We start from the raw sequence: 57,117 nt of genomic DNA, 5'->3' as shown, positions 1-57,117 counted from the left end.
CACCGGCGAGGATGTTGTTCTCGGTGCGATTAACCAGCTCATCGAGGAAGGCGTTGTAAATCGAACGCTGTACGAACACCCGGGTGCCGTTGGTACACACTTCGCCCTGAGTGTAGAAGTTGCCGAGCATGGCGGCAGACACGGCCTGTTCGAGATTGGTGTCTTCGAAAACCACCAGCGGGGATTTGCCGCCCAGTTCCATGGTGACGGATTTCAGTGACGAGGCGGAATCGGCCATCACGGTGCGACCGGTTTTTGCTTCGCCAGTAAAGGATACTTTTGCGATGGCCGGCTCTGCCGTCAGCATTTGTCCCACTCGGTGGTCGCCCTGAATCACGTTAAACACGCCAGCCGGTACGCCGGCTTCGATGTAGATCTCGGCCAGCTTGATTGCGCCCAGTGGGGTTTCTTCTGACGGCTTGAAGATCATGCTGTTGCCGCAGGCCAGCGCCGGCGCGGATTTCCAGCAGGCGATCTGCAGCGGGTAGTTCCAGGCACCGATGCCGGCACAGACGCCCAGTGGCTCGCGGCGGGTGTAGAAAAAGTCCGGCCCCAAGTGCTGACTTTCACCGGTAATGCTGGAGGCTTGTCCGGCGAAGTACTCCACGGAGTCGGCACCGGTTACTACGTCTACTACGCTGGCTTCCTGCCAGGGCTTGCCGGTATCCAGCACTTCGATTTTGGCCAGCGCATCGTTGCGCTCGCGCAGAATGTTGGCAGCGCGGTTGAGAATACGGCCGCGCTCCAGGCCACTCATCGCGGACCAGGCCTCAAAGCCTTCTCGGGCGCTTTCAACAGCGGCTTTCATGATCGACTCGTCGGCCTGCTCAACCTGATAGATCACTTTGCCTGTGGCCGGGTTCACGACATCAAACCGTTCACCGCTTTGATTGGCCATGGGTTGGCCGTTAATAAACGATTGATAAATGGGCAGCGTCATCAGGAGGCTCCGTTATTTGCTTGAATGGCTTGGTCTATATAGGTTTTGCAGAGAGTGACGGCTTGTGAAGGCTCAATTCGACCTTCACTCATAGCCGCTCTAAGCCAGAAACCGTCGATCAGTGCGGCGATGGTCTGAGCGGTGCTGCGCACTTGCGGCTCTGGCATCAGTTCGCGCAAATAGAACATCAGGTTGGAGAGCAGGCGGCGTTCGTTCACACGCTGTAAGCGCATGAGATCCGGGCTGTGCATGGCTTGGGTCCAGAACGCCAGCCAGGTTTTTGATGACTGAGCGTGGGTCTGAACGCCGGAGAAATTGGCATCGACAATGGCCATCAGCCGTTCCCGCGGGGTGTTGGGCCTGTCTTTCATCAGTTTGGATACATCCTGCTGAAGCGAAGACAGCAAGTGCCGCATGGTGGCTTCGAGTAGCCCCTGCTTGCCGCCGAAGTAATGGCTGACAATGCCCACAGACAAACCGGAAACCGCAGCGATTTTCCCGATGGTTGCGCCTTGGAACCCATGCTCTTCAATGACCTGAAGCGTTGCATCGATGAGTTGCTGGCGCCGAATTGTTTCTACTCCGATTCTTGCCATGAGGTCCCGGCTCCACTCGCCCTGAATACATGTTCAATTTTTTGAATGAGCGTTCAATTTCGGTAAGCGTAATGGTTTGAAGACTAAATATCAAATCGACTAAGCAATGGGGTTTTGGCCTTGTTTGGCGCTGTCTGCGGGCTGGGGCGGCGTTTTAGGGTTTGTTAATTGTTTAGACGGCGAATGAATGTGGCTCCGAAGACCGCTGGCAGCGCCGTTGGCGGGTTTCGACCCAAAGTCTTGTGAGGGTGTGTGGGTTTCTACCCATTTTCGCTTTTTGAATATTGAGCGTTTTTTGTAGCTCGTTGTTTTATATTGTTTTTGAGTTCCTGGCCCGAGGTTTGCTGACAGTTGGTTCAGGAGGTCGAGGTCGGCCTTACCTGCACCGAACAAACAAAACGCATCGGGAGCCTTTTTTATGAAACTTCAGACCATCGTGGCGGCAGCGTTCGCCTCATCTGTATTTGCTGCAACACCGGCGGTTGCACAAGACCGCGCCGGTTGGCCAGACAGCTTTACGGTTGGTACGGCCAGTCAGGGCGGTACCTACTTTGCCTACGGATCAGGTTGGGCAAACTTTGTTGCGGAAAACCTGGGTGTGTCTGGTGGTGCTGAGATCACAGGCGGCCCGGTGCAAAACATGGCGCTGGTTCACACCGGTGACCTGAAATTCGGCTTGACTACCATGGGCCCGGCCCGTGAATCCCGCGATGGCGAAAGCCCGCTGGCACCGGGTATGAAGATGGGCAACGTGTGCGCCATGTTCCCGATGTACGAGACACCGTTCTCTATCACAGCTTTGAGCAGCAGCGGTATTGAATCTATTTCGGACATTCCTGACGGCGCCACCATCGGTTTCGGCCCGGCCGGCTCTACGTCTGACACTTACTTCCCGCGCATGATGGAAGCCCTCGGAGTGAACTTTAAGCGCCGTAACGGTAGCTGGTCCGATCTGGGTGGCCAGTTGCAGGACGGCCTGATCGATGTGGTTGCGTTTGCCGCGGGTATTCCGATTCCGGCAGTTAGCCAGCTGGAAGTTCAGACCGATGTAAACATCATTGGCATGAACGATGAAGAAGCCAGGAAGATTGTTGATCAGTTCCCGGTGTCCGAGTTTGTGATTCCGGCCAGCACTTATCAGTCTCTGGACGAGCCTTCGCGCGTGGTGTCTATGTGGAACTTCGCCATGGTGAACTGCGACATGCCGGAAAGCTTCGTGTATGAAATCACCAAGCTGACCATGGAGAACAACGAGAAGATGGTGTCTATCCACAAGGCGGCACGTTTCTCTGTTCCCGAGAACTACAGCAAAAACACGGTGCTGCCTTGGCACCCGGGTGCTGCCCGTTGGTTTAACGAAAACGGTTACACCATCGAAGCCGACGCGATCAAGTAATCCGGCTTGAGCCCCGGGGCGTGTTATCGCCTCCGGGGCTTGGTTGTTTCTGAAAATACGCCTTCTCACAGGCAGGACCAATCATGACCAAAGAACATTTTCCCGCTGATGGTGAGAAGCCATTGGCCGAGAACCTGACGATTAACGAAGATCACTTGCTCGCGCACGATGTTGACGAAGAGCCTGTAGAGGCTAACCGCCGCTTGTTTACCGGGCTGTTGCTCAAGTTCGTGATCATGCTGGCCATTGCCTATTCCGTGTTCCATTTGTACACGTTGAACGTGGCGCCCATGGAAACCTGGTCGTTCCGGATTGTGCACGTTGCCGGCGCCTTGGTGTTGGGTTTTATCTTGTTTGCCGGTGCCCGTTTTGTTTCCTCCGAAGAGGGCGCTGCCCGGCATAAATGGACATCCTGGATCAGCGCGGTGGCTTTGATTCCCGCCTTTTACGCGCTGTACCAAACCTATTCTTTCGATTTGCAGCTGAAGGCTGGTGCGTTCCGGGTGCCTGCCGAGCTGGAAACCTGGCACTTTGGCTGGCCTTTGTTGGCCGCCACCGGCATCGGGATTGTGATGAGCTGGTTCCATCAGCGTGATCGTGCACGTTTCAGTGTGCCCGACCTGGTGCTGGTGGTGTGCTCGATTGCCGTTGCGGCTTACCTGCTGGTGGTGTTCAACACCTCGATGCGCATGACCACGGGTACGGCTTTTGCGCCGGTTGGCATTTCTTTTGCGGCCGTTGCCGGAACCGCGTTGATCATGGAGCTGACTCGTCGAGTGGCGGGTATGGCGCTGGTCGTGATCGGGCTGGTGTTTCTTGCCTACGTGTTTGTCGGCCCTTATCTGCCCGGGTTCCTGGGTTACCCGGGATTGTCGGTTCAGCGATTCTTCAGTCAGGTGTACACCGATGCCGGTATCTTGGGGCCGACCACTGCGGTGTCTTCCACCTACATTATCCTGTTCATCATTTTTGCCGCGTTCCTGCAGGCTTCGAAAGTGGGTGACTACTTTGTGAACTTTGCTTTTGCCGCGGCGGGCCGTTCCCGTGGTGGCCCTGCCAAGGTGGCGATTTTTGCCTCTGGCCTGATGGGTATGATCAACGGCACCAGTGCCGGTAACGTGGTATCCACCGGTTCCCTGACCATTCCGTTGATGAAGCGAGTGGGCTACAGCAAAGAATCTGCAGGTGCGGTTGAAGCGGCCGCCTCTACCGGTGGGCAGATCATGCCGCCGATTATGGGTGCCGGCGCCTTCATCATGGCGGAAATTACCGGTATTCCATACACCGACATCGCCATTGCCGCGATTATTCCTGCGATTCTGTATTTCGCCTCTGTGTTCTTCATGGTGGATTTTGAAGCCAAGAAGCTGGGCATGCGCGGTATGCGGAGTGACGAGCTGCCGAACCTGAAGGTTCTGGCGCGCCAGGTATACTTGTTCGCCCCGATCATCATTTTGATTGTGGCGTTGTTCCAAGGATATTCGGTGATTCGTGCCGGTACTTTGGCAACGGTTTCGGCCGCGGTTGTGAGCTGGATTTCACCCAATAAAATGGGCATCCGTTCAATTTTACGGGCTTTTGAAATCGCAGCTTATATGTCGATCCAGATCATTGTGGTGTGTGCGGCCGCCGGTATTATTGTGGGTGTTATCTCGCTGACCGGTGTGGGCGCGCGCTTCTCGGTGTTGTTGCTGGATGTGGCGGCTCACAGTAACTTGTTGGCGCTGGTGTTCGCGATGTTCATCTCCATCCTTCTGGGTATGGGTATGCCGACCACGGCTGCCTATGCGGTAGCTGCTTCGGTGGTGGCACCAGGCTTGGTGCAGTTGGGTATTGAGCCGCTGACGGCACACTTCTTCGTGTTCTACTTCGCGGTTGTGTCTGCAATCACACCACCGGTAGCGCTGGCTTCTTATGCGGCAGCGGGCATTTCCGGTGCCAATGCCATGTCAACTTCGGTGGCTTCGTTCCGGATTGGTATTGCTGCGTTCATCGTGCCGTTCATGTTCTTCTACAACGGTGCCTTGTTGATGGAAGCCGAATGGGTTGAGATTGCCCGGGCCTTGATTACCGCAGTGTTTGGTGTGTACCTGTTGTCCGCCGGTGTGCTGGGCTGGTTCGCCAAATCTGCGGCCCCGGTTTTGGTGCGCTTGCTGCTGATTGCGGCCGCTTTGCTGACCATCGAAGGCGGTATGTGGACCGACTTGGCGGGTATCGGGTTGGCAGTGATTGCCTACCTGATTCAGCGCAAGCGTGCGCCAGGACTGGCCGCGGCCTGACGTGATGAAGTCAGAGCAGGACAACGGGCAGGGCAGCCGGTTGTCCTGCCGGGTTCCGGACGTTAGTCTAGAGGCTTTTCCGGAACCCGACCCCATGCTTTATCGGATCAGTGTTGTTGTCGTTCTGACTGCCACCCTGTTGTTGTCTTGGGTGCTCGGCGGTTGGTTTGGATACCGTCAGCTTGAGAGCGACAGTGTTCAGGAAGCCTTCCGCTACCGGCAGTTGGTTGCCAACGAACTGAACCGTTATATCCCCGTTCCCGAGTTGATTGCGGAACATCCTTTATTGGCAGAAGCCCTCAAGCGCCCTGATGATCCTGTCACCTTGCTCAAAGCCAATGAGCAAATGCAGCGCATGGCGACAATCGTGGGCGGCTCCGACATCTACCTGATGGATTTGACCGGTCTTGCGATTGCCGCCAACAACTTTGGCCAGCCCGACAGCTTTGTGGGGAGCAACTATTCTTACCGGCCTTACTTTTACGATGCTCTGAACACCGGCGGGTCGGTGGTGTACTTTGCGTTGGGGACTATGTCGCTGGAGCGCGGCCTCTACTTTTCCCACCCGGTGCGGAGTCAACGGGGTGAGGTGTTAGGTGTGGTTGCCGTCAAGGTGTTGGTGCATGAGCTGGAATCCCACTGGCAACGCCCGGACATTAAACACCAAGCCGAAATGGTGGTGTTGGATGGCGACGGTATCAGCTTTCTGGCCAGTAACCGGAAGTGGTTGTACCGGGATTTTTCACCGACAGGCGATGCCGCCGGCAACCCAAAAATACGTCAACGCTATCCCCAGCGGGATCTGAAGCCGGTCGATTTCCGTTTGCAGGATGGCCCGTGGGTGTTGTCCGAGCAGGCAACTCGTATGCGAATAAAAGACGGCAACTCGGAGCAGAGCTATCTTGCGTTGGATGCCGGGTTGCCGCGGTTGGATTGGCGGCTGGTGGTGATTGCAGACACGCGTTCGGTATTTTGGAACCGGATTGGGTTTCTGGTGGGCGGCGGCGCGATCTTTCTGGCCGGCTTCCTGACCTGGCTGTATTTGCGCGAACGGCAACGACGGGAGCGTGAACTGGCGGCCCGGGGCGAGCAACTGGAGCGCAGAGTGGCCCAGCGCACAGTGGATCTGAAACGTTCCAACGATCAATTGCTGGCGGAAATCCAGGAGCGGGAGCGCGCCCAAACGGAGCTGCGAGAAACCCAGCAGGAACTGATCCAGGCGGCCAAGCTGGCGGTGCTTGGGCAAATGTCTGCAGGCCTTAACCATGAGATCAACCAACCGCTAACAGCGATTCAGGCGTACGCTCGCAACAGTCGCAAATTTCTTGAGCGCGGTGCGGGTGACATGGTGGACGCCAACCTGCAGGAAATCGTGACCCTGTGCGACAAAATGGCGGAGCTGATTCGCCAGTTCAAGGTGTTTGCCCGCAAGTCTGAAGGGCCGCCCTCACTGGTGGATTTGCGGCTACCGGTAGACGCCGCCTTGAAGATTATTACTGCGCAGAGCAGCAGTGACGGTATCAATATCCGCTGGCTGCGGCCCGAAGCGCCCACGATGTGCCATGGTGATCTGATACGGGTTGAGCAGGTGATGGTGAACCTGATGGCCAATGCCGTTCAGGCCGTTGAAGAGCAGGACGAGCCAGAAATTCAGGTGGAGATCGCAGAAGAGGGCGACTACTGGCTGTGCGTGGTACGGGACAACGGCCACGGCTTGCCCCGCAACACGGAACAGGTGTTCGAGCCGTTCTTCACCACCCGCTCAGTCAAGCAAGGTTTGGGTTTAGGGTTATCGATTTCCAAGCAGATTGTAGAGTCTCTCGGTGGCAGCTTGTCTGGCCATAACCGGCCAGACGGCCCGGGTGCCGAGTTTGTTCTGAAACTGAAACAGCGTAGGGCAGAAGAATGACCGCACCGGTAGTGATCTTTGTGGATGATGATCCCGATATTCGGATGGTGATGGAGCAGACGCTGGCGCTGGAAGATCTGCCGGTGGCTTGTTTTTCGGATGGTGAGTCAGCGCTCAAAAGCGTGGGGCCGGAATACCAAGGCATCGTGTTGAGTGACTACAACATGCCGGGCATGAACGGTCTGGAGTTGTTACAGGCGGTGCGAACCATCGATGAGGACATCCCCGTTATCCTACTGACGGGGCAGGGCGATATCAGTACGGCGGTGTCGGCCATGCAGCAGGGTGCCTATGATTTCATCGAGAAACCGTTTGATCACGAGGAACTGATCGAGCTTCTCAAGCACGCGCTGGAAAAACGCCATCTGGCGCTGGAAAACCGCCGCTTGAAGGCGCAGTTGCGGCAACTGGCCAAGCCAGGGCCCAGAATTTTGGGTGACTCCCCAACCATGCAGCGGGTGATGGCAACGGTTGAGCCGATTATTGATATTTCCGCGAACATTTTGCTGCACGGTGAGACTGGCTCGGGGAAAGATGCACTGGCGCGCTACATTCACGAGAGTAGCCCACGCAGTGCTCACAATTTCGTTGCGATCAACTGCGGTGCCGTGCCGGAAAATCTGATCGAGAGTGAACTGTTCGGTCACGAAGTGGGGGCTTTTACCGGGGCGGATAAGCGCCGTATCGGCAAGGTGGAGTATGCGCATCAAGGCACGCTGTTTCTGGATGAAGTGGAAAGCATGCCTATGCCCCTGCAGGTCAAACTGCTGCGCGTATTGGAAGAACAGAAGGTCGAGCGCCTGGGCAGCAACCAGGTGCTGGATGTGGATGTTCGCATCATTGCAGCCACCAAAGCCGATCTGAAAAAACTGTGCGATGCTGGTGAGTTTCGGCCTGACCTATATTACCGCCTGAACGTGGTGAAAGTGGATATTCCGCCGCTGCGGGAGCGAAAAGACGACATACCCGTATTGTTCCACCATTTTGCGTTGATTGCCGCCGCCCGTTACGACCGGGAGAGTGTGCCGCTGGACGCGCGACAGGCTGCGCGCTTGATGCAGCATTCCTGGCCCGGCAACGTTCGGGAACTACGAAATCTGGCAGAGCGTTACGTGCTGCTAGGGCCTGCCGCGTTAGAGGATAGCGACAGCGCCGACACCCGGCATTTAGCGGGTAGGCAAACCCTGTCTGAAATGATGGACGGGTTTGAGCGGGCGGCCATTGTGAGTGCGCTCAATGCGTGTGAGGGCAGTATTAAAGACACCATGGTGGCGCTTGGTATTGCCCGTAAGACACTGTACGACAAGATGAAAAAACACGGTCTGGATAAGGCTGAGTTCAAAGACTGAGCCAGTGCGGGAATGTCACCCGCACTGACTTCATGACAGTGACGGTTTAGGGCGCGATTTTCTTTTTGAGCGCCTTGGTCACTGGCCGTGGCAAGCTTGGCAGCGAGCGCAGCAGCCACGGTAATACCTTCCGTTTAACGCCGTTCAGGGACTCCGGCACAATCGCTTCGATCAGGTGCGGGCCGGGGTTGTTTTGGGCGTATTCCATGGCTTTCAACAGCTCTTCGGTGGTGTGTACCCGAATGCCGTGAACACCCATGCTTTGGGCTAACTGGGCAAAGTGCGTCACCGGGCCGCTGATGTCCAGCTGAGACTTGGCCTTGTCACCCGCCTCTTCGGCACCCACCCGCTCCAACTCGACATTCAGAATCGAATAGGAGGCGTTGTTGAAGATGATCGAGGTCACGTTGAGCTGCTCGCGCGCCATGGTCCACAAAGCTTGAATGGTATACATAGCGGTGCCGTCGCCGATCAGCGCGTACACGGGACGGTCCGGGCACGCAATGGCAGCACCGGTTGCACTGGGCAAGCCCTGACCGATAGCCCCACCGGTAAGGGTGATGATGTCGTGCCGGGGCGCGCCTGCGGTCATGGCGTTTAGCATCAAGCCGGAGGTGATTGCCTCATCCACGATGATGCTGTTTTCGGGCATCATGTGGCCCAGTGCCTTACAGACTTTCTCCGCGGTCAGTTTGCCGCGAGGGCGTGACGGCCGGGCGGGCTGCTGCAGTTCTGGCTCTGCCTTGCTGGCTCCCAGCGTATCCGCCAGTTTGTTCAGGCTGGTGAGTGCATCCTGCTCGGGCGTGGATAGGGTATGAAGCGTGCAGTGCTCCGGTACCAGATCACTGGCTTTGCCGGGGTAGGCGAAGAACGAGACCGGGGGCTTGGCATCCACCACAATCAGGTTGTCATATTCGGATAATTGCAGGGTGGCCAATTCCGCCAGATAGGCGATCCGTTCGACCGGCGGCAGGCCGACGCCCCGTTCAATACGGGTCGGGAAGGTTTCCGCGAACAGTTTTACACCGCTGTGGGCGGCAATGCGGGCTGCGGCCATCAGGCTGGGCTCCCGGAGTGCCCGGCCGCCGAGTAGAAGGGCCGTTTTTTTACCGCTGCGGATGGCTTCGACAATCGTTTGCACCGTGGCATCGTCAGCACCAAGCAGTTCAGGCTCCGGCAAGGGGGCACAAGGTACACCGCCTTCGCCCCAGGAAACATCCGCAGGCAGAATCAGGGTGGCCACCTGGCCGGGAAGGCCTTTGGCGGCGGCAACGGCTTCGGCGGCATCCCGGCACAGTTGTTCAGTGGTTTGAGAGGTGCGAACGAACCCGGGTGACACGTTGCGGGCGACGGTTTCGATGTCTGATTGCAGTTGGGCGTTGTACTTAACGTGATAAGTGGCGTGGTCACCGACAATGTTCACGACCGGCACCTTGCCCTTCCGCGCGTTGTGGAGGTTGGCCAAACCGTTCCCCAAACCGCAGCCCAGGTGCAGTAGGGTGGCTGCGGGCTTGTCGGCCATGCGGGCGTAGCCATCGGCGGCGCCGGTGGCGACCCCTTCAAACAGAGCCAATACCGCACGCATTTTGGGCTCATTATCCAAAGCGGCGACAAAATGCATTTCGCTGGTGCCCGGGTTGCTAAAGCAAACCTCAATTCCGGCATCTACCAGTGTTTTCATCAAAGCCTGAGCGCCGTTAGGCATCGAACTTCTCCTGATCAATATTCTTATTGGTGTTGTAAAAGTCTCAATTAACCCGCCGCCAAGATGGAGCGGGCCGCGGCTCGGGCTGTCATGATGCAGCCCGGTAGAAACGTTCCTTCGAGAGAGCGTTTGCCGTTGGCCCCGCCGCCGCCAAACCCTGCGGCTTCGCCGACGCAGTAAAGACCGGGGATTGGCTGGTCGTCGCCATCCAGAACGCGGCTTTGAAGATCAGTGCGCAGGCCACCAAGGCTTTTGCGCGTGGTCAGCTGCATGTGGATGGCGATGAACGGGCCCGCCCCGGGCTTTTGCAAGGGGGCGGGTTTGCAGGTTCGAAGCCGGTCTGGGCCCCATTGCCGGGCGTGCTGGATCAGCCGGATTTGTGGATCGTTGTTGAGCTGATTGCCCTTATGGAAGTTAGCGTCGAAGGCATCGGCGGTGGCTTTGAGGGTGGCGGGGTCGATATCCACCGAGCAGGTCAGCCGGTTCATCTTGTCGGCCAGCTCTTCCAAGGTATCGGCCACCAGAAAGTGCGGACTTTCGTGTTCCATTTGGGTAACCAGCGGTTTATTGCCGAGCAGCAGCTCTTTCAGGAACAGCGGGAATTGCTTCTCGCGAATGCGGGCGTTGTGTTCGGCACCGGAGATGGCGAATTCTTTCAGGGCAATGCGCCGATTCAGCAGGTGCCAGGTCCAGGGTTTTTCCTGGGCGGCCACTTGCTGGCATAGCCAGTGGGTGTCGAAGCCGGTGACCAAGGGTTCCGGGCCGATGCGTTCGCCGCGATGGTTCAGCCATAGCGCCGATTTGCAGGGGATGGTGGATAACCCGTGGCCTTTAAAGTGCGGGTAAGGGTGGGGGAAGCCTGCGGCGTAGTTCCACATTTCGCCTGCATGGGTAATATTTGCTCCCAAGTTGTCTTCGGCCCAGTGATGCAGTTTTCCGTCCGCATACGGGTGCGCGCCATTGAGCATGGTGGCTGGCTGCGGCCGTTCTGCCGGCCAGTTGGCCCTGCATTCTTTGTGACTGCCGTTAATGCCGCCCATAGCCAGAACGACAGCGGGCGCGCTGAAGCGCACCTCTTCTCCGGCTTGTTCGTTGACGGCAACGGCACCGGAGACTTTTCCGCCTTGGTGTTCCAGGCCGGTAATCCGGTGCTGATGCAGCAGGGTCAGGCGACCGCCGGAATTGGCCTGATGCATGGCCTCAATCATTTTTCGTGTGAGCTCGCGCGAGGTGCCCCAAACGATGTGGTAGCGAGGCACGGTGTTGCCATCGGCCAGTCGGCCACGCTCAACCCAGTTCACGGCAGGCATAAACTTCAAGCCTTCGCTCAGTAGCCAGTCGTACACTTCACTGCGGGAGTTTTCCACGTAGTAGCGGGCCCACTTCATGGGCCATTCATCGTTTGGGTCCAGTTCGCCAAACCTTAGCCAATCGTTCAGAGCGGCTTCGGGGGAGTCGGGGATTTTCAGGCGTCTTTGCAGCGGTGTATCCACCAAGGCCATGCCGCCAAAAGCCCACAGGGCAAGCCCACCGAGGCGTTCGGGCGTATCGCGATCAACCAAAGTGACGGTTTTACCTGCTCGTAGGGCTTCAAGGGCTGTGATGATGCCCGCCAGGCCGCCACCGGCGACCAGCACGTCTGATGAATGAGTTTTGGCCATGGAGTGTCCTGTTGGCTCTGGTTGTAATAGTTGTTAAGGGATGCTGCCCCGTGGCTGAGGCTAGGTCAAGACATGGCGTGCGGGCAGGAGGGGACAGAACACAGGGCAGGATGAGCCGCCCTGTGTTCGACGTGCAGATCAGAGGTTGGCTTCAGCGAATTCCGCCAGTACCGATCGGGGTACGCCTTGAAGGTGAATGTGTCCACCGTGTTGAAAGCCTTTGAAGCGTTCGGTCATGTACGTCAGACCGGAGCTTAACGGGCTCAAATAGGGCGTATCGATCTGTGCCAGGTTACCCAGGCAAATCACTTTCGAGCCGTTACCGGCCCGAGTAATGATGGTTTTGATTTGATGGGGTGTCAGGTTTTGGGATTCATCGATGATGATCAGGCTGTGCTGGAAACTGCGCCCACGGATGTAGTTCATGGATTTGAAGTGCAGCGGCACCTTGCTGAGGATGTAATCGACGCTGGCCGACATGTTTTCGTCGTCTTCGTGCAGCGCTTCCAGGTTATCGACAATAGCGCCCAGCCAAGGCTCCATTTTCTCGGCTTCGGTGCCGGGCAGGAAGCCGATGTCCTCATCCAGACCTTGGGTGGATCGGGTGGCGATGATGCGTTTGTAAAGCTTGCTGGCCACGGTCATCTCGATACAAGCCGCCAGTGCCAGAATGGTTTTACCAGAGCCGGCTGAGCCGGTCAGGTTCACCAGATGGATTTCCGGGTCCAGCAGCAGGTGCAGGGCCATGGCCTGATAAATGTCGCGGGGAATCAAGCCCCAGACTTCTTCGTTCATCAGGTCGTCGTGGAGCAGGTCTTTGATCACCAGTTGGTCGTCGGAGATATCCACAACCTGCCCGATAAATCCTCGCTCATCGATAACAAATTCGTTGATGTTGAGTTTGGCCAGATCGCCTTCGCGTTTGAGCAGGTGTTCGGTAACGCCGGCGCGCTGAACGGTTTCCACCTTGGCGATGTTGTCCCAGAAGGAGCCGGGGAACTCTTTGTAGCCTTTTGGCAGTAAATCGATGTCGTCCAGCAACTGGTCGTTGTGGTAGTCCTGAGCTTCAACCCCGAAGCCCCGCGCTTTCAGGCGCATATTGATGTCTTTACTGACCAGTATGATGTCGTGGGACGTATGCCGCTCTTGCAGGGCCGCCAGAGTGTTGATGATCTTGTTGTCATTCAGGTGCTCGGGCAACGAATGGTTGCCGTTGCGTTCGGTGCTCATGATGATGGCAAGCGTGCCCAGTGGGTCGGCTTTTTTGCCGCGCAGAATGGGTACACCTTTCTCGATGTCTTTCGGGTTGGCGTCACCGAGCAGTTTGTCGATGTTACGGATCGCCTGGCGACAGTCGGCCGCAACCGTTTGTTTGCCGGATTTGAGACTGTCGAGTTCCTCTAGAACGGTCATCGGAATGATGACAGCGTGTTCTTCAAAATTCAGGAGGGCATTGGGGTCGTGGATAAGAACGTTGGTATCGAGGACGTACATTTTTTTGCGAGCTTGCGGTGCTCTTGGCATAGATGCGTTACCTCTGTTGTGTCAGTCGCACTCGGCGCAGCGCTGGGACAGCTCTTTGTCTGAAATCAGTTTGAGCATGTCGTAAGTGGTAATAATGCCGGTGATTTTTGAATCCCGGGTGACAAAAATTCGATGCAGGTGCTCGCCCATCATGACATTCGCAATGTCGCGGACCGGGGTGTTTTCATCGACCGAAAACACAAGCGGGGTCATGATGTCCCGGACTTCTACGGGTACTTTGCCCATTTCTTCGAAGATCACCATGCGCAGCCGCCGGGCTTCGTCTTGCTCTTCTTCGGTCAGCTTGGGCTGATCGTTTGAGCGAGACGCGTTCCAGCGAAACTCGGTGATGTCTTTGAGCGTGGCGATGCCGATGACTTCACCGTTGTCGTCGGTGACTGGGCTGCCGGTGATTTCGTTGTCGGTAAGAAAACGGGCCAGGCGATCCATGGTCCAGTTTTGAGGGACCGCTTTGATGGTGGGGGTCATGATCTCGTGGGCGAGAATAGGCATCAGATATCAGCTCTTCCAATCGCAGTGTTTCAGATGCAGCTTAGCCGTTCCTTGGCGTGTCGTCACCCCCGTTTGATCAAGCGCTTAGGGGGTGTCGGGCACCACGGCCTCAATATTGCCGTCGGCTGCCCATTGGATTCGATAACCCTGATATTTCTCTTTACGGGCGACAGCTTCCAGGGCTTTCAAGGATTTTACGGGGATATCAATTACCAGCTGGTTGACCAGCCATTCCGGCAGTGCGCCGTTCGGCTCGGTGTGCTGCAGCCACACCATCTGTGTGCCTTGTTCGGTGGGGGTGAAGCGATAAAGCGTGTTGGAAACGTCAACACGAACACGGCTGTTTGTTTCGGCCCGCATCCCCGGCGTGGCATTAAGGTCCATGACGATTTCACCGGTTTCGGCGTTGCCACGGGTTTGAATCCTCAGCACATAGTCCCGGTCGGAAACGGGCCAGGGCATGTCGTTGACCGAGTAGGCGTAACGGTTGTGGAAGTTACCGTTACCAAACGCGAAAGACTCGGTGCAGTTGTGTACCCATTCTTTGCAGGATTCGGGATTGATCATGACCGCCATCAGGTTGTTGATGGGCACGTTGAGGTCGGCAACGGCTTTGAACGCCCTGAAACCGGAGCCGGGCTGATCCATGGTATAGATGCGAATGTTGTCCACTTGCTTTTGCAGCGCCCAGTGTTCGGAGTTCTCCGGAGGCAGGGCCGGGTGGTCGGTTGCAGATGCTGGAGCGGTTAACAACAGGGCGGCGAACCCGAACAGGATGCCCATAATGCCACGGACACGAGTGATGGTCATAAGCTACACTTTGCGGTTAATGGTTGGGAAAAGTCTACCATGCTGTGCGACGACCTCTTGCTGCTGCAACGGGAGTTTGTGAACCAGGTAGCCTCCTTATACCACCCAACTTCGAATTGGCCTGATTTGACGGAAACTATGACTCAGAAAAAACTGATCGACCCGAAAGGGCGGATTGCCCCGGGGCTGATGTCCGAGCCTGTGGATGTCATCAATTACATGGATTACGACTTGCGCACAGTGATGGACAAGCCGCGCTCCCGGTTAGCCCGTCAGTGGCGTTTTAATCAGTTTCAGTTTGTCAGCGCGATGTCGCCGGGTTGGGTGTTCGGGATGGCCATTGTTGATTTGAAGCTGGTCGGGTCGGGCTTTTTCTATCTGTTCGATTTTGAAACCGGCCAGATGTTCGAGCAATCGTTCCTTCAGCCTTTAGCGCGCAACACCGAAATTGAGCCCTATCCGGAACGTGGTCATGCGCATTTCCGAAAAGGGAGTGTGGCCTTGTCGATCACGCCATCGGTCGGAGGCCGGAATGTGCGGGTAAGTGCGCCGGGTAACATTGAGGTCGATCTGGCGTTGACCGACGACAACGATCCTCATCGGTTGGTATGCCCGGCGGGGTACACGGGTTGGGTGTTCACCCGTAAGTCTGCGGGCTTGCCGGTAGAAGGCGAAGTGCGTTGGGGGCAACAGATTTGGCGAACGGATAAGCAAAGCCGGGGCTCGATCGACTGGAGTTGTGGTTTCATGCGCCGGGAAACCGCCTGGAACTGGGCATGTCTGGCGGGCCAGACTGACGAGGGCGTGACTGTAGGCCTGAATCTGGCGGCAGGTGTTAACGAAACGGGTATGACGGAAAACGCGCTCTGGTTGAATGGACAGCGCTTTGTGCTCGGAGCGGCCCGGTTCGAATTCAACCGGTATCAGCAGGACACTAAGTGGCGTGTGACGACGGAGGACGGAAAAATTGAGCTGTCGTTTGTTCCTTCCGGTGTGCGCAAAGAAAAGCTGAACGCCGGCATACTGGCGTCGAACTTCCGCCAATTTGTGGGCACCTTTGAGGGTACGGTGGAAGATGCATCGGGCAAAAAAATCCCCGTAGCGGGTCTACGGGGATTGATGGAGGACCACTTTGCCCGCTGGTAAGGCGGGCGCAAGTGTTATTGCTCCGGCAGGGTGACGTTCAGCTCCAAGACCGAACAACTGTCGTTCCGGTCCACTTCGACCTGCACCATGTCGTCACTGATTTGCACGTATTTACGTATTACTGCCAGCAACTCTTGCTGCATCTGGGGCAGGTAATCCGGCTGCCCCCTTTGGCCGCGTTCGTGCGCTACGATGATTTGCAAACGCTCTTTGGCAACGTTGGCCGAGTTTTTACTTTTACTGTTTCTGAAATAATCCAGGAAACTCATCCCTTAGCCCCCCTTGAACATCCGTGAGAAGAAACCTTTCTTCTGTGCGGTCATGAAGCGGTGCTCGCGCTCCTCGCCCAGAAGCCGTGCTACGGCATCGTCGTAGGCTTGCCCGGCGTCGCTTTCTTCTTCAAGAATGACGGGAAGACCTTGGTTGGATGCGTTCAGGACAATCTGGCTTTCCGGAATAACACCGAGTAGCGGGATGGCCAGAATCTCCTCAACGTCTTGCACCGAGAGCATTTCACCACGATCCACGCGGTCAGGGTTGTAGCGAGTCAGCAGCAGGTGCTCTTTGAGCGGGTCCTGACCCATCTCGGCGCGGCGGGACTTGCTCTGCATGATGCCGAGGATTCGGTCGGAATCGCGAACCGAGGAAACTTCCGGATTGGTGACGACAATGGCTTCATCGGCGTAGTACAGCGCCATCAGGGCGCCATGCTCGATACCGGCCGGGGAGTCGCAGATGATGTAATCGAAGGTTTCGGAAAGTTCGTTGATAACTTTTTCAACGCCTTCTTTCGTCAGAGCTTCTTTTTCCCGGGTTTGTGAGGCTGGCAGAATGTACAGCGTATCTACCCGCTTGTCTTTGATCAGAGCCTGGTTCAGCGTGGCTTCGCCCTGAATCACGTTGACAAAATCGTACACCACCCGGCGCTCGCAGTTCATGATCAGGTCCAGGTTACGCAGACCTACGTCGAAGTCGATCACAACTGTTTTGAAGCCCCGTTTGGCAAGCCCGGTGCTGATTGAAGCGCTGGTGGTGGTTTTGCCAACGCCGCCTTTTCCTGAGGTAACGACAATGATTCTAGCCAAGATTCAATTCCTGTTTCGCGGTGGATTCGTCATGTCTTCAACGTCTGTTTGTTATTGCTCTACTAGCCTTTCTCCAGTGGCGATACCACCAGCACGTCATCCTTGAGCTGGATCTGCACAGCGCTTTTCCAGCCATTATTCTGAAGATCTTCCGGAATTTTATATTGTCCGGCTACAGACACAAGCTCTGCTTCCAGAGACTGGCAAAAAATTCTTGCAGACTCTGCGCCGTGAATGCCTGCCAGGGCCCGGCCGCGCAACGCGCCGTATACGTGAATATTACCCGCCGCCAGGACTTCGGCCCCGGCCTGGACCGGAGCGAGGATGATCAGGTCTCCTTCAGGCGCGTGGACTTGCTGTCCGGACCGGACGGTTTGGGTGACAATTTTCGTGGCTACCGGTTCTGGTGCGGCTACCCGGGTTTCTGTTACCGGTTCAGCAGTTTCTGCTACGGGCTCGGGTGCGGCTGGCCTTTCACGAACAGATCCTCCGGGCATCAGCGCCAGAGACGCGCCTTTGGCAAGTCGCCGTTGGTTCTCGTTGGCTGCGCGAACACCGATCACCTGAATATTATGGCGGCGACAGGTCCCGATGATCTTGAAGAAGTCGATCTCGCTGTCCAGACCTTCGTATTTTTCGAGACTGATCACCAGAGGGATGTCTTTGAAAAAACCGGGGGCCTGGCTGATTTTATCCCGCAGGTTTGCTTCGAATTCCTGTTCGTCGAAGTAATAAAGTTCCAGCGCGGTCAGCGAGATGTTGGCGCTTTTAAGTTGGAAGCTTTGTTTTACTTCGGGGTTAGCAGTATCGCTCATGAAGGCTCGTTTCCCTGATGGGTTACTGGGTGGATTCGGCTCGGGCCCGCAGTGGTTGGCTGTCAAAACGAATGCCGGACCATCCGGTGCTGATGAATTGCCGGATATTACCATGGCTTGAGCCTGTCGGGTCGCCCAGAACCTGCTGGTAATGTTGCGCGAACAGCGCGAGCGTGTCGTTCTCGCTCAGATTGCAGTACTGGCCCAGGGCGAACACCCGGCACGAACCGCTGTTTTCACCGGCTTCGTTCCGGAGTGGGCCATTGTCAAAACCGGTAGGCTGAAACTCGAAGTGCTGGTCGATCAGAGCAAGCGTGTCATCGAAATCGGCATGGCCGCCTTGGAGCGAGGCCAGATGTATGCGGACGGCTTCTGTGACGTTCATTATTTGTGATCCTGCTTGGGGCCGGTCTGGTATTTCTCTTTCCACTCTTCGTAAGGCATGCCGTAGATTTCTTCACGGGCCGCAGGGTCGGATAGCTCGAAGCCACGTTCTTGCGCTTCAGCCCGGTACCATTTCGACAGACAGTTTCGGCAGAACCCGGCCAGGTTCATCAGATCAATGTTTTGAACGTCGGTGTTTTGACGCAGGTGCTCAACCAGTCTTCTGAACGCAGCGGCTTCGATTTCGGTGCGCTCGGACTCGGGAATAGGGTTGCTCATGGTGCCTCGCAATAGGTTACCGAAGTAAATTGGGGGTTCCTGACATTCTCGGCATGTTACCGTAAGATACAAGGCTGTATAAACGTACAGATTGTTAACCTGAGCCCCGGATTATGTCCCAGCGCAAGATCATCCACGTGGATTGCGATTGTTTTTACGCCGCGGTCGAAATGCGGGACGACCCGTCGCTGCGGGATGTTCCCTTGGCGGTCGGTGGTGATGGTGGTCGAGGGGTGGTCACTACCTGTAATTATAAAGCGCGTGCTTTCGGGGTGCGCTCGGCCATGCCCGGCAGTGAAGCACGGCGCTTGTGCCCGGGCCTGGTGACGGTGCCCACCAACATGAGTAAGTACCGGGCGGTGTCGCAGCAAGTAATGAGCATACTGCGGGACATGACCGATCTGGTTGAACCCTTGTCCCTGGACGAGGCCTTTTTGGATGTGTCTGAAATCACTGACCACAAAGGCAGTGCCACCCTGATGGCCCGGCACCTGCGCGAGCGGGTTCGGCGGGAAACCGGCATCACCATTTCCGCAGGGGTGGCCCCGAATAAATTTCTCGCCAAGATTGCCAGTGATTGGCGTAAGCCGGATGGTTTGTTCGTGATCACACCGGATGAAGTGGATGCGTTTGTGCAGGCGTTGCCGGTAGAGAAACTGTCCGGAGTTGGTCAGGTGACCGCAGGAAAACTGCACGCTCTGGGGGTAACCACCTGTAGTGACATGCAAGCTCTCGGTGTTGAGGTATTAATCGACAAACTCGGCAAGCAAGGGTATCGCTTGTTTGAAATGGCTCATGGCCGGGACGACCGGCCTGTGGTGGTGTCCCGGGTGGCCAAGTCGGTCAGCGTGGAGCGGACATTTTCGCAGGATCTTGCCGGCAAAGCGGCGTGTGAGTCGGTGATGCCTTCGCTGGTGGCCGATTTGAATCTGCGCCTTGCCCGCAAGAGCCGCGACAAGCCCATTCATAAGTTGTTCGTCAAAATACGCTACAGCGATTTCTCTACCCACACACTGGAGCGGGTGCGAGAACAGATTTCCGAGCCCGAGGCGGCGGACTACCAGCCGCTGTTGGATGAGCTGGTGACCCGCGAAGACAGACCGGTCCGCCTGATGGGCGTGGGTGTGCGTTTTCGTAATGACGAAGCGCCGGTGACCCAGTTGCGGTTGTTCGATTAATCAAACGGCCAGCTCTGCGAAAAGCTGCACAGATACCCACCCCATCAGCCCGCCGATCAGTGCGCCAGCGGCAACATCGCTGGGATAATGCAGACCCAGAATCACCCGGGATGCCGCCACCGACAGAGTAAACGGCAGTGTTACCCATCCTGCGGCCGGCAACAGAGCAAACAGCATGGCCTGAAAGCAGGCTGCGTGCATGGTGTGCCCCGAGGGAAAACTGTAGCGGTCCAAAGGCGGCGTGGCGCAGTTAATGGCGGGAAACGAGATAAACGGGCGCTCCCGGATGAGCCAGTGCTTCAGTACTTTGTAGGTGAGGGTGCAGCACAAACCCGTCAGCGCCACCAGTATGGCGATGTGTGGGCCGTGAGCGGGCGCGGTAAACGGAATCGCCAGAATAACGGCATACCAAAGCCAGCCGTCGCCCAGCCAGCTGACGAGGCGGAAGTAGCTTTTGACCGACCGGTATTTTATGGCCCGGTTGATCGACTGGCACAGAGCGAACTCGCGCTGGTCCGCCCGTTCAAAGAATCGGGAAGCTTTGCTTGTTGTAGACATGGTCGGGGGCCTGTGTGCTTGGGTTAAGCGCTAAATGTTCGAACCGTTCTATTTGCCGGTTCCAGCTGAGCTCGAGCGCGTCTAGCCTGGCTTTGGTGCGTACCCTTCTGAGCAGAGATGGCTGGTCGGCCAGTTTCAGAGCGTGATGAACAAAGTTATCGTCGTTATTCAGGGGCGCTTTCATACCATTGTCGTTGTGGCGAATATGTTCAGAGGCAGCGGCATCATTAAATGCCGTGACCCCCAAGCCACTGGCCATCGCCTCCAGTACAACGTTGCCAAAGGTGTCTGTTTTACTCGGGAACAAGAACAGGTCGCCAGAGGCATAGTGCCGGGCTAAGGCTTCGCCCCGTTGCACGCCACAAAAGACGAAGTCCGGATGCCGGGCTTCCAAATGGGCTCTCATGGGGCCGTCGCCCACCAGTACAAAACGCGCAGTCGGATAGAGCTTCCGGATACGATCAAAGCAGACGACTGCCAGCGACAGATTTTTCTCCGGAGCCAGGCGACCGACATACAGGACAGCATGTTCGTTCTCTTTCAGGCCCCAATGGTGCCGGAGGGAGTGGCTGCGTTTTTCGGGTGAGAAGTGCTCGCAGTCCACGCCCCGGCTCCACAGCGCGGCATTGGTAATGCCCATGGTTTGAGCGGCCGTGATGGTTTTTCGGGTGGGCGCGAGGGTCTTTTCGGTTCGATTATGAAACCACCGGCCATAGGCGCTGAGTAAGCGTTCCAGCGCGCCCAGTCCGTAATAGCGGGAATAGCTGTGAAAGTTGGTGTGAAAGCCGGAAAGTACCCGGATGTTAAGTTGTTTCGCAGCCGCTACTGCCGCCACACCAAGAGGGCCTTGAGTGGCAATATAGATGCAACCGGGGCGACGGTGTTGCCAGAGAGCCACTAGGGTCTTGGGGCGGGCGACACCAAACCGGAATTCCTTATAGCCCGGGATTGGAAAACCGCCGGCGACAAACTCATGTGAAAACAGCGGGCTGTCGGTGTTAGGGTGGAACCCGGTTGCTTCACCGGGCTGGGCTGGCCGTACCACGGTCACTTGGTGGCCATGCTCCATCAGTCCTCGGCAAAGGTATCGAAGCGTGTTGGACACGCCGTTGATTTCCGGCGGAAAGGTTTCGGAAACGATGGTAATCTGTTGCCTGTGCCAGACTGATCGCTTGATTTGAGTCACGGTGCATCCCGCAAGTTTTTTGTCATGGGGCTAGTATGCAAGCAACCCATGACAACTCTGCGACAACCCCGTTACATTCCCTTTACGCTTGTTTCATCTTCTTTCTGGAAGCCGCTAAGGAGCTTTTATGCAAATGCGAAAACTTGGACAGACGGACATCGATGTCAGTCTGATTTGCCTCGGCACCATGACCTGGGGGGAACAGAACACTGAGCAGGAAGCATTTGAACAGCTTGATTATGCGGTAGACGCCGGCATTAACTTTATCGATACGGCTGAAATGTATCCGGTGCCTCCCAAGGCCGAGACACAGGGGCTGACAGAGCAGTATTTGGGCAATTGGCTTGCTCGCAGAGGCCGCCGGGATGATCTGGTGATCGCCTCTAAGGTGGTCGGCCCCGGCCCAAGTCTTGGTTATATGCGCGGTGGTCCACGAATGACTCGGGCGCAAATCCGCGAGGCGTGTGAGGGCAGTCTGAAACGATTGCAAACCGATTACATAGACTTGTATCAGGTGCATTGGCCAGATCGCAACGCGAACTTCTTTGGCAAGCTCGGATACCAGCACGACCCGAACGAGGAGATGACGCCTATCGAGGAGACACTGGGGGCGCTGAATGAGTTGGTGCAAGAGGGCAAAGTGCGCCACGTCGGGCTGTCAAACGAGACGCCTTGGGGCGTGATGGAATACCTGAGATACGCGCGTGAGAACGACTGGCCCCGTGCGGTTTCCATTCAGAACCCGTATAGCTTGTTGAATCGTTCTTTTGAAGCGGGGCTTGCCGAGTTTGCCCACCGGGAAGGCACCGGATTACTGGCCTATTCGCCCTTGGCTTTTGGCATGCTTACCGGAAAGTATCTCGGGGGCAAGTGGCCGGAAAAGGCGCGCCTGACCCTATACGACCGTTTTTCCCGATATACCGGCGAGCACGCAGCTGATGCAACCCGCGCTTATGCCGAATTGGCGCATCAGCATGGCTTGTCGCCTGCCCAAATGGCGCTCGCTTGGGTAAACAGTCGTGATTTTGTCACGAGCAACATTATTGGCGCGACGAAAATGGATCAGCTGAAAGAAAACATCGGGTCGGCCGAAATCAACCTGAGCGCAGATATTGTTTCAGCCATTGAAGAGATACACAGCGAATTCACTTACCCTTGCCCGTAAATAGCAATTACCTCAGTAGGTTAATGTTGGTGAGGCTCCCCGGTTTCGGTTGATGAGAAGCCGGGGTGTTACAAACCGTAAAATAAACCGCCCATTTGTTGACAAAAAAATGACCAATTTGGGTCGGCATGCTGACGCATTTGTGTGCAATTTCACACTATTATCAAGTAGAATGTTTAGACTTTAGTGCATAGGCAACTGCATTTATTTTGAAGTTCTGAGGCACACCATTCGTCATGATCATTCGTATCTTCCTTGTCCTGTTGGCTTTGAATTGCGCAGCGTTCGTCGCTCGCGCTGAAGCCTCAGAACCGGCCCGGTCTGAGCCATTGTTTTCGGACCGCATGCTGGCGGAGCGAGAAGAAGCCATGTCCGCTGAAGACATCTATGAACTTCAGGAGTGGATGTCCGGCGATGAGCAGGACGATCACGACGACGCGTTGGCCGCGATTGGCTCAAGATTATTGAGCTGGAGTTTTAACCGTGACCAAACCTCCCGAAAAACCTACGCGTCTGACCCGGCCCGACCGGATCACGGTATCGCTTTGCTAAACGAAGGGGCCTGCCTTAATCTTCGCTGGATGTTCTGACACCCACCCCGCATTGCTGTAAATCCGAACCCCTCTTTCGAAAACCTTGATGCCCTAATCTTGCCACGACTCGTGATCTGCCTCATTGTCAGGTTCAGGCTAGCGTGTGATTATCAAAGTCACGGCTCATTCCGGAATGATGAGGGTTACGATGACAGGGCAGAATACAGTCTATTTAAAGGATGCAGAGGCCTGCGTTGACCAAGTAATAGCGCGGGTTGGAAAAGATATCACTTTGGGCTTGCCGCTGGGGTTGGGCAAGCCGATACGGTTTGCCAACGCTTTGTATCAGCGGGCGAAAGAAGACCCGGAAATCCGCCTGCACATTGTTACCGCACTCTCATTGTTGGCTCCCAAAGGCAGCTCGTCGCTGGAGCGGCGCTTTATGGAGCCGTTTGCCAAGCGTCTCTATGGTTCGGTGCCGGAACTGGCCTACGCCCGGGATGTGGTAAACAACCAATTACCCGATAACGTGAAGGTTTCGGAGTTCTTTTTTAAAGCGGGCAGCTACCTGAAGAATGCCAGCCAGCAGCGGAACTATATCTGCACCAATTATACTCATGCGGTGCGGGATCTGATGGCTCAGGGTGTCAACGTGGTTGGTCAGCTGATGGCACCGGGAGAACCTCATGGGCAGCCCGGCAAAATGAGTTTCAGCTGCAACCCGGATCTTTCCCTCGATATTTTACCTTTGTTGCGTCAGCGGGAGGCTGAAGGTGTGCCGGTCGCCATGGTGGCGGAGCAAAACCCGCAGTTGCCCTGGTTTGGTCGTGATTCCGTTGTTGAGGACCGTCAGTTCGATGTCATCCTTTCGGCCGCCGACACCAATTATCCGTTGTTTTCTGCTCCGCAGATGGCGGTCGGTCCGGCCGATCACATGATCGGTTTTTACGCCAGCTGCCTGCTCAAGGATGGCGGCACACTGCAAGTGGGCATTGGTTCGTTGGGTGTGGCTTTGGTTCACAGTGCCATCGCCCGGCATAAACACAACGATGTCTGGAAATCCGTTTACCGGCATGCCCGCGTGGATGAGCGTTTTCCGGTTGTCCGTGAATATGGCGGCACCGAGCCGTTTGAGGTGGGCTTGTACGGCTGTAGTGAAATGATGGTCGATGGGTTTTTGTACCTGCTCCAGGAAGGGATTCTTAAGCGCGAAGTGTTTCACCACGGGGGGCTTCAGCGTCTCATTAACGAGGCTAAAATTTCAGAGGAACCTACCCTTGAAATGCTGGATGTATTGCGTGCCGAAGGCTTGATTGATTCGCTCTTACGAAACCGGGATCTGAAGTGGTTGATCGATCATGGCATTGTCAGGAGTTCCGTGGAGCTGAAGGGCGGGCGTATACGGCTGGATAACGACACATCGGTTGCTGCGGATTTGGATAACCCGGAAACCCGGGATCGATTGCAGGCCCTTGGGCTGGGCGCGAGGCTCACGGGTGGTGTCGTGATGCACGGGGGCTTCTTCGTGGGGCCGGAAAAGTTTTATCAGGAACTGAGAAACTTACCGGACGAGCAGCGTGAAAAGATTTGCATGACCAGCGTGAGTTTTATCAACCACTTATACGATCATGCCTACGGTGATCAGAAAATGAAGGCGGCACAGCGTGTCTATGGCCGGTTTATCAATACCGCGATGATGTATACCTTGAACGGCGCGGCGGTGTCAGACGGGTTGGCTGATGGCCGGGTGGTCAGTGGGGTTGGTGGTCAGTACAATTTTGTCTCCATGGCCCACGAGCTGCCCGGTGCTCGCTCCATCATTGCGCTTCGGGCTTCTCGGGTTTCAGGAGGGGAGACGGTTTCGAACATTGTTTTCAACTACCCACACTGCACCATCCCACGACACCTTCGGGACATCGTGATCACAGAATACGGCATAGCCGATATACGTGGAAAATCCGATGAGGACGTGTTCCTGAGCTTGATCCGGATCGCAGATTCCCGCTTTCAGGATTCCCTGCTGAAACAAGCCAAGAAAGCCGGCAAAGTACCGGCGGCGTTTAAGTTGCCAAAGGAGTGGGCCAACAATACTCCGCAGCAAGTGCGCGACACACTGGCTGCGGCAGGGGAGGGGGACTGGTTCCCCGCGTTCCCGTTTGGGCGGGATTTCACCGATGAAGAATTGACGTTGGGGAAAGCCCTTAAGTCGCTTAAGGCCGCAACAGCAACGCCCCGTGGTAAACTCAGCACCCTTTGGCAGGCTGTACGCGTTGATGACGATGGTCGTTACGCTTCGATGATTGACCGTATGGGGTTATCCAATCCGCAAAGCTTTCGTGAAAAGCTCGACCGAAAGCTGGTCATTCACGGCCTCCAGCAACTTGAATCTCCGAACCAAACAGGAAGTGTAAAAAGCTAATGCAAGCAGATTCGCAGCAAACCAGACCGGAAGTTTACACGGTTCATTACATTCTGAAGAACCGAATTGGCGAGTTGGTGGATACCTCTGAAGGCAGTGAGCCGCTGCACTTTTTAATGGGCAGTCCGGATGTGATCGAAGGCATTCAGGCTGCTGTAAAAGGCCGTTCGCCCGGCGATTGTCTGGAAGTGACCGTGCCGCCGGAAATGGCCTACGGAGAGCATCGTGAAGATCTTATTCGAACGGTACCACGGTCACTGTTCGAAGGTGTCGAAAAGCTCGATGTCGGGATGAAGTTTCAGACCAATTCCGGGGATCAGGCACAGATTGTCCAGGTCGTCAGTATTGACGGGAATCTGGTGAAAGTAGATGCCAACCACCCGTTGGCTGGATTTACGCTATATTTTGATTTGGAAATTGTTGGTCGTCGAGAAGCGACCGAGGATGAAATTACACAAGGACGTCCGTTGTTCTGACGATCGTCGCGCGGGTAACCCGCAGTCTGTGACATTCAGAATTGGATCTTTGTCACAGGCTGTAATGATTTGTTGTGGCCTGTACCCTAATGGGTGCTGTGTATAATTGCTGTAACAGTTGGTTGCCTGTATTGTTGGGCGTATAACCTTAAAATCAAAGATAATAATCAGAGATGGACGGCGTGGAACATACAAACGAGAGTTGGCGAATCCTGATTGTAGAAGACGATGAACGGCTGGCGGATCTTACCCGCGAGTATCTGGAGAGCAATGGACTGACCGTCTCTTTGGAAACTCATGGCGGCGCGGCGGTTGAGCGGATTCGCAAAGAGCAGCCGGATCTGGTGGTGCTTGATCTCATGTTGCCAGGCGAAGACGGCTTGTCGATTTGTCGGCGGGTTCGCCCCGACTATTCCGGGCCGATCATTATGCTGACTGCGCGAACCGATGATCTGGATCAGGTGCTGGGTCTGGAAATGGGGGCGGATGACTATATTGGCAAGCCGGTTCAGCCTCGTGTGTTGCTTGCGCGGATTCGTGCCATGCTGCGCCGGGCCGAAACAAATCCGGCCGCAAGCCAGGAAGCCGTTGAAGAAGAGCCGATACGCCTTCAGTTTAACGACCTGATTGTTGATCGCTCCATGCGTGAAGCCTGGTTGAACGACGACAGCATTGATCTGACCAGTGCCGAGTTTGACCTGCTTTGGCTGCTTGCCAGCAACGCGGGGCGGGTTCTGAGCCGCGAAGAGATCTTTACCGCGCTTCGAGGCATAGAATACGACGGCCAAGACCGTTCAATCGATGTACGGGTTTCGCGCATTCGGCCTAAGATTGGCGATGATCCTATTCATCCGAGACGTATTAAAACCGTTCGGAGCAAAGGATACCTCTTCGTAAAAGAAGCCTGACCGTCCTTTTGGCGTGATGCTGGCTAGGCATCACGCCGATCACCGGGTTGCGCCCATGTCGCTGAAATTCCTCCTCAAAGCCTACGCACAGGTTGTTGCTGTTGCTGCCCTGGTGGCATTGGTGTGCGTTGTCCTGTTTAACGGTTTGAACAATGTACGTGCTCATGCGTGGCATGAGCGCTCCCTGCAGCCTCTGATGGAATGGCTGGCGTCTGTTCCGTCCCCTTCTGAACAGTACCACTGGATGCCCACCTTGTTTGGCCTGAAGGTAGGCGATCAACGAACGTTTCAGTTGCCCCCGGTTGTCCGTGAACGCTTGAGTTATGGACAGGTGGTGGCGGAGCCTTCCGGTGAAGGTTTTGTGTTTTATGTGGCCTCAGAGTCAGGCGGTTTGATCCGTTTGAATCTGGAACAGCCGTATCGGGACCTTGCCCGTGCAACAGCGCTGATCGTACGCTGGCACCTGGACGCAGCACCGTTAGAGGCCCGGGCGGAAACCTCGGATTTCCTGGCGCAAACGCTGGGCGTGCAGATTAACCCACTGCAGAAGCAAGCGGATTTACCGGAGCAAACCGTGCTGGATCGTTTGAGTTCGTCAGGGTTGGCCCTGTTGCGCAGGGATGATGGCGGCTTGGCGGGCGTGGTTCGCCTGTCAGAAGGTGACTTGGTCGCGGTGAATATGCCGGACGCGTTCAATCCTTGGGGGTGGCCGATTGTTACCCTGCTGCTCCTGTTGGTGGGAGCCGTGCTGGCGCTGGGCTTGTTTCTGGCGCTGCGGTTCGTGGATCGACACCTGCGCAAAGTGGAGTCGGTGGCGCTCCGCATCGCCCGTGGTGAGATGGGGGCCCGGGTGGAGTCACAAGACGGCACTCTGGTGGCCCGGCTCGGCTCGGCGTTCAACGGCATGGCGGAGCACATTCAGCGCTTGGTTCAGGTGCAGCGGGAGATGATCCATGCTGTGTCGCACGAGCTTCGAACGCCAGTGGCCCGGATTCGTTTTGGTGTCCAGATGATTGAATCGGCCAGTTCGCCGGAAGCACTGCAGAAGCAGATGGACGGGATCGATGGCGACATTCAAGAGTTGGATGAATTGATTGATGAAATACTCACCTATGCCCGACTAGAGCAGGGTGGCCCGGTGTTTACCTTGCGAGATGACTCGGTAACCGACATTGTGGAGCAGGTTGTAACCGAGCAACGCATGATTCGTGAGGGTGTCGAAATCGAATGTCGTATTGAAGACGGAGACGGTCGCTGGTCCCGGTCTGACGTTGAACCCCGGTATATTCATCGCGCGGTGCAGAATCTGGTCGGGAATGCGGCCCGTTATGCCGAAGGGCGGGTGCTGGTGGTGTGTCACCTGGACGACGAGAACGGCCGTATCGACGTCGAGGATGATGGTCAGGGCATTCCGGAGTCTGACTGGGAAAAGGTGTTTACGGCGTTTGCCCGGCTGGACGACAGCCGAACAAGAACGTCAGGCGGTTACGGATTGGGTCTGTCGATTGTGCGGCGTATTTTGTATTGGCACGGCGGGCAGGCTTTTGTTGGCAGAAGCGAGCAGCTTGGTGGTGCTAAATTCAGCTTGGTATGGCCGAGGCGGAAGCTGGAATCGTCTGTTTTGTGACGTGCTTCTCGCGCCCTCACGGGATGTAACAAACCACTACAGAACCGCTACTGAACGTGGCCACGGATTGATTGATACTTCGTTGCGTAAGGGATGACTTTAGAGGTTGTAGTTCTTACGAACTTTCCTTGTTTCATTCGTCATTTTGGGGCTGGTTTTTACCAGCCCTTTTTTTTGCCTGCAATAAAGTGCGCCCGTGTGCCTTAGGTTGTTCGCTCAAACGCGATCAGGTGGTCAGCCTCAACACGCACCGGAACCTGCTCGCCCAAGTTGAAGTCCAGATGGCTTCTGAACAAGGCTTCAAACTCGGTGTCCTCAGAGCAGCGAAAGCGGTAAAGCGTTGAGGTGCCCGCGAAGGTCTTCTCTACCACCTTGGGTCTGAGGTCGGAGTTCTCATCGTGCACGATGTCGTCTGGACGAATCAGGATGTCCACCAGTGTGCCTTCTTTCCAGTTATAGGCCCGGTTGCCGTGGATGACACCAAGTTCGGATTCGATGGTGTCCGGGCCGAGCACTTTGCCCGGAATAAATCCACCCTGGCCAACAAAGCTGGCTACGAAGCGATTTGCGGGCTCATGGTACAGGTTGAAGGGCACATCCCATTGCTGAATGTGGCCGTCACGGAGAACCGCCACCTGGTCGCACATGGCAAAGGCTTCTTGCTGGTCGTGAGTGACGAGAATCGCGCTGATGCCGAGCGTTTTCAGAATCTCGCGCACGTCGAGGCTCAGCCGCCGGCGAAGATCCGTGTCGAGGTTGGAGAAAGGTTCGTCCAGCAGGATCAGCGTGGGTTCGGGTGCCAGTGCACGGGCCAGTGCAACACGCTGTTGCTGGCCTCCGGATAGCTCGTGGGGGAAATTGTCGGCGAGATCCTGCAGGTGCACCAGTTTGAGCAGTTCGGCAACTTTTTGCTGGCGCTCATTTTTGCTCAAGGATTTCAGACCAAAGCCAACGTTGTCGGCGATGCTAAGGTGAGGGAACAGGGCGTAGTCCTGAAACACCATGCCGATTTTGCGCTTTTCCGGTGGTACCGACCGGCCAGGTTGGCTGATGGCTTGGGATTGCAGGCTGATTTCACCCTGACTGATGGGCAGAAAACCCGCGAGCGCACGCAGTATGGTGCTTTTACCGCAGCCGCTGGGGCCAAGAAGGCAGCCGATATCACCGTGACTTAACGCAAAGTTGATGTCTTTGACGACGGCTTCGCCGCCATACCCGACAGACAGGTTGTTGACGTTCAGAAGCCAGTCATTTGGCTGCACCTTGGGTTCTGCCATGGATCAATCCAAGCGGTTGAGGATAAGAAATTCAAGCAGGGCTTTCTGAGCGTGCAGGCGGTTTTCCGCTTCGTGCCAAACCACCGAGCTTGAATGCTCCATCATGTCGGCGGAAATTTCTTCGCCGCGGTGTGCTGGCAAGCAATGCATGAATAATGCGTCCTTGTCGGCCAGCGACATCAGCCCGGGGTTGATCTGATAGCTCCGGAACGCTTCCTCACGGGCTTTTTGCTCGTCTTCCTGGCCCATGGATGCCCAAACATCCGTGACCAGCAGATTGGAGCCGCGAGCGGCTTCTTGTGGATCCCGGAAGATAGTTACACGGTCTTTGTGGGCATCAAGAAGTGCCTGGTCGGGCTCGTAGCCGTCCGGGCACGCCACGTTCAAATGGAAATTGAATTTTTCGGCTGCATTGATATACGAGTGGCACATGTTGTTGCCGTCGCCAACCCAGGTAACGGTGGCGCCCTGAATGCTGCCTCGATGCTCACGGTAGGTCTGCATATCGGCCAGCAGCTGACAGGGGTGGAAGTCGTCGGTCAGTGCATTGATCACCGGCTTGCTCGAAGCCGATGCAAAGGTTTGTACGGTTTGGTGCGCAAAGGTGCGGATCATCACCGCATCAACCATGCTGGAAATGACAATGGCAGAATCTTCGATGGGTTCGCCGCGCCCGAGCTGGGTGTCTCGGGGGGAAAGGAACATGGCAGTGCCGCCCAGTTGGGTCATGCCTGCTTCGAAGGAGACTCTCGTGCGGGTTGATGACTTTTCGAAAATCATGGCCAGCACGCGGTTCTTCAGGGAGTCCCTGACTTTGCCTTCACGCCATTCCTTGCGGAGCCGTGAAGCATGGTCCAGCAATTGTTCCAGCTCGCTGGTTGTCATGTCGTTGAGTGTCAGAAAATGTCTTACTGCCATGAATGGCCCCTGTTTCAAGGAAACTGCGCTAAGGTTTGCGTTTTGAAAAGGGAATCAAGTCTAGCCCTTCATTCCCGTTAAAACAACGCTCGTGAACACGGGTTTGTTCTGCGTCAAAGCCAGCGGTTTGGTGCGGCCTTGGTCGGCGGTGTACAATGCTAAAATATGCCGGCAGACGGCAATCAAGATTTCAACCAGAGGTATGCGTTCATGGATATCAATGAAACCATCAAAAGCCAGTTAGAAGAGAATCCGGTTATTTTGTACATGAAGGGCACACCGCAAGCCCCTCAGTGTGGCTTTTCTGCCCGCACGGTTCAGGCGTTGATGGCGTGTGGCGAGCGTTTCGCTTTCGTGAACATCCTCGATAACCAGGAGCTTCGCGAAGCGCTGAAGGTTTACTCTAGCTGGCCGACTTTTCCTCAGCTGTATATCGGCGGTGAATTGGTTGGCGGTTGTGACATCGTGCTGGAAATGTCAGAGAACGGCGAGCTTGCGACTGCCGTTAAAGAAGCCGTGAAGTCTGCAGAAGCCTGATTCATTGTGACTGGCGCTTTGGCGTGAACACCAGTTTCACGTCAAAGCGGTCGGATTTCTCACCCTCTGGTTTCGGGTATGGGCTGGCGGACAGAGCCGCTCGATAGGCCGCCCGGTCAATCGCACCGACACCCGTTGATTCTTTTACTCGCGCTCGAGTGAGTGCGCCATTTGCCAAGATTCTCAGCTCAAGCGTCATCTCTTTGGGTGTGTCCAGTTGCGACACCGCCGGCACCTTCAGTTTTTCCAGTTCCTTCGCCAAGTGCACAGCGAGCGTGATCAGATAGGGGTCGTGTTCCGCTGGTGATTTGGTGATCCTCCGAATCGCCTCCTCACTGTCTTGTTGCAGGGTGTGCGTTGCCGCAGATTGCCCGGCAGCCAGCTCTGTTTGCGCAGTGGTGGGCTGCTGGCGTGTTTCTTGGTGCTGAGGCGAGCGGGTTGGTTCGGGGGCTTGGACGGTTTCCGGAATTTTGGTTGTGTTTGTGCTTGTCGCGGGGCGTTGAGGCTCAACACTGAATTCCGAATGCCGGAGAGCTTCTTGTGAGGCGGGGGCAGGGGCGGATTGTTTGCTAGGCTGAGAGCCTGACGTATTTAGGGTGAATACAAGCCGGTGACGGAGTTCGGGAGCATCTCGCAGCGGGGATGGTATCCCGGCAAACAGCAGGATGTGTGACATTAACGCGAGCGATAGTGCCAAGCCGATCCGGTAAGAGGCCGGAACGGACTTGGCTAGGCCAGAATCAGGCTGCAGCATAGGGCGTTAGGCGGTTTTTGCGCGCAAGCTACCCACAACAGCGTTAAGAGCCCGGTCGATCAAAGCGCCTTGCTCCAACATGGTCAGGCGGCCGCGGCGCAGCTCGTGCGCCAGCTCAACCCGTGTTTTTTCGATAACTTTCAGGCCCATGCGGTTCACAAACACGAAACAATCGGCTTCTTCGATAATGGCAGAGAGTTTGCAGCGGAAGCTTGCGCCATTGACCAGGCGAAACTCGACCCAATTTCCGATTTCCAGCTGATCGATTTTGGTGATGAACTCGGAAACCGCCGCGTCTTCGAGCTCTTGCTGTCTCTGGATAGCGGTTTGGGTTTCGGGCGACGCAGAATCTTCCTCTGGGGAAGGCTCGTCTTTGCGGGCTTCAATGGTTGCGTTGGTTCGAAACGCTTCGGCCAGCTGATGTTTTAGCTGAGCCATCATATCGTCGAGTTTGGTGGCGTTGTATGAGACTTCTTCCAGGCCGCTTCTGAGGGTTCTCAGTAGTCTGGGTACCACACGAACCCATTGGTCACGTTCTTCGTCTTCCTCGTGAGGATGCAGGCACCAGATCAGGTCGTCAACGACCTTTACGGTTTCCTGCCAGCGATGTTCGGCATCGTCACGAAGGTAGGCCAGGAACATGACCCGGCTCCAGCCATTGGTGAGTATCTCGTGAATGGACTCTGGCAGCTTATAGCGTGACAGTTTTTCTTTGAGAAGCTTATCAACGGCTTCCTGGGCTTTCTGTGATTTGATACGACCGCGTTCCGATTCGCGGGTGCGCTGTTCAACCAGATTGGATTTACGGTTCTCCCGCTCCAGGAATTGTTCAAAATCGGTGTTCAGAGTTTCAAACAGCGTTACGTCTCCGTCGAATTCATTCAGGATTTGCTGAACCACGTTGTGAATCTGCCCATAAAGCTTGTCTCGGGCCTTTTCGTCACTGCTGCTCCAGCCAATGCCCGCTTTCGCCAGCGAGTTCAAAAGCTTGCGTGCCGGATGATTGGATTTGCTGAAGAAGTTCTTATCTTTAATCACAACTTTCAGGATCGGGATCTGAAGCCGGCTGATCAGAACCTGCACCGGTGCAGACAGGTTGTAATCGTCGAGAATAAATTCAAACAGCATCGACACCAGGTTGATCAGGTCTTCGTCGACTTCGTTCAGTGCCGGTTTACGGCCGTCGGGAGCTTGAGTCTGGGCGAGCAGTTGTTGAACCACCTCTCGCAAATCAACCGTCACCGGCTCTCCGGAGCTCAGATCACCGAAATCTTGCTCGGCAGGGCGGCTCGGGATTGAGCTGAGAAGGTTGGCCAGTTCGCGGCCTCCGATAACATGCAGTGCCGGATCGGAACTGCGCGGCATGGTGCCCGAGCTGTGCCGTTGTTGGCTGAGCATCTGGCGGATTTGTTCGAACATCGCGCTGTCTTCGCGATCAACTTCGGCACCGCCGACCGTTGCTGCTGTATCAGTTTGCGCGGGATCTCCGCTGACTGGCTTCGCTTTTGACCCGTGACTTTTGCCTTGATAGCGGAAGTTGGGAATGATCCCCGCCTGGATCAGGATTCGATTGGCCTCATCCAGCAACATACCGAGATTCGATACCACGTATCGGTCGAACTGCTTCAGAAGAATCAGGCGCTCGCGAATCTGGATATCTAAGGCCTGAATCGCTTCGGTAAAGGCGCTGCACAGATGCTCCGGGGCCATGGGGTTGACCGGATGATCATCGCTGCCTGATGGGTACACCTGTGTAAAACGAGCCTGCAGCTGAAGCAGTGCCCCTTGGAAGTGGGTTTTCGCTTTGCTGATCATGGCGTTCAGTGCGACCTGTTCTTCCAGGTCGTCATTGCCCAAGAGAGTCAGGTTGGAGGTATCTGATGGCGCCTGGGTGTCTTGGTCTTGTTGCGCGCCGGCATGGGGTGGTGTGGTAAAAAGTTGAGACACCGCGCTTTGAAAATGGCGCTCTACACCTTTGCGCTTTATACGGATTTCCCGCATCGCTTCGAAGTAACGGTTTTGTTCGTTGTTGCTTCTGGCGTTGTTGGCGAGCTCAAAAAGAGAGTCGTCCACGGCATCAAACGCCCCTTGCAGCAGATCTCCCAATCCGGCAACAACGGTATTGCGTATGCGAGTCACCTCAGACGGCACAGAATCGCTGCTGGCAGCCTCTCTGTGCTCGCGAAGGTAATGTATACCGGACTGCTTGTTCATGGCCAACTCCTGTCTACGCCTTAACCGGATACATGACCGAGCTATTTCCACGTTATCGTTTTTTGTTAAATTTAGCGCACTTTTTGCACAAAGAACACAAATAAACCGAAAGCTGGGATCTGGATCAATATTCTGGATCAGGTACTTGCTGTTTCGCTTTTACTCGATTTGTTGCGCGGGTCGCGCCCGGGGCCGCTTGCCGGCTCGTTTCGGGTGCACAATCGCCGCTTTGACAACATTATCTTTAATTTGGAGTACTTCTACCCGGTGCCCTTCGATCTTGAGGCACACGTTGGTGTCGGGAATGTTTTCCAGCCGTTCGGTAATAAGCCCATTGAGCGTTTTGGGCCCGTCTGTTGAAAGCTCCCAGTCCAGAGTTTTGTTGATGGTTCTCACCGAGGTGCCGCCATCAATAATATAGGTGCCATCGTCCTGCGGGATGATGTCGGGCGAGGTTGATGCGTAGTCCGTGGTGAACTCACCGACGATTTCTTCGAGTATGTCCTCAAGCGTGGCTAACCCGAGCACTTCTCCGTATTCGTCAACCACCATCCCGAATCGACGTTTGACGCTCTGGAAATTGAGTAACTGAGTGTTAAGTGGCGTGCTTTCGGGAATAAAATAGGGTTCCTGACAGAGCTGCCGTACCATGTCTTTAGTGATGTCGTGTTCGTGCAGCAGTTTGGCAACGCTGCGTAGGTGCAAGATGCCCTGAATGTTGTTGATGTCGCCTTCGTACACTGGCAGCCGTGTGTGCTGGCTATTGCGCAAGTGTCGGATGATGTCGTCTGTATCGTCTTCCAGGTCGATGCCGACGACATCGTTGCGCGGAACCATGATGTCGGTAACGGTTACTTTCTCCAGGTCGAGGATGCCCACCAGCATGTCTTTGTGCTTGGCGGGAATCAGTGCCCCGGCTTCATTAACCACGGTGCGCAATTCTTCCCGGCTGAGGTGGTCTTCGTTCGCTTGAGCTGACGAAATGCCGATCAGGCGCAAAATGCCAGTGGTAAACAGGTTGACCGACCAAACCAGCGGGTAAAGAAGTTTTAGGAGCGGTGCCAATACATGGCTGGCCGGAAACGCGATTTTCTCTGGAAATAAAGCTGCGAGCGTCTTTGGTGTCACTTCCGCAAAAATAAGAATGACCACGGTCAGCAAAATAGTGGCAATGGCAATGCCGGCATCGCCCCATATGCGAATGGCGATAACGGTGGCGATAGACGAGGCGAGGATGTTGACGAAATTGTTGCCAATCAGAATAACGCCGATCAGCTGGTCGGTCCGGTTCAGCAGTCTCTGGGCACGTTTGGCGCCTTTGTGGCCGGTATTCGCCATATGTTTAAGGCGATAACGGTTCAGTGACATCATCCCGGTTTCGGAGCTTGAGAAGAAGGCAGAGAGGATGATTAGGCCGACAAGGAGGATAAACAGCGCGGTCAGCGATGTCTCGTTCAAGAGGGAAACCCTTCTATGGATGACAAGTTGCGAAAATAAGGTGTCAAAGCCTGTACTGTCAAGCGTAGCCGCAGAGAGCAGCTAAGCCTTAGCGGAACAGGAGTTCGAGTACGAATTTACTGCCGTAAAAGGCGATCATGAGAAGCGCGCAGCCGGCCAGCGTCCACCGGCTTGCGGTAAGTCCGCGCCAGCCTTTGGTGTAGCGGCCAACCAGCAGGCTGGCAAACACCAAAAGTGACAGGAGGGAGAAAACGGTTTTGTGGGCCAGATCTTGGGCAAACAGGTCTTCAATGAAAACCGCCCCGGTGATGATCGCCAGAACCAGCAACACTACGCCCGCCCAGACCATCTCGAAGAGCAGGGACTCCATTGTCTGTAGTGGCGGAAGGTTGCGAATCAGTCGGCTGTTGTAATTGTGTTTTAGTTGCCGGTTTTGCACGTAAAGCAGCACGGCCTGGATGGCAGCCAGTGTAAACAGGCTATAGGCCGTGACCGATAAGGCAATGTGCGAAAGCATTCCGTAGCTTTGTTCTGACACTAGCCGGGATTCGGTGTGGACAACAAGTGCCATGACAATGGTGCCGGCGGCTATGGGGTAAGCGCCGAGAAACAGGCTGCCGACCGGTTTGGTCAGATTCAAACCCAGTAGCAGAAATACGATGAGCCAGGAGATCAAGACTGAGCTTTTGAAAAAGCTCAGGTCGAAGCCGCCATCCAGGTACACGGTTTGGGCGATGAGTAAGCCATGCCCGGTCAGGGCGAGGATGCCGATGAGCGTTGTAATGGCAAGGCTGGTTTCGACTTTGCCCCTGAAGTGGAGTGCTTGCAGGGCAGTTCCAACGCTGTACAAGAAAAGTGCGGTAACCGCGATAATCAGCGTTCCCATGACGTCCTTTATATGCTGGTCTAAGGGTTAAAGCGGCCTCGGAGTTGTTCTGAGGCTCCCAAGTCTGGGTATAATGTCGCGATTATGCAACAGGAATCAAGCGGCCCGGGCCGGCTTCTTGATTTGTGTGGACAATTTCTCCGGGGTACGGAAGAGCAACATGTTTGAGAATCTCCAGGACCGGCTATCCGGCAGCTTGCGCAAGATCTCTGGTCAGGCGCGCCTCACCGACGACAACATTAAGGATACGCTGCGCGAAGTTCGCATGGCGCTACTTGAGGCCGATGTGGCGTTGCCGGTGGTCAAAGACTTTGTCGAGGGTGTGCGCAAGCGCGCGATCGGCCAGGAAGTGCAGCGAAGCCTGACTCCGGGCCAGGTGTTCGTTAAAGTTGTTCAGCAAGAACTCGAGCGGGTCATGGGTGAGGGGAGTGAATCCCTCAATCTGTCCACGCGTCCGCCTGCGGTCATTATGATGGCTGGTCTTCAGGGCGCGGGTAAAACCACCACTGTGGCGAAGTTGTCGCGCTTCCTTAAAGAGCGCGAGAAAAAATCGGTGATGGTTGTCAGTGCGGACGTGTATCGTCCTGCGGCTATCCAGCAGCTGGAAACGCTTGCCAGCGAAGTCGGCGTTGAATTCTTCCCGAGTAGTGCAGACCAGGATCCGGTCGAGATTGCGAACGGTGCAATTGATGCGGCGCGCCGTAAGCACGTGGATGTGGTCATTCTTGATACCGCCGGTCGTTTGCATATCGATGAGCAGATGATGGGCGAGATTGGTCGCCTGCACGCGGCCGTCGAGCCTATCGAAACGCTGTTCGTGGTTGACTCGATGACCGGCCAGGATGCGGCCAATACCGCGAAAGCGTTCAACGATGCTTTGCCGTTGACGGGTGTCGTGCTTACCAAAACCGACGGTGATGCCCGCGGTGGTGCGGCGCTTTCGGTTCGCCATATTACCGGCAAGCCGATCAAGTTCCTGGGCGTTGGCGAGAAAACAGACGCTCTTGAGCCGTTTCATCCGGAGCGGGTGGCTTCGCGAATTCTCGGCATGGGTGACGTGTTGTCGCTTATTGAAGAGGCCGAGCGCAAGCTGGATAAGAAGAAAGCCGAAAAGCTGACCAAGAAGATCAAAAAAGGTAAGGGTTTTGATCTGGAAGATTTCCGGGACCAGCTTCAGCAAATGAAGAACATGGGTGGAATCGGTGGCTTGCTCGACAAACTGCCGGGCATGGGCCAAATGGCTCAGATGGCCCAGCAGCAGGTTAACGATAAGTCGGTAGGGCAGATGGAGGCGATCATTTGCTCGATGACCCCTAAGGAGCGTCGTTATCCGGATGTCATCAATAACTCCCGTAAGCGCCGCATTGCTGCGGGCTCCGGCACCCAGATTCAGGATGTAAACCGTCTGCTTAAACAGCACAAGCAGATGGCGAAGATGATGAAAAAGTTTGGCAAGAAAGGCGGAATGGCCAACATGATGCGCGGTCTAGGTGGTATGATGCCACCTGGCGGCGGTGGTGGCGGAATGCCTCCGTTCGGTCGTATGTAAAAAGCCTTACATATAAAATGGGGAAACCGAGCGTTTCCCTATTTTCATTGGCGCTTTTTTCGCATAGAATAGCGCCCCTTTCGAGTATGGGTCTTCTCGTCGGCTGCTAGCAGTCGGTTGAGAATCGTACAAAGTTCGTAAAACAGAACAGGATATTGGTCGAAATGGTAACAATCCGTTTGGCTCGTGGCGGCTCTAAGAAGCGCCCGTTCTACCATCTGACAGTCACTGACAGCCGCAAATCTCGTGACGGCCGTTTCATTGAGCGTGTTGGTTTCTTTAACCCGGTTGCCCGCGGTCAGGAAGAGCGTCTGCGTGTAAACCGTGAGCGCGTTGATTACTGGGTGGGCCAAGGCGCTCAGACCAGCGATCGCGTGGCACAGCTGCTGAAGACTGCAGAGTAATTGCAGTTTAATATCGAGGTTTGACAGGCATGACACAGACTTCGCAGGAAACTGTGATCGGCCGGGTAACCTCGGTGTTTGGGGTCAAGGGTTGGCTTAAGGTCTTCTCTGATACCGATCCCAAAGAGGGAATACTGAACTACCGTGACTGGACCTTGGTCCTTGACGGTAAGCGTATCCCGGCAAAGCTTGAGGATGGTCGCCGCCAAGGGCCGGGGATCGTCGTCAAGCTGAAAGGACTTGATGATCGTGAAGTGGCCCGCACCTATGCGGGGGCCGAGATCAGAGTTCCGACTGAGCAATTGCCAGCGCTTCCTGACGGGGAGTACTACTGGTTTCAGTTGGAAGGTCTTGATGTCTTCACGATTGAGGATGAGTGCCTGGGTAAGGTGCATCATCTGCTGGAAACAGGCGCCAACGATGTGTTGGTTGTGCGTGCGACAGCCGGATCCATTGACCAGCGCGAGCGACTTATCCCGTATCTGCCGGATCAGGTAGTTATGAATGTGGATCTGAATGATTCGCGTATGGTAGTCGATTGGGATCCGGAGTTCTGACGAGTGTGGATTGGCGCAGTCAGTCTGTTTCCTGACATGTTTTCGTCGGTGACGGATTACGGAATTACCGGTAGGGCCGTTCGGGAAGGTCTTTTGACGTTCAAGAGCTGGAACCCCCGGGACTTCACGCATGATCGTCACCGTACTGTTGATGACCGGCCCTATGGCGGTGGCCCGGGAATGCTGATGAAAATTCAGCCGCTCCGGGACGCTATTCATGAGGCACGGGCATCGGCACCCGGCAAGGCCTGTGTGGTCTATCTTTCTCCGCAGGGTGAAAGGCTGGATCAGTCGGTAGTCGAGTCTCTCGCTGCCGAACAACAGCTGATTCTCGTTGCCGGTCGTTACGAGGGCGTTGATGAACGTCTGATATCGGCGGAAGTCGACCGGGAAGTGTCACTGGGTGACTTTGTGCTCTCAGGTGGTGAACTGGCGGCGATGGCTGTGATTGATGCGGTAACACGCCTCATCCCCGGAGCGCTGGGTCATGCGCAGTCGGCAGAGCAAGATTCCTTTGCTGATGGTTTGCTGGATTGTCCGCACTACACCCGGCCCGAGGTTTACGAAGGTCAGGCGGTGCCGGAAGTTCTTTTGGGCGGTCACCATGAACAGATCCGGCGTTGGCGGTTGAAAGAATCGTTGAGGCGAACACGGGAGCGGCGCCCCGACCTGCTTGAAGAGCGGGTGTTTACGGAAGAAGAGCGTCAGCTACTGGGTGAAATTTTGAACGAACCGGGTGCCTCTGAGTCATCAGGGCATTGAAAGATTGGGTATCAGGAGCATTACGATGAGCGGCAAGAACAACATCATCAGTCAACTTGAAGCAGAACAGATGACCAAGGAACTCCCAGCGTTTGCGCCGGGCGATACCGTGGTTGTTCAGGTTCGCGTTAAAGAAGGTAGCCGTGAGCGTCTGCAGGCGTTCGAAGGTGTGGTTATCGGTAAGCGCAACCGTGGCATGAACTCTTCCTTCACTGTTCGTAAGATCTCTTACGGCGTGGGTGTAGAGCGTACTTTCCAGACTTATTCTTCTTTGGTAGACAGCGTATCTGTGAAGCGTCGCGGTGACGTGCGCCAGGCTAAGCTTTACTACCTGCGCGATCTGTCTGGTAAGGCGGCTCGTATCAAGGAAAAGCTGGGCTGATATCGGTTTAACCGATCAGTACAGAGAAAAAGCAGCCCCAGCGGCTGCTTTTTTTGTGCTTGAATATTGGCCGTACGTTAGCTTTGGGGGTTGCGCTTGCTTAGAGTTGAAGATGAATCGCTGATTGCCAGATTTTCCGATGCTATCTGGCTTGAGGATGGCTTGGGTGAAAAGACCCGGGCGGCCTACGCCAGTGATTTGTCGCGGCTGTCGCTGTGGTTGCAGCAACAGCCCGGGGCTCCCGGTTTACAATCGGCAGCCCGCACTGACCTGTTGGCTTGGATGTCTCGCGGGATGGCCGACGGTTTGAAGGCGAGTACTGCAGCGCGTCGTCTTTCTGGCATCCGGCGTTTTTATCGCTATTTGTTACGAGAAGGTCTGATCGCTGAGGATCCGACCTTGCGGATAGACAGTCCGCGCCTGCCCCGGCGGTTGCCCGATACCTTGACCGAGGGTGATGTCGAGAGGTTGTTGGCAGAGCCTGACCCCGAACTGCCGCTGGAGTTACGTGACCGGGCCATGCTGGAGATTCTGTACGGTTGCGGTTTGCGTGTAACGGAGTTGACAGGCCTGACGGTTGATCAGGTAAATCTTCGCCAGGGTGTCGTTCGTGTCAGTGGTAAGGGCGATAAAGAGCGGTTGGTTCCGCTGGGTGAAGAGGCTGTTGATTGGTTGGTTCGCTATATGCGAGAGGCGCGGGGCGAGCTTTTGAGGGGCAAAAGCAGTGACGCTCTTTTTCCCGGAAGCCGCGCCAGTGCAATGACCCGGCAGACATTTTGGCACCGTATCAAGTTATACGCCTCGCGCTCGGGTATACAGAAACATTTGTCGCCCCATACCCTTCGCCATGCCTTCGCAACCCACTTGCTTAATCACGGTGCCGATTTAAGGGTGGTGCAGATGCTGCTTGGCCATTCAGACCTTTCAACCACGCAGATTTATACACATGTTGCCCGTCAGCGATTGCAGGATCTGCATCAGGCACACCATCCCAGAGGGTGATCTGGTATGGTGTGGGATTGAACTTTTGATGTCGATCTGTGTCGCACTCTCCCATGAAGGCGGTCTTATAATATCAATCTGCCGGAAAGTGGGGCTCGCGTCCTGAATTCCTTAAACCACAAGGTAAGTGCAAACTTATGAAGCTAAGAACTTTGGCCGCTATGGCGGGCTTGATGGTGTCGTTAGTAACTTTACCCGCGGTGCATGCCGGTGAGATTGAAGATACCATCACGGAGCGTTTGACGAAGGCCGTGCCAGGCTTGCGAATTGTGTCTGTGAGCCAGTCAGAGGCCCCGGGCCTTTATGAGGTGCAAAGCAGTAATGGTGACACCATTTACACCACGGAAGATGGCGTTTATCTGTTGACCGGCGACATGCTGAAGATAACCGACAACGGCATTGCCAATGTGACTGAAGAAGCGCGGGCTCAGGTGCGCCAGAAGCAGATGGCAGAATTTGGTGACGACGGAGTGATCTCTTACCCGGCGAAAGGTAAGCAGAAAGCTGTTATCGATGTGTTTACCGATATCGACTGCCCTTACTGCCGGAAATTGCACGACGAAGTCCCGCAGCTAAACGGTTACGGTATTACGGTTAACTATTATGCCTTCCCTCGCTCGGGCCCCAATACTCCATCATTCCGGAAGTACGAATCGGTGTGGTGTGCCGATGACCAGCAAAGCGCGATGGACACAGCTAAGGCCGGTAAATCCGTACCGAGCAAAACCTGTGAGAACCCGGTTGCGGAGCAGTATCAGTTGGGTGGCAAAGTCGGTGTAACCGGAACCCCAGCGATTGTTCTGGAAGACGGCAACATGATCCGCGGTTATGTTCCGGCCCGCAATCTGGCAGAAGGCCTTGGTCTGCTCTGAATTTTGCGGTTCTCGTTTGAGGGCCGTTTCCCACTGTTTGAAAGGTAACCGATTCAGGGCTTATTCACGCGCGCCTGAATCGGTATACTATGCCCCCAATTGCAATCCATCAGCACCCCGAGCGGGATCAGAGGTGAGAGCTTGAAAGACGTTAATGTCGGAATATGCGGATTAGGAACCGTAGGCGGCGGTACATTCAATGTCCTGACTCGCAATGCGGCGATTATTTCGGGCCGTATCGGCTGTAATATTCGAATTGCCCGCGTGGCTAGCCGAAAGCGTCGGGACGATCTTGAGTTGGGTGATATTCCGTTCAGCACCGACATTTTCGATGTGGTGAATGACGCAAACGTTGACGTGGTCGTTGAGCTGATTGGTGGCTACGATGTTGCCCGTGAATTGGTGTTGACGGCCATTGCCAACGGGAAGCACGTGGTAACTGCGAACAAGGCCCTGATTGCTGTTCACGGCAACGAAATCTTTGAAGCCGCTGAAAAAGCGGGTGTTGTCGTTGCATACGAAGCGGGAGTGGCTGGTGGTATTCCGGTGATCAAAGCGGTCCGTGAAGGTCTGGCAGCAAATCGCATCGACACCATCGCCGGAATCATCAACGGCACCGGTAACTTTATTTTGACCGAGATGCGTGCTGGCCGTCCGTTTGATGAAGTGCTGAAAGAAGCGCAGGCGCTGGGTTACGCAGAAGCCGACCCCACATTCGACGTTGAAGGCATCGATGCAGCCCACAAGCTTACGATCCTGGCCTCGTCTGGCATTGGCGTTCCGCTGCAGTTCGAAAAGGCGTATACCGAGGGTATTTCGTCGTTGACCCCAAGTGACATCGCTCACGCTGAAATGCTCGGATACCGGGTTAAGCATTTGGGTATCGCCCGTCGTCGTGACGACGGTATCGAGCTGCGAGTTCACCCTACACTGGTGCCGAAAACTCACCTGATTGCTCAAGTTGATGGCGTGCTCAATGCTGTCATGGTGGATGGTGATGCGGTTGGCCAAACTATGTATTACGGCCCTGGCGCGGGCGATGAGGCCACAGCTTCGGCCGTGATTGCCGACATCGTTGACGTAGCTCGCTCAGTGGCGAGTGACAGCCAGCAGAAAGTACCGTATCTGGGCTTCACGCCAGATGCTTTGGAAGATTTGCCCGTGTTGCCGATGGAAGAAATTCAGTCGGCGTATTACCTGCGCATTCAGGCGTTTGACCGCCCGGGTGTTTTGGCCAAAATTGCATCGATTCTGAGTGAGCACGGCATCAATATTGAATCGATCATGCAGAAAGAATCCGAGTTCGCGGACGGCCGGATTCCGGTCATCATCCTGACTCATACGGTTCAGGAGCGTCAGATGAATCTGGCGATTGAAGAAATGGAATCGCTGGTCGATGTAGACGGTTCTGTTGTTCGCATCCGCGCAGAAAATTTTAACTAACAGGTACGCACGTGAGATACATCAGCACACGGGGCGAAGCACCCGCTTTAGGCTTTGAAGACGTTCTTCTGACTGGGTTGGCAACCGACGGTGGCCTATATGTTCCCGAGTCATTGCCGCACTTCAGCCTGGAAGAAATCCGCAGCTGGCGGGGCCTGCCCTACGCGGAGTTGGCCTTTAACGTTATGTACCCGTTTGTGGAAGATGCCATTCCGGCCGACGATTTCCGTAAGATGCTGGACGAAACCTACAGCGGCTTTGCCCACCAGTCGGTGGCACCATTGGTTCAGCTCGACAGCAACGAATGGGTAATGGAACTGTTCCGTGGCCCTACGCTGGCTTTCAAGGATTTCGCGCTGCAATTGCTTGGCCGTTTGCTCGACTACGTGCTTGAAAAGCGTAAGCAGCACGTGGTGATCATGGGCGCGACCTCGGGCGACACCGGTTCGGCAGCTATCGAAGGCTGCCGCCGCTGCGAGCACGTGGATATCTTCATCCTGCACCCGTACCAGCGCGTCTCTGAAGTGCAGCGTCGCCAGATGACGACGGTGCAGGGCGACAACATTCACAACATTGCTGTGAAGGGTAACTTTGACGATTGCCAGCGCATGGTCAAAGAAAGCTTCGGAGATCAGTCCTTCCTGCGCGGCAAAACCCAGTTGGCGGCGGTGAACTCGATCAACTGGGCGCGGATCATGGCTCAGATCGTTTACTACTTTCAGGCCTCGCTGGCGTTGGGTGGCCCTGACCGCAGTATGGCGTTCTCGGTGCCTACCGGAAACTTTGGTGACATCTTTGCCGGTTACCTGGCGAAGAAAATGGGTTTGCCGATCAGCCAGTTGGTGATCGCCACCAACCGTAACGACATTCTGCACCGTTTCATGAGCGGCAACCGCTACGAGAAACAGCAGCTGGAGCACACGCTGTCGCCGAGCATGGATATCATGGTGTCCAGTAACTTCGAGCGTCTGTTGTTTGACTTGCACGGTCGTGACGGCGCAGCGGTGAAGGATCTGCTGGAAAATGCCGCCAAAGGTCCGGTCAGCATCGAGGACTACCGTTGGAAGTCGGCCCGCAAGCTGTTCGACAGTGATGCGGTAGACGACAAAGCCACCTGTGACACCATTCGTGAGATCTATGAGCAGAACGAATACCTGCTCGATCCGCATACCGCCATCGGCGTGCGTGCGGCTCGCAACTGCCGTCGCGACGCAACGGTTCCAATGATTACCTTGGGCACAGCGCACCCGGCCAAGTTCCCGGATGCGATTGTTGAGTCCGGCCTGTCGGTGAAGCCGCAGTTGCCGCCTCACATGGCGGATCTGTTCGAGCGGGAAGAGCGATACACCGTTCTTGAAAACGACTTGGCTGAAGTGCAGGGCTTTTTGTCCAAGCACTGGAAAAATGCCTGATCCGGCATGACTCCTAAAAAGATCCTGCGCCGCCCCCAGCCGGCCGACACGCCGAACTGGGGGCAAAGCCTGCCGCCCATCCTGCGCCGGTTGTACGCCGCCCGTGGCGTTCATTCCGACGAACAGCTCCAGTACACCCTGAAGTATCTGGCGTCTCCAATGCAATTGCGAGGCATTGGCCGGGCGGTGGAGTTGCTGGCCGATGCGGTGGTTCAGAAACAGCGTGTAATGATTCTGGGTGATTTCGATGCAGACGGGGCCACCAGTACGGCGGTCGCGATGCTTGGCTTGTCGATGTTGGGCGTGCCATCGGTCGACTTCCGCGTGCCAAGCCGTTTCTCGGATGGTTACGGGCTGACACCGGGAATCATTCACCGATTGCAGGAAGAAGGTGAGTTGCCCGACTTGCTGGTGACGGTGGATAACGGTATCTCCGCCATTGAAGGCGTGCGAGCGGCTCGGGATCTTGGAATAAAAGTGGTTGTTACCGACCACCATCTGGCCGGCGAAGAGCTGCCGGACGCGGATGCCATCGTTAACCCCAATCAGCCCGGCTGCCCGTTCTTGAGCAAGAACGCTGCGGGTGTGGGTGTGATGTTTTACGTGCTGACCGCGCTGCGAAAACACTTGCGCGATCGCAACCTGCTGCCGAACCCTGAGCCTAATCTTGGCACCTTGCTGGACTTGGTGGCACTGGGCACGGTGGCTGACGTTGTGCCACTGGACCATAACAACCGAATCTTTGTAGAGCAGGGCATAAGGCGCATCCGTAAAGGCGAAGCGCGCCCCGGCATACTGGCGCTGTTAAAAGTGGCTGGCCGGGATCACAGCGAAATCAGTTCTACCGATCTGGGTTTTGTTGTTGGCCCCCGCCTGAATGCCGCCGGCCGCTTGGATGATATGAGCATCGGCATTGCCTGCTTGCTCGCGGATAATCCGGATGAAGCTTTGCGCCTTGCGCAGGAGCTGGACACGTTTAATCGCGAACGCCGTACTATTGAGAAAGATATGAAGCAGCAAGCGCAAGAATTGCTGGCTTCCATGTCGTTGGATGTCGACGGTCTGCCCTGGGGCTTGGCGCTGTTTGACCCGGACTGGCACCAAGGTGTGATCGGTATTCTTGCCGCCAGAATTCGCGAACAGACCCACCGCCCGACGATTGCGTTTGCACAGGATGATGATGGCCTTAGCCTGAAAGGCTCTGCCCGCTCAATTCCCGGTCTGCACATCCGCGATGCTCTGGCCGTTGTGGATGCCAAATTTCCGGGCTTGATGAAAAAGTATGGCGGCCATGCCATGGCAGCGGGCATGACCATTGCTCGTGATGATCTCGAGGCTTTCAGCAAAGCTTTCGATGAGGCAGTGAGAGATACCCTGAAGCCAGAAGATCTGGAAGCGGCGATCGTCACCGATGGCCCGCTAGCAGCTGCCGAGCTGAATCTCGATACCGCTTACCTGCTCAAACGCAGCGGGCCTTGGGGGCAACATTTCCCGGAGCCATTGTTTGACGGCGAGTTCAACGTCGTCAGCCAGCGCATTGTCGGCGAAAACCACCTGAAACTGGTGCTGCAGCCTGCAGACGGTGGGAGTATTATTGATGCCATTGCCTTCAACACCGGCCCGGAAGTACCAGACTACACCCGCTCGGGTGCCCGGGTAGTCTACAAACCGGATGCCAACACCTTCCGTGGGCGGACCAATTTGCAGCTGATGGTGGATTATCTCGAGCCGTTGAACACGGGCAGGGGCTGACCTGCTTGCACCAAGCTTCGATGACTCCGTATATTCCGCCTGCTGATTTAGCCCACAAATTCCGGTAGAATTCGCCCTCAGTTTTTATCGCACCATTTTCCAAAGCGAGACAAGTTTTCATGGAAATTAATCCCATAGTGACGAAGATCAAAGAGCTTCGCGAGCGCACCGAAGCGCTGAGGGGGTATCTTTGACTACGATCAGCGAAGCGAACGTCTGGTCGAAGTAGAACGCGAACTTGAACTCCCCACCGTGTGGGACGATCCGGAGCGCGCCCAGTCACTGGGTAAAGAGCGTTCTGACCTCGAGCTGATCGTCAGAACCATTGATAACCTCACCTCCGGTCTGGCAGATGCTGAAAGCCTGCTTGAAATGGCCGTAGAAGAAGACGACGAAGGCACCGTTCAAGAAATCGAAGCCGATCTGGAAGGCCTGGATAAAGAGCTCGAGAAGCTCGAATTCCGCCGCATGTTCTCCGGTGAGATGGACGCCAACAACGCCTACCTTGAAATACAAGCCGGCTCTGGCGGCACCGAAGCGCAAGACTGGGGCAACATGCTGCTGCGCATGTACCTGCGCTGGGCCGAGCGCCGGGGCTTCAAAGCTGAAATCGTTGAGCTGCAGGAAGGTGAAGTCGCGGGCATCAAAAGCGCAACCATCCACATACAGGGTGACTACGCATACGGCTGGCTGCGAACTGAAACCGGTGTCCATCGCTTGGTGCGTAAATCGCCGTTTGATTCCGGCAACCGCCGGCACACCTCCTTCTCTTCCGTGTTCATTTCGCCGGAAGTGGATGACAGCTTTGAAATCGACATCAATCCGGCTGACCTGCGCGTTGACGTATACCGCGCCTCCGGTGCCGGTGGTCAGCACGTAAACCGAACTGAATCGGCCGTGCGACTGACTCACAACCCCACCGGAATCGTGGTGGCGTGTCAGGCTGGCCGGAGCCAGCACCAGAACAAAGACCAGGCGATGAAACAGCTGAAAGCCAAGCTGTTCGAGCGCGAAATGCAATTGCGCAACGCCGAAAAACAGAAGCAGGAAGACTCTAAGTCTGACATCGGCTGGGGTAGCCAGATCCGTTCTTACGTGCTGGATGACAGCCGTATCAAAGATCTTCGCACCAAGGTGGAAACCAGTAACACCCAGTCGGTGCTCGATGGTGACATCGACAAGTTTATCGAAGCCAGTCTGAAGATGGCGCTGTAAACAGCGCCATTCAACCCGAACCGGACACCCCCGACTTCTTAGTGAGCTAACATGACTGAACAGAACCAGAACGCGACCCAGCCCGAGGACAACAAGCTGATTGCGGAGCGCCGAGCCAAACTGGCCACCTTGCGAGAGCAGGGCAATGCGTTCCCGAACGATTTCCGCCGTGATGCCACCGCTGCCGAACTGCAGGAAAAATACGGGGACAAGTCCAAGGAAGAGCTGGAAGCCATGGGCATCCAGGTGGCTATTGCTGGCCGCATGATGCTCGACCGCAAGGCGTTCAAAGTGGTTCAGGACATGACGGGCCGCATCCAGATCTATGCGACTAAAGATGTCCAGAAAGACACCAAACACTGGGATCTTGGCGATATCGTGGGTGTTCGCGGCGTGCTGTGCAAGTCGGGTAAAGGCGATCTTTATGTGGCAATGGACGAGTACACCTTGCTCACCAAATCACTGCGCCCGCTGCCTGAAAAGCACAAAGGTCTGACCGACACCGAAGCCCGTTACCGTCATCGTTACGTCGACCTGATGATGAACGAAGACAGCCGCCGGGTGTTTCATGCGCGTTCGAAAATCATCAACGTGATGCGCCAGTACTTCACCGAGCGTGACTTCATGGAAGTTGAGACGCCCATGCTGCAGGTGATTCCCGGTGGTGCTACGGCACGCCCGTTTGTGACTCATCACAACGCGCTGGGTATTGATATGTACCTGCGCATTGCGCCGGAGCTGTATCTCAAGCGTTTGGTTGTGGGTGGTTTCGAGCGAGTGTTCGAGATCAACCGTAACTTCCGGAACGAAGGGTTATCAACCCGTCACAACCCGGAATTCACCATGGTTGAGTTCTATCAGGCCTACGCGGATTACAACGACCTGATGGACCTGACCGAAGACATGCTGCGCACCATCGCTCAAAAAGTGCTGGGCACGACCACGGTCACCAACACTCGTGTGTTGAAAGACGGTACCGAAGAAACCGTTGAATATGATTTTGGTAAGCCGTTTGAGCGCTTGACCGTTGTGGATGCAATCTTGCGCTATAACCCGGAGTTCACCCGCGAGCAGCTGGCTGACGAAGCTCAGGCACGCGAGCTGGCCAAAGGCCTGGGCATCAAGGTTAAAGACATCTGGGGCTTGGGTAAGGTACAGATCGAGATCTTCGAAGAAACCGCCGAGCACCGTTTGATGCAGCCGACCTTCATTACCGAATACCCGAAAGAAGTGTCGCCGCTGGCCCGTTGCAAAGACAGTGATCCGTTTGTTACTGAGCGGTTCGAGTTCTTTGTCGGCGGCCGTGAAATTGCCAACGGCTTCTCGGAGCTGAACGATGCCGAAGATCAGGCCGAGCGCTTCAAGGCGCAGGTGGCCGAGAAGGACGCCGGCGATGATGAAGCCATGTTCTACGACGACGACTACGTGATGGCGCTGGAATACGGCTTGCCCCCGACAGCGGGTGAAGGTATCGGCATCGACCGTTTGGCGATGATGCTGACCGATTCTCCGTCCATTCGCGACGTGATTCTGTTCCCGGCCATGCGCCCGGAGCATAAAGCAGAGCAGAATTCCGGAGGCGAATAAGGCATGCACCCGGTCGAGGCGTTGGCTCAGGAATTAAAGCCCGGGCACGGCTGGGATCAGTGGTTGGCGGACGAGTTCCGCCAACCTTATATGCATCGTCTGGCGGAGTTTTTGGCAGCGGAAGAGCGCGCCGGAAAAACGCTTTTCCCACCAAGACCACAGCTGTTCACTGCCTTGAACAGCACCCCGCTTGATCAGGTCAAAGTCGTTATTTTGGGGCAAGACCCCTACCATGGTCCCGGTCAGGCCCACGGCCTGAGCTTTTCGGTGTCTCATGGTGTGCCGACACCACCTTCCCTGAAAAACATCTTCAAAGAAATCCAGCAGGATTTGGGCATTGCTCCACTCGGGCACGGTTGCTTGCAGTCGTGGGCCGATCAGGGTGTTTTGTTGTTGAATGCCGTATTAACGGTTGAGCAGGGAAAGGCGGGTGCACATCAAGGCAAGGGCTGGGAAATCTTTACCGATCGGGTAATCGAGCTGGTGAACCAGCAACGCGAAGGCGTGGTGTTTTTGCTCTGGGGTGGTTACGCCAGGCAGAAAGGTCAGATCATTGATCGTAATCGCCACCTGGTACTGGAAGGGCCGCATCCGTCACCGCTCAGTGCCTACCGCGGGTTCTTCGGGTGCCGGCATTTCTCCCGCGTTAACCAGTGGTTGCTGGAGCATCACCAGAGCCCGATACAGTGGGCTCTGGATTCAGCTTCACAACAGGAACTGCTCGACTTCTAAGGTCGCGGGATTATCCCAGCAGAGCCATGGCGGCTTCCATTTGGGCGCTCAGATCTTCTTCCTCTGCCATGTTCATTTCCGGGTCCAGGCCTAATCGCCCAAACGCCGAAATGGTGGAGAAATCCATCTGGTTCCAGCGGTGGTTGGTGCCCGCGATCAGCTGAAGGTTGGCAATCATCACCAAGTCGGCATGATCGGCTTTCGGGACTTCACGTTGGAAGTTGGCGTAGTCCATGGGCACGTTTTGCAGTGCTTCCGGGAATTGCCACTTTTTCAGGATCAGGCTGCCGATGCGGGGGTGCAACTCTTCGATCACCGCATCCAGTACGATACCGCTCAGATCCAGGCTGTGGTCTTCAACATAGCGAAGAATGGGAAGAACACCAATTAGGTGTACCAGCCCGGCCAAAGTGGCTTGGTCGGGTCTTAATTTGGTGTAGTGCTGGGCCAGAACGTGGCAGATGCCGGCGACTTCGGTGCTGGTTTGCCAAGTGGCGCGTAGCCGCTTATCAACCATGTCGGAGGTGGCCTGAAACATTTGCTCCATGGCCAGCCCCATGGCCAGGTTGCTGGTGTAGGCCATGCCAAGACGGCTAACAGCCATGTTCAGATTCTCAATGGCCCGGGTGCCACGGAACAGCGGGCTGTTGCACACGCGAATGATGCGAGCAGACAGTGCCGTGTCGTTGCTGATCACCGTCACCAGATCCGCAATCGAGGTGTCTTCCGATTCGGCGATTTCTCTGACTTGAAGGGCGGCTTCGGGAAGCGTTGGCAAGATGAGCTTGTCGTTCTCGATGGCGCTGGTCAGGTCCGCTTTAATGGTTTCGATAATGTCGGCCATAGTCAGTCTGTTTCCGCTTGAATGGGGCCCTCAAACAGGGCTCAGTTTATGGCTGCCTTTATAGCAAATAACAGCGACCTTTCCTGTCAACTTATGTATCAGAAGGTTGTTGTTCAGGCACAGCGTAGGGGAGTGGTTGAAGGCTGACGGTCACCTCGTCCATTCCATCCAAAGAAAGAGCTTTGGAGCTGGCATCGTGGCGAATGACGGCTAGCATTTCGCCGCTTTGATCGCCGGTCATTAAGGCATTGACCACTTCGCCGACCGCTTTGCCCTCGGCCAGCAGTTTGGTGCCGACCGCAGGCGCTTGAGGAGCGTTGTTGAAAGATAGCCTGTGCAGGCTTTTTTTCAACTGACCGAGGAAGTGCATGCGGGCGATGACTTCTTGCCCGGTGTAGCAACCTTTTTTGAAATGCACACCTTGCAGGTGCTGTAAATTCAGCATTTGCGGGACGTAGGTTTCTTGAGATGCCTCTGTCAGCCAGGGCACGCCTGCAGAAATGCTGGACGCGAGCCACTGCTCCGGTGTGATTTCGGGGATGTCCTCCGGAACCGCTTGTTCGTCAGTTGTTTGCCACCATTCGTAGCGAGGGGTGTGGTCACTGGTGTTTTCAATACGAATCAGATGGCTATCACCGACCCTTAGGACTTGACCGGGTTCGTTCAGAGAGGCGGCCTTTTCGCCCGCCACCGAGACGGCTGCGGCTTCGCCAATCAGGCCGATAATCCGGGCAGAGGGTAGTGTTTCCAGTGTCGTGCCCCGAAAGAGCATCAGATATTTGTTCAAATGGGCAGTCGTGGCGTCGGCCTGTTTGACATCAAAATCCATGAGCAGATCTTCGCCATCGCGAACCAGTCGTGTCAGGCAGTAGGCACGGCCTTTATGGGTGCACGCGGCGGCTCTGAGAGATTGTTCGTTGGTGACTTCGTCCACGTGTTGGGTGAACTGGCCGTGCACAAACTTGTCGGTTCCCGGGCCGCTGATGCGGGCCATGAGGCGGTCGCTTAACAGAGCATGGCCAATGGTATGTGTGGGTTGCTGAGAATCCTGTCTACTCAAAATAGTCTCCAGAATTAATGCGAAGGAGGGTTGTGTTCGGGTTCGGGCGTGCCGGCGCGAAGTAACATTCGCAGGCGCCGGAAAGCAGCCGAGTCGTTAACGTTTGATCTTAGTCCACCTTTGGTGCCGGTGATGATCGCGAGTATTGGGCCTGATCTTGGCGACCTCGGTTTAAAGTGTAACAGCAGCAGCTCAGAGCTGAGAAAGCTGGCATTGCTAACCGTTGCCGGGACATGGCAGCCGTTGGCCAGCTCGCAGGTTAGCCCCGCCTGATTGTGGAAGATGCCAACGACCGAATTGGGTTTGTTTAATAAGCCAAAGCGCCGAAACGATGCCCATCCCAAAGCAGATGTGGGTAATACCAGCAGTAATAACAGATAGGAGGTTTCCAGCGCCGCTGCAACCGTGAACAGCGCTAGCCCAAGCCAGGGAATGGTGGCTAACAGGCCAGCGAAAATCGAGGGTAGCAGGGTTAATTCAGTCCGGCTGGACACGGTTCAGAATCATTTCGACGATGCGACGAAGATCCGGGTCTTCGGGTTTGCTGCGCTGCATGAACCATTCGAACATATCCGCATCTTCGCAGTTCAGCAGCTTGCGATAACGGGCCTGGTCTTCCGGCTCGAGATCTCGGTACGCTTCTTCCAGAAACGGGAGAAGCAAAACATCCAGCTCCAGCATGCCGCGTCGGCTGTGCCACCAAAGGCGGTGGAATTCAGTATGCGCGTTTGTTTCTTGGGTGTCGGACATAACGGGTTCCGTGGTTAAGCGTTTGTTGGAAGCTCTGACTCAAGGAGCCAGAGTTCGATAAGTTGTGGGCACCAACACAGTATCACGCGCCTCGCTCTGGGCTTGCGGATAGTCCAGCGTGTAATGCAGGCCGCGGCTTTCTTTGCGCTGCAGAGCCGAGCATATGATCAGGTCTGATATGGTGACCAAGTTACGTAATTCAATGAGGTCGTTGGTAACCCGGTAGTTGCTGTAGAACTCGTTGATCTCGCCCTGCAGCAGATCCACCCGGTGTTTGGCGCGATGCAGGCGCTTGGTGGTGCGCACAATGCCGACATAATCCCACATGAAGTGGCGCAACTCGTCCCAGTTGTGGGAAATGATAACGTCTTCATCGGAATCCCGAACCTGGCTTTCATCCCACGCAGGTACTGAGGGCACCTTGGGAATGTCGGCTTCCCGGCGGGCAATGTCCTGAGCCGCTGCACGGCCATAAACCAGACATTCCAGCAGAGAGTTGCTGGCCATGCGATTGGCGCCATGAAGGCCGGTAAAGGCGGCTTCTCCGACGACATAAAGTTGATTAATGTCGGTTCTGGCGCGCTCGTCGCTGATGATGCCGCCGCAGGTGTAGTGGGCGGCCGGCACGACCGGAATGGGGTCTTGGGTAATGTCGATGCCGAAACTGAGGCATTTTTCGTAAATCGTCGGAAAGTGGTGCTTAATAAAATCGGCCGGTTTGTGGCTGATGTCCAGGTATAGATGATCTGCCCCCAAACGCTTCATTTCGTGGTCGATGGCCCGCGCGACCACATCACGGGGAGCCAGCTCGGCACGGTCGTCGAACTTGTCCATGAACCGGCTACCATCGGGCAGCTTCAGCACGCCGCCTTCACCGCGAACCGCTTCGGTAACCAGAAAGGATTTGGCGTGGGGGTGGTACAGGCAAGTCGGGTGGAATTGGTTGAATTCCATGTTGGCGACCCGGCACCCGGCCCGCCAAGCCATCGCAATACCGTCACCGGACGCGCCGTCGGGGTTGGTGGTGTAGCGGTACGCTTTGGATGCGCCACCGGTTGCGACAACGGTGAAACGGGCGCGATAAAGCTCTACGTGATTGTCTTCCAGATTGAGAATGTAGGCGCCAACGCATCGGTTACCCGGTAGGGACAGATTGCGATTGGTGATCAGATCAACCGCGACCCGGCCGGATTTGAGTTCAATGTTTCGCTTGGCGGCTGCCTGGCTGGCGAGTGTCGTAGAAACCGCTTGCCCCGTCGCGTCGGCGGCGTGAATAATGCGGCGATGGCTGTGGCCGCCTTCACGGGTCAGGTGGTATTGGTCGTCGTTTTCTTTACGAGTAAAGGTCACGCCGGACTCGATGAGCCAGTCAATGCTTTCTTTGCCGTGTTCTACAGTAAAGCGCACGGCATCTTCGTGGCACAAATCACCCCCGGCGTTCAGGGTGTCCTGAATATGGTTTTCCACCGAGTCGGTGGCATCGAGAACCGCAGCAATACCACCTTGCGCCCAAAGTGTCGCTCCGGAACTGATGTCCGCTTTACTGATGACGCAAACGTTCAGGTGCTCTGGCAGATTCAAAGCGACGGTCAGTCCGGCAGCGCCGCTGCCGATAATAAGAACATCGTATTCGTAGGATTGTGGCATTGGGTTGTTGTCGCAGGCCATAATGTGGAAGTGTATTGAACTAAACTTTGTGCTTGCTGTCTATTTGGCCCGATGGATATGCTTCGGGCCGGTTGCTGTCGGCAACCTGGGTTCATGTATGAACACCGGAATAACACAATGACACAAGCGAGCCGATTAAAAGCCACCCTGATGGCCAACCAAACGGGACACGCCGTAGCTTCGTCCATGATTTCCGATACAGATTCTACATCGAGTGAGCAGACTGAAAGCCAGACGGATTTGCAGTTGGTGCGAAAAGTTCGTCATGGGGACCGGGCTGCGTTCGACCTGCTTGTGGTGAAATACCAGTCCCGGGTGGCCTCGATTATCAGCCGGTACGTGTACGACAGTCACGAAGTGATGGATTTGGCGCAAGAAACCTTTATCAAGGCGTTTCGAGCCATCGACCGGTTCCGCGGTGACAGCGCATTTTACACCTGGCTGTACCGTATTGCCGTGAACACCGCAAAAAATCATCTTGAAGCCCGGGGGCGTCGGCCCCAAGGCTCTGCGGATTCTTCCGAGGCGGAAAACTATGACGACGGCCGCCGCCTAAGAGATGTGGCTTCACCAGAAAAACTTCTGCAAAAAGACCAGCTGCAAAAGGCGTTGGCCGAGGCCATTGCCGCATTACCCGAGGAACTAAGATCTGCTTTCTTGCTCAGAGAATATGACGGTCTCAGTTATGAAGACATTGCCCGGATTCTGGAGTGCCCGATTGGAACCGTGCGTTCCCGGATTTTCAGAGCCCGGGATGCGGTGGATCGACACATTGGTCCACTCCTTAATCATTCAGTGACGTAAGTGAGGTTGCACCCGATGGATGAGCGTCTCAGAGAAACTCTGTCAGCAATGATGGACGATGAAGCGGACGAGCTTTCAGTGCGCAGATTGCTTTCGCACGACGATCAGAACGAAGTCAGAGAACAGTGGCAAAGGTGGCAGCAAGTGCGCGACCTGATGCACGAAGCGCCTGGCACCTCATACGGAGTGGATGTTGCGGGCGCTGTTCGAGCTGCGATTGATGACCAGGAAACCCCAGCGGTAAAAGCAGCAGCCACCAACGCCCGAGCTGGCGGATACTGGCATTGGCCGGTGGCGGCTATGGTCGCTTTGGCTCTGGTGGTTGGGTTTGGTGCCGGAGCCGGTTGGGGCACCTCGCCGGTTGAGGCCGGAAATGCGTTGGCGTTGAGTGAAGCTGACGAGGCTGCGTCACAGCTCGTGTTAAGTACCGAAGAAGTGGTTTTACAGAGGTTGGATGAGCAGCAGTTGCGCCAAGTGCGTCAATACTTGCTGGAACATGCTCAGCACAACAGCGTGGGGGCCGGTCGCGGCTCCATGGGGTACGCGAGAATGGTGAGTGCGAGCGGTGGATATTGAGCCTGAGGTGTCTGGATATGAACGTTTCGCTTAAGGGCGAACTCCCCACGGTTCGAACACTGGTGCTTGCGTTGTGGGTGTTATTTGCGCCGTCTATGGTAGCAACCGCTGAAGAGAATCAGGCTGCGGCACCCTCGGCAATGACCGCAATGGACTGGTTGGAGCAGCTGGGCCCGGCACTGAATATGACCTCCTATGAAGGTGTGTTCGTCTACGCCCGGGGAGATCAGGTGCATTCGATGCGCATCGCTCATCGATACCGGAACGGCCAAGTAGAAGAGCGCTTGGTGATGCAGGACGGTGGCTCGGGTGAGATCGTCCGAAAAGGCATGGACGTGGTTTGTGTGTTACCGGATCAGGGGCGCGTTCGGTTAGACGAGGTCATTCCGTCAGGGCCTTTTGCTGAGGCGTTTACCAGTCAGCTAATGCCGGTCAGTCAATGGTATCAGCCTGCGTTGGTGGGTGAAGATCGGGTGGCGGGGTACGATGTGGTGACGGTGGACCTGACCGCTAAGGATAACCATCGTTACAGCCATCGCCTTTGGATTGAAAAAGAAACCGGGCTATTGGTTAAAAGCCACGTTCGCGATGTGGACGATTCGGTTTTGGAACATTTCCAGTACACCAGTCTGGAAATTACAGACGATATTGCTGACGAGAAATTCGAGGTACAAACCGAGGGTCGCGAAATCACCCGCCATCTTGGCGCCCTCGAACCTCAGCAATCGTCGATGGGTCGAATGACCGGGTGGACGATGAATTGGCGTCCGGATGGCTACATGGCGGCCGCCACCCCCAGTTCCGGTAACGGCAAGGCGGTTGCGTTCTCGGACGGTTTGGCAACCTTCTCGGTATTCGTTGAGCCGGTCAAAGGGGTCAAAATGCCGACTGGCGCGTCTCGTGTGGGCGCGTCTACGGTTTACATCCATGAAGTATCTGTAGCGGAGCGGCCATTTTTGATTGTTGTCGTCGGAGAAATTCCGCCCGACACGGCTCGAAAAGTTGCCCGCTCGGTATCGATTGATGACGCGTTGGCTCAAGGGTGGGTGACCAGTGATCACTGAAACTGGAAAAGTCATTGCCCTTCAAGGCGCCCAGGCCTGGGTGCAAACGATCCAGACCAGCGCCTGTGAAAGTTGTTCGGCCCGAGCCGGGTGCGGACAGCGTGCGCTTGCCGCGGTGTCGGGGGGTAAAGCCAACCAGGTATTGGTGTCGAATACAGTTGATGCACAAGTTGGCGACGAAGTCGTCATCGGCGTGG

General features: G+C 55.7%; 55 protein-coding genes (2 of these 55 only partly in view). 30 read left to right on the top strand and 25 right to left on the bottom strand.

Annotation, left to right across the window (positions count from 1 at the left end; translation table 11 throughout):
- Positions 1–940, bottom strand: partial view of a betaine-aldehyde dehydrogenase gene (betB, locus tag MWU64_RS07245; RefSeq protein WP_247062978.1) — the 5' portion only. It extends 524 nt beyond the left edge of the window; only the first 940 of its 1,464 coding nucleotides appear in the window; it begins with the start codon at positions 938–940; the stop codon falls past the left edge of the window.
- The gene (betI, locus tag MWU64_RS07240) at positions 940–1,536 is read right to left on the bottom strand and encodes a transcriptional regulator BetI (protein ID WP_247062977.1); all 597 of its coding nucleotides are present in this window, start codon (positions 1,534–1,536) and stop codon (positions 940–942) included. Before betI ends, betB begins: the two co-directional genes overlap by 1 nt.
- Before the next feature lie 418 nt (positions 1,537–1,954).
- Between betI and MWU64_RS07235 the strand changes: the two genes are divergently transcribed.
- From MWU64_RS07235 to MWU64_RS07220, 4 genes are all read left to right on the top strand, one after another.
- The gene (locus MWU64_RS07235) at positions 1,955–2,932 is read left to right on the top strand and encodes a TAXI family TRAP transporter solute-binding subunit (RefSeq protein ID WP_247062975.1); all 978 of its coding nucleotides are present in this window, start codon (positions 1,955–1,957) and stop codon (positions 2,930–2,932) included.
- Positions 2,933–3,015: 83 nt separating this feature from the next.
- The gene (locus MWU64_RS07230) at positions 3,016–5,211 is read left to right on the top strand and encodes a TRAP transporter fused permease subunit (RefSeq protein ID WP_247062973.1); all 2,196 of its coding nucleotides are present in this window, start codon (positions 3,016–3,018) and stop codon (positions 5,209–5,211) included.
- 94 nt (positions 5,212–5,305) lie between these two features.
- Entirely contained in the window at positions 5,306–7,120 is a 1,815-nt protein-coding gene (locus MWU64_RS07225; RefSeq protein ID WP_247063234.1) for an ATP-binding protein, read from the top strand.
- Positions 7,117–8,469, top strand: a complete 1,353-nt coding sequence (locus MWU64_RS07220; protein WP_247062971.1) for a sigma-54 dependent transcriptional regulator — start codon at positions 7,117–7,119, stop codon at positions 8,467–8,469. Before MWU64_RS07225 ends, MWU64_RS07220 begins: the two co-directional genes overlap by 4 nt.
- Positions 8,470–8,515: 46 nt before the next feature.
- Here MWU64_RS07220 and MWU64_RS07215 read toward each other — a convergent pair whose 3' ends face one another.
- From MWU64_RS07215 to MWU64_RS07195, 5 genes are all read right to left on the bottom strand, one after another.
- The gene (locus MWU64_RS07215) at positions 8,516–10,174 is read right to left on the bottom strand and encodes an acetolactate synthase large subunit (RefSeq protein ID WP_247062970.1); all 1,659 of its coding nucleotides are present in this window, start codon (positions 10,172–10,174) and stop codon (positions 8,516–8,518) included.
- A gap of 47 nt (positions 10,175–10,221) precedes the next feature.
- On the bottom strand, positions 10,222–11,835 hold the full coding sequence (locus MWU64_RS07210; RefSeq protein ID WP_247062968.1) for an FAD-dependent oxidoreductase: 1,614 nt from the start codon (positions 11,833–11,835) through the stop codon (positions 10,222–10,224).
- Positions 11,836–11,973: 138 nt separating this feature from the next.
- Positions 11,974–13,329 (bottom strand): PhoH family protein, encoded by a 1,356-nt coding sequence (locus MWU64_RS07205; RefSeq protein ID WP_247063233.1) that lies wholly within the window; start codon positions 13,327–13,329, stop codon positions 11,974–11,976.
- A gap of 51 nt (positions 13,330–13,380) precedes the next feature.
- Positions 13,381–13,872, bottom strand: coding sequence for a CBS domain-containing protein (locus MWU64_RS07200; protein WP_247062966.1), 492 nt, complete (start codon positions 13,870–13,872; stop codon positions 13,381–13,383).
- Between the two features lie 84 nt (positions 13,873–13,956).
- A complete protein-coding gene (locus tag MWU64_RS07195; protein WP_247062965.1) occupies positions 13,957–14,682 on the bottom strand; it encodes an START domain-containing protein in 726 nt (241 codons plus the stop codon).
- A 138-nt stretch (positions 14,683–14,820) separates the two neighbouring features.
- Between MWU64_RS07195 and MWU64_RS07190 the strand changes: the two genes are divergently transcribed.
- Positions 14,821–15,828, top strand: coding sequence for a DUF2804 domain-containing protein (locus MWU64_RS07190; RefSeq protein WP_247062964.1), 1,008 nt, complete (start codon positions 14,821–14,823; stop codon positions 15,826–15,828).
- Positions 15,829–15,842: 14 nt separating this feature from the next.
- Here MWU64_RS07190 and minE read toward each other — a convergent pair whose 3' ends face one another.
- From minE to MWU64_RS07165, 5 genes are all read right to left on the bottom strand, one after another.
- Positions 15,843–16,097, bottom strand: a complete 255-nt coding sequence (gene minE, locus MWU64_RS07185) for a cell division topological specificity factor MinE (protein ID WP_133006302.1) — start codon at positions 16,095–16,097, stop codon at positions 15,843–15,845.
- 3 nt (positions 16,098–16,100) lie between these two features.
- On the bottom strand, positions 16,101–16,913 hold the full coding sequence (minD, locus tag MWU64_RS07180) for a septum site-determining protein MinD (RefSeq protein ID WP_247062963.1): 813 nt from the start codon (positions 16,911–16,913) through the stop codon (positions 16,101–16,103).
- Positions 16,914–16,975: 62 nt separating this feature from the next.
- The gene (gene minC, locus MWU64_RS07175; RefSeq protein ID WP_247062960.1) at positions 16,976–17,728 is read right to left on the bottom strand and encodes a septum site-determining protein MinC; all 753 of its coding nucleotides are present in this window, start codon (positions 17,726–17,728) and stop codon (positions 16,976–16,978) included.
- A 22-nt stretch (positions 17,729–17,750) separates the two neighbouring features.
- Positions 17,751–18,113: a HopJ type III effector protein gene (locus MWU64_RS07170; RefSeq protein ID WP_247062958.1), complete on the bottom strand. Its 363-nt coding sequence runs from the start codon at positions 18,111–18,113 to the stop codon at positions 17,751–17,753.
- Positions 18,113–18,391, bottom strand: coding sequence for a DUF1244 domain-containing protein (locus tag MWU64_RS07165; RefSeq protein WP_247062956.1), 279 nt, complete (start codon positions 18,389–18,391; stop codon positions 18,113–18,115). Before MWU64_RS07165 ends, MWU64_RS07170 begins: the two co-directional genes overlap by 1 nt.
- A gap of 113 nt (positions 18,392–18,504) precedes the next feature.
- Between MWU64_RS07165 and dinB the strand changes: the two genes are divergently transcribed.
- Positions 18,505–19,569 carry a DNA polymerase IV gene (gene dinB, locus MWU64_RS07160; RefSeq protein ID WP_247062954.1) on the top strand — a complete coding sequence of 355 codons (1,065 nt, stop codon included), beginning with the start codon at positions 18,505–18,507 and terminating at the stop codon, positions 19,567–19,569.
- Here the strand turns inward: dinB and MWU64_RS07155 are convergent, their stop codons facing one another.
- Both MWU64_RS07155 and MWU64_RS07150 read right to left on the bottom strand, forming a co-directional pair.
- A complete protein-coding gene (locus tag MWU64_RS07155; protein ID WP_247062951.1) occupies positions 19,570–20,127 on the bottom strand; it encodes a phosphatase PAP2 family protein in 558 nt (185 codons plus the stop codon).
- A complete protein-coding gene (locus MWU64_RS07150; protein WP_247062950.1) occupies positions 20,093–21,313 on the bottom strand; it encodes a glycosyltransferase family 1 protein in 1,221 nt (406 codons plus the stop codon). The genes MWU64_RS07155 and MWU64_RS07150 overlap by 35 nt, the downstream gene beginning before the upstream one ends.
- 127 nt (positions 21,314–21,440) lie before the next feature.
- Between MWU64_RS07150 and MWU64_RS07145 the strand changes: the two genes are divergently transcribed.
- The 6 genes from MWU64_RS07145 (at position 21,441) to MWU64_RS07120 (ending at position 28,441) form a co-directional block, all read left to right on the top strand.
- A complete protein-coding gene (locus MWU64_RS07145; RefSeq protein ID WP_247062948.1) occupies positions 21,441–22,478 on the top strand; it encodes an NADP(H)-dependent aldo-keto reductase in 1,038 nt (345 codons plus the stop codon).
- A 236-nt stretch (positions 22,479–22,714) separates the two neighbouring features.
- Positions 22,715–23,068 (top strand): hypothetical protein, encoded by a 354-nt coding sequence (locus MWU64_RS07140; protein ID WP_247062942.1) that lies wholly within the window; start codon positions 22,715–22,717, stop codon positions 23,066–23,068.
- A gap of 151 nt (positions 23,069–23,219) precedes the next feature.
- Complete coding sequence (locus tag MWU64_RS07135) at positions 23,220–25,430, top strand: acetyl-CoA hydrolase/transferase C-terminal domain-containing protein (RefSeq protein ID WP_247063232.1); 2,211 nt, start codon at positions 23,220–23,222, stop codon at positions 25,428–25,430.
- Positions 25,430–25,906, top strand: coding sequence for a peptidylprolyl isomerase (locus MWU64_RS07130; protein ID WP_247062940.1), 477 nt, complete (start codon positions 25,430–25,432; stop codon positions 25,904–25,906). The genes MWU64_RS07135 and MWU64_RS07130 overlap by 1 nt, the downstream gene beginning before the upstream one ends.
- A gap of 173 nt (positions 25,907–26,079) precedes the next feature.
- The gene (locus MWU64_RS07125) at positions 26,080–26,814 is read left to right on the top strand and encodes a response regulator (protein WP_247062938.1); all 735 of its coding nucleotides are present in this window, start codon (positions 26,080–26,082) and stop codon (positions 26,812–26,814) included.
- Between the two features lie 55 nt (positions 26,815–26,869).
- Positions 26,870–28,441: an ATP-binding protein gene (locus MWU64_RS07120; RefSeq protein ID WP_247062936.1), complete on the top strand. Its 1,572-nt coding sequence runs from the start codon at positions 26,870–26,872 to the stop codon at positions 28,439–28,441.
- A 203-nt stretch (positions 28,442–28,644) separates the two neighbouring features.
- On the opposite strand, the gene MWU64_RS07115 is transcribed toward MWU64_RS07120, so the two are convergent.
- Both MWU64_RS07115 and argF read right to left on the bottom strand, forming a co-directional pair.
- The gene (locus MWU64_RS07115) at positions 28,645–29,718 is read right to left on the bottom strand and encodes an ABC transporter ATP-binding protein (RefSeq protein ID WP_247062934.1); all 1,074 of its coding nucleotides are present in this window, start codon (positions 29,716–29,718) and stop codon (positions 28,645–28,647) included.
- A gap of 3 nt (positions 29,719–29,721) precedes the next feature.
- Positions 29,722–30,636, bottom strand: coding sequence for an ornithine carbamoyltransferase (gene argF / locus MWU64_RS07110; protein WP_247062932.1), 915 nt, complete (start codon positions 30,634–30,636; stop codon positions 29,722–29,724).
- Positions 30,637–30,846: 210 nt separating this feature from the next.
- Here argF and grxD point away from each other — a divergent pair, with 210 nt between their 5' ends.
- Positions 30,847–31,173, top strand: a complete 327-nt coding sequence (grxD, locus tag MWU64_RS07105) for a Grx4 family monothiol glutaredoxin (RefSeq protein WP_247062930.1) — start codon at positions 30,847–30,849, stop codon at positions 31,171–31,173.
- Position 31,174: 1 nt separating this feature from the next.
- Here grxD and MWU64_RS07100 read toward each other — a convergent pair whose 3' ends face one another.
- The 4 genes from MWU64_RS07100 to ccsA form a co-directional block, all read right to left on the bottom strand.
- The gene (locus tag MWU64_RS07100; RefSeq protein WP_247062928.1) at positions 31,175–31,927 is read right to left on the bottom strand and encodes an energy transducer TonB; all 753 of its coding nucleotides are present in this window, start codon (positions 31,925–31,927) and stop codon (positions 31,175–31,177) included.
- A gap of 6 nt (positions 31,928–31,933) precedes the next feature.
- Entirely contained in the window at positions 31,934–34,141 is a 2,208-nt protein-coding gene (locus MWU64_RS07095; protein ID WP_247062920.1) for a DUF1631 domain-containing protein, read from the bottom strand.
- Positions 34,142–34,300: 159 nt separating this feature from the next.
- On the bottom strand, positions 34,301–35,599 hold the full coding sequence (locus MWU64_RS07090; RefSeq protein WP_247062918.1) for an HlyC/CorC family transporter: 1,299 nt from the start codon (positions 35,597–35,599) through the stop codon (positions 34,301–34,303).
- Positions 35,600–35,687: 88 nt separating this feature from the next.
- Positions 35,688–36,485, bottom strand: coding sequence for a cytochrome c biogenesis protein CcsA (ccsA, locus tag MWU64_RS07085; RefSeq protein WP_247062917.1), 798 nt, complete (start codon positions 36,483–36,485; stop codon positions 35,688–35,690).
- A gap of 160 nt (positions 36,486–36,645) precedes the next feature.
- On the opposite strand from ccsA, the gene ffh reads away from it, so the two are divergent.
- The 13 genes from ffh to ung all read left to right on the top strand — a co-directional run bounded on the left by ffh (position 36,646) and on the right by ung (position 50,154).
- Entirely contained in the window at positions 36,646–38,034 is a 1,389-nt protein-coding gene (gene ffh, locus MWU64_RS07080) for a signal recognition particle protein (RefSeq protein WP_247062916.1), read from the top strand.
- Between the two features lie 164 nt (positions 38,035–38,198).
- Positions 38,199–38,438, top strand: coding sequence for a 30S ribosomal protein S16 (gene rpsP, locus MWU64_RS07075; RefSeq protein WP_133006280.1), 240 nt, complete (start codon positions 38,199–38,201; stop codon positions 38,436–38,438).
- Positions 38,439–38,467: 29 nt separating this feature from the next.
- Positions 38,468–38,995, top strand: coding sequence for a ribosome maturation factor RimM (rimM, locus tag MWU64_RS07070; RefSeq protein WP_247062914.1), 528 nt, complete (start codon positions 38,468–38,470; stop codon positions 38,993–38,995).
- Positions 38,996–38,998: 3 nt separating this feature from the next.
- The gene (gene trmD, locus MWU64_RS07065) at positions 38,999–39,757 is read left to right on the top strand and encodes a tRNA (guanosine(37)-N1)-methyltransferase TrmD (RefSeq protein ID WP_247062912.1); all 759 of its coding nucleotides are present in this window, start codon (positions 38,999–39,001) and stop codon (positions 39,755–39,757) included.
- Positions 39,758–39,782: 25 nt separating this feature from the next.
- Positions 39,783–40,139, top strand: coding sequence for a 50S ribosomal protein L19 (gene rplS / locus MWU64_RS07060; RefSeq protein ID WP_114333033.1), 357 nt, complete (start codon positions 39,783–39,785; stop codon positions 40,137–40,139).
- A 96-nt stretch (positions 40,140–40,235) separates the two neighbouring features.
- Positions 40,236–41,141 (top strand): site-specific tyrosine recombinase XerD, encoded by a 906-nt coding sequence (xerD, locus tag MWU64_RS07055; RefSeq protein ID WP_247062910.1) that lies wholly within the window; start codon positions 40,236–40,238, stop codon positions 41,139–41,141.
- 137 nt (positions 41,142–41,278) lie between these two features.
- The gene (locus tag MWU64_RS07050) at positions 41,279–42,013 is read left to right on the top strand and encodes a DsbC family protein (protein WP_247062908.1); all 735 of its coding nucleotides are present in this window, start codon (positions 41,279–41,281) and stop codon (positions 42,011–42,013) included.
- 141 nt (positions 42,014–42,154) lie between these two features.
- A complete protein-coding gene (locus tag MWU64_RS07045) occupies positions 42,155–43,456 on the top strand; it encodes a homoserine dehydrogenase (protein WP_247062905.1) in 1,302 nt (433 codons plus the stop codon).
- Between the two features lie 11 nt (positions 43,457–43,467).
- A complete protein-coding gene (gene thrC, locus MWU64_RS07040; protein WP_247062903.1) occupies positions 43,468–44,868 on the top strand; it encodes a threonine synthase in 1,401 nt (466 codons plus the stop codon).
- Positions 44,869–44,874: 6 nt separating this feature from the next.
- The gene (gene recJ, locus MWU64_RS07035) at positions 44,875–46,620 is read left to right on the top strand and encodes a single-stranded-DNA-specific exonuclease RecJ (protein ID WP_247062902.1); all 1,746 of its coding nucleotides are present in this window, start codon (positions 44,875–44,877) and stop codon (positions 46,618–46,620) included.
- 119 nt (positions 46,621–46,739) lie between these two features.
- Positions 46,740–47,835 (top strand): peptide chain release factor 2 gene (prfB, locus tag MWU64_RS07030; RefSeq protein ID WP_114333037.1). Its coding sequence is split into 2 segments (ribosomal slippage): positions 46,740–46,811 and positions 46,813–47,835, totalling 1,095 coding nucleotides; the frame shifts between segments, so codons are not numbered across the junction.
- A 51-nt stretch (positions 47,836–47,886) separates the two neighbouring features.
- Positions 47,887–49,422 carry a lysine--tRNA ligase gene (gene lysS / locus MWU64_RS07025; RefSeq protein WP_247062901.1) on the top strand — a complete coding sequence of 512 codons (1,536 nt, stop codon included), beginning with the start codon at positions 47,887–47,889 and terminating at the stop codon, positions 49,420–49,422.
- Between the two features lie 3 nt (positions 49,423–49,425).
- Positions 49,426–50,154: a uracil-DNA glycosylase gene (ung, locus tag MWU64_RS07020; RefSeq protein ID WP_247062900.1), complete on the top strand. Its 729-nt coding sequence runs from the start codon at positions 49,426–49,428 to the stop codon at positions 50,152–50,154.
- A 10-nt stretch (positions 50,155–50,164) separates the two neighbouring features.
- Here the strand turns inward: ung and MWU64_RS07015 are convergent, their stop codons facing one another.
- From MWU64_RS07015 to nadB, 5 genes are all read right to left on the bottom strand, one after another.
- Positions 50,165–50,998 (bottom strand): HDOD domain-containing protein, encoded by an 834-nt coding sequence (locus MWU64_RS07015; protein ID WP_247062898.1) that lies wholly within the window; start codon positions 50,996–50,998, stop codon positions 50,165–50,167.
- A gap of 91 nt (positions 50,999–51,089) precedes the next feature.
- On the bottom strand, positions 51,090–52,058 hold the full coding sequence (locus MWU64_RS07010; RefSeq protein ID WP_247062896.1) for a folate-binding protein: 969 nt from the start codon (positions 52,056–52,058) through the stop codon (positions 51,090–51,092).
- Positions 52,059–52,072: 14 nt separating this feature from the next.
- Positions 52,073–52,552, bottom strand: a complete 480-nt coding sequence (locus MWU64_RS07005) for a hypothetical protein (protein WP_247062894.1) — start codon at positions 52,550–52,552, stop codon at positions 52,073–52,075.
- Positions 52,536–52,808 (bottom strand): succinate dehydrogenase assembly factor 2, encoded by a 273-nt coding sequence (locus tag MWU64_RS07000; RefSeq protein ID WP_247062892.1) that lies wholly within the window; start codon positions 52,806–52,808, stop codon positions 52,536–52,538. Before MWU64_RS07000 ends, MWU64_RS07005 begins: the two co-directional genes overlap by 17 nt.
- Positions 52,809–52,847: 39 nt before the next feature.
- A complete protein-coding gene (gene nadB / locus MWU64_RS06995) occupies positions 52,848–54,455 on the bottom strand; it encodes an L-aspartate oxidase (RefSeq protein WP_247062890.1) in 1,608 nt (535 codons plus the stop codon).
- Between the two features lie 138 nt (positions 54,456–54,593).
- Here nadB and rpoE point away from each other — a divergent pair, with 138 nt between their 5' ends.
- The 4 genes in view from rpoE to MWU64_RS06975 are tightly spaced (at most 17 nt apart) and all read left to right on the top strand, a layout consistent with a single transcriptional unit that may run on beyond the window.
- The gene (gene rpoE, locus MWU64_RS06990) at positions 54,594–55,280 is read left to right on the top strand and encodes an RNA polymerase sigma factor RpoE (protein WP_281496289.1); all 687 of its coding nucleotides are present in this window, start codon (positions 54,594–54,596) and stop codon (positions 55,278–55,280) included.
- A gap of 15 nt (positions 55,281–55,295) precedes the next feature.
- Positions 55,296–55,856 (top strand): RseA family anti-sigma factor, encoded by a 561-nt coding sequence (locus tag MWU64_RS06985; RefSeq protein WP_247062889.1) that lies wholly within the window; start codon positions 55,296–55,298, stop codon positions 55,854–55,856.
- Between the two features lie 17 nt (positions 55,857–55,873).
- Entirely contained in the window at positions 55,874–56,920 is a 1,047-nt protein-coding gene (locus MWU64_RS06980; protein WP_348645550.1) for a MucB/RseB C-terminal domain-containing protein, read from the top strand.
- Positions 56,910–57,117, top strand: partial view of a SoxR reducing system RseC family protein gene (locus MWU64_RS06975; protein WP_247062888.1) — the 5' portion only. The gene runs 242 nt beyond the window's last position; only the first 208 of its 450 coding nucleotides appear in the window; its start codon is at positions 56,910–56,912; its stop codon lies off the right edge, out of view. Before MWU64_RS06980 ends, MWU64_RS06975 begins: the two co-directional genes overlap by 11 nt.

Source organism: Marinobacter sp. S0848L (assembly GCF_023016065.1).
Taxonomy (GTDB): domain Bacteria; phylum Pseudomonadota; class Gammaproteobacteria; order Pseudomonadales; family Oleiphilaceae; genus Marinobacter.
Note: the sequence above shows the minus strand (reverse complement) of the source record. Positions and strands in the feature narration are given on the sequence as shown.

Bases quoted from the DNA above. Each gene is read 5' to 3' on its own strand.
- betI (WP_247062977.1), bottom strand. From the start codon at position 1,536: ATGGCAAGAATCGGAGTAGAAACAATTCGGCGCCAGCAACTCATCGAT.
- MWU64_RS07235 (WP_247062975.1), top strand. From the start codon at position 1,955: ATGAAACTTCAGACCATCGTGGCGGCAGCGTTCGCCTCATCTGTATTT.
- MWU64_RS07230 (WP_247062973.1), top strand. From the start codon at position 3,016: ATGACCAAAGAACATTTTCCCGCTGATGGTGAGAAGCCATTGGCCGAG.
- MWU64_RS07225 (WP_247063234.1), top strand. From the start codon at position 5,306: ATGCTTTATCGGATCAGTGTTGTTGTCGTTCTGACTGCCACCCTGTTG.
- MWU64_RS07220 (WP_247062971.1), top strand. From the start codon at position 7,117: ATGACCGCACCGGTAGTGATCTTTGTGGATGATGATCCCGATATTCGG.
- MWU64_RS07215 (WP_247062970.1), bottom strand. From the start codon at position 10,174: ATGCCTAACGGCGCTCAGGCTTTGATGAAAACACTGGTAGATGCCGGA.
- MWU64_RS07210 (WP_247062968.1), bottom strand. From the start codon at position 11,835: ATGGCCAAAACTCATTCATCAGACGTGCTGGTCGCCGGTGGCGGCCTG.
- MWU64_RS07205 (WP_247063233.1), bottom strand. From the start codon at position 13,329: ATGTACGTCCTCGATACCAACGTTCTTATCCACGACCCCAATGCCCTC.
- MWU64_RS07200 (WP_247062966.1), bottom strand. From the start codon at position 13,872: ATGCCTATTCTCGCCCACGAGATCATGACCCCCACCATCAAAGCGGTC.
- MWU64_RS07195 (WP_247062965.1), bottom strand. From the start codon at position 14,682: ATGACCATCACTCGTGTCCGTGGCATTATGGGCATCCTGTTCGGGTTC.
- MWU64_RS07190 (WP_247062964.1), top strand. From the start codon at position 14,821: ATGACTCAGAAAAAACTGATCGACCCGAAAGGGCGGATTGCCCCGGGG.
- minE (WP_133006302.1), bottom strand. From the start codon at position 16,097: ATGAGTTTCCTGGATTATTTCAGAAACAGTAAAAGTAAAAACTCGGCC.
- minC (WP_247062960.1), bottom strand. From the start codon at position 17,728: ATGAGCGATACTGCTAACCCCGAAGTAAAACAAAGCTTCCAACTTAAA.
- MWU64_RS07170 (WP_247062958.1), bottom strand. From the start codon at position 18,113: ATGAACGTCACAGAAGCCGTCCGCATACATCTGGCCTCGCTCCAAGGC.
- MWU64_RS07165 (WP_247062956.1), bottom strand. From the start codon at position 18,391: ATGAGCAACCCTATTCCCGAGTCCGAGCGCACCGAAATCGAAGCCGCT.
- dinB (WP_247062954.1), top strand. From the start codon at position 18,505: ATGTCCCAGCGCAAGATCATCCACGTGGATTGCGATTGTTTTTACGCC.
- MWU64_RS07155 (WP_247062951.1), bottom strand. From the start codon at position 20,127: ATGTCTACAACAAGCAAAGCTTCCCGATTCTTTGAACGGGCGGACCAG.
- MWU64_RS07145 (WP_247062948.1), top strand. From the start codon at position 21,441: ATGCAAATGCGAAAACTTGGACAGACGGACATCGATGTCAGTCTGATT.
- MWU64_RS07140 (WP_247062942.1), top strand. From the start codon at position 22,715: ATGATCATTCGTATCTTCCTTGTCCTGTTGGCTTTGAATTGCGCAGCG.
- MWU64_RS07135 (WP_247063232.1), top strand. From the start codon at position 23,220: ATGACAGGGCAGAATACAGTCTATTTAAAGGATGCAGAGGCCTGCGTT.
- MWU64_RS07130 (WP_247062940.1), top strand. From the start codon at position 25,430: ATGCAAGCAGATTCGCAGCAAACCAGACCGGAAGTTTACACGGTTCAT.
- MWU64_RS07125 (WP_247062938.1), top strand. From the start codon at position 26,080: ATGGACGGCGTGGAACATACAAACGAGAGTTGGCGAATCCTGATTGTA.
- MWU64_RS07120 (WP_247062936.1), top strand. From the start codon at position 26,870: ATGTCGCTGAAATTCCTCCTCAAAGCCTACGCACAGGTTGTTGCTGTT.
- MWU64_RS07115 (WP_247062934.1), bottom strand. From the start codon at position 29,718: ATGGCAGAACCCAAGGTGCAGCCAAATGACTGGCTTCTGAACGTCAAC.
- argF (WP_247062932.1), bottom strand. From the start codon at position 30,636: ATGGCAGTAAGACATTTTCTGACACTCAACGACATGACAACCAGCGAG.
- grxD (WP_247062930.1), top strand. From the start codon at position 30,847: ATGGATATCAATGAAACCATCAAAAGCCAGTTAGAAGAGAATCCGGTT.
- MWU64_RS07100 (WP_247062928.1), bottom strand. From the start codon at position 31,927: ATGCTGCAGCCTGATTCTGGCCTAGCCAAGTCCGTTCCGGCCTCTTAC.
- MWU64_RS07095 (WP_247062920.1), bottom strand. From the start codon at position 34,141: ATGAACAAGCAGTCCGGTATACATTACCTTCGCGAGCACAGAGAGGCT.
- ccsA (WP_247062917.1), bottom strand. From the start codon at position 36,485: ATGGGAACGCTGATTATCGCGGTTACCGCACTTTTCTTGTACAGCGTT.
- ffh (WP_247062916.1), top strand. From the start codon at position 36,646: ATGTTTGAGAATCTCCAGGACCGGCTATCCGGCAGCTTGCGCAAGATC.
- rpsP (WP_133006280.1), top strand. From the start codon at position 38,199: ATGGTAACAATCCGTTTGGCTCGTGGCGGCTCTAAGAAGCGCCCGTTC.
- rimM (WP_247062914.1), top strand. From the start codon at position 38,468: ATGACACAGACTTCGCAGGAAACTGTGATCGGCCGGGTAACCTCGGTG.
- rplS (WP_114333033.1), top strand. From the start codon at position 39,783: ATGAGCGGCAAGAACAACATCATCAGTCAACTTGAAGCAGAACAGATG.
- MWU64_RS07050 (WP_247062908.1), top strand. From the start codon at position 41,279: ATGAAGCTAAGAACTTTGGCCGCTATGGCGGGCTTGATGGTGTCGTTA.
- recJ (WP_247062902.1), top strand. From the start codon at position 44,875: ATGACTCCTAAAAAGATCCTGCGCCGCCCCCAGCCGGCCGACACGCCG.
- lysS (WP_247062901.1), top strand. From the start codon at position 47,887: ATGACTGAACAGAACCAGAACGCGACCCAGCCCGAGGACAACAAGCTG.
- ung (WP_247062900.1), top strand. From the start codon at position 49,426: ATGCACCCGGTCGAGGCGTTGGCTCAGGAATTAAAGCCCGGGCACGGC.
- MWU64_RS07015 (WP_247062898.1), bottom strand. From the start codon at position 50,998: ATGGCCGACATTATCGAAACCATTAAAGCGGACCTGACCAGCGCCATC.
- MWU64_RS07000 (WP_247062892.1), bottom strand. From the start codon at position 52,808: ATGTCCGACACCCAAGAAACAAACGCGCATACTGAATTCCACCGCCTT.
- nadB (WP_247062890.1), bottom strand. From the start codon at position 54,455: ATGCCACAATCCTACGAATACGATGTTCTTATTATCGGCAGCGGCGCT.
- rpoE (WP_281496289.1), top strand. From the start codon at position 54,594: ATGACACAAGCGAGCCGATTAAAAGCCACCCTGATGGCCAACCAAACG.
- MWU64_RS06985 (WP_247062889.1), top strand. From the start codon at position 55,296: ATGGATGAGCGTCTCAGAGAAACTCTGTCAGCAATGATGGACGATGAA.
- MWU64_RS06980 (WP_348645550.1), top strand. From the start codon at position 55,874: ATGAACGTTTCGCTTAAGGGCGAACTCCCCACGGTTCGAACACTGGTG.